Raw genomic sequence first — 51,525 nt, forward strand, 5'->3', positions numbered from 1 at the left:
GCGGCGTGTACGGCAGATCAACGAAAGAGTTGAGACCGCGGTAGATGTCTGACGACTGAGCTGGCGCGTCCGACGGTCGGGTGACGAGCGGCGGTTTGGCGGCAGCCCCACTCACCGGCGCCGACTGAGCATCGTCTCGCATCTGCTGCGGCGTGTACGGCAGATCAACGAAAGATTGAAGACCGCGGAAAATGTCTGGCGACTGAGCTGGCGCGTCCGATAGTCCGATGAAGAGCGGCGGTCTGGCGGCAGCCCTACCCACCGGCGCTGACTGAGCATCGTCTCTCACTTCCTGCGAGGTGTACGGCAGATCAACGAAGGAGTCGAGACCTCGGTAGAACGCCGACGACCCATCTGGCACCGCTTCCGGCGGCGACCACGTTGATTTCGACTCGCCACGCCGCGGCTCCCCACCCGCCTGTTCAGGGCAGACGCCCAGCGCAGCGTTCGCCTCGACGAGCCATAGGTAGTTCCGAAGCCGATCAAAGCCCATGTCCGCGTTTCGATTGGATTTTTTAAAGTCCTTGTAATCGTCGTTGAACGACTTTTGCTGCTCACTGGTGCCGGTGAGTCGGCTCACTAGGCTCCCGCGCCCCTCCCTTTGGAGCCAAGCGGCGAATCTTCGTTGGTTGCGGGCCAGATTTTGAACATCTTTCTTCCGGCTAGTCTCCTCGGGTTTGAGCATGCTCAGCTCTGCCTTTTCCAGGCCATCAATGATGCGGGCGTCATCGGAATAAAGATGCGATGCGGGCGACGGGACAGCATAACCGCTGGGCTCCTGAGATGCACCCGCGCCGGAAACGTTTTCGGCATCGCGAACCTTGCTTAATGCGAACAATAAAAGTTCGTCGTTCGGGAACAACTTTTGAGCGAATTCGATGCGCGCAGCGTCGTCTAGCCCAGATATCGAGTAGCCCGCACGATTAAGCGCGTTAGAAAATCTGCGAAGACTACGATCATGACGAGCAGCACTGCCCGACGTCATGCCACTGGCATTAAGCCGCTCTGAGAGGGGCGCGTCTTCCGCTGAAGGGATCGTGCGCGGCCGCCCGCCAGAAGCTACATAGCTCGGATCATGATACGCACGAAGGACACCCAACCCTTTCTTTATGTCTTCGTCGTTCGGGAAGTAAGTCTTGACGTGACGGACCAGGGACTGGTGGTCCCCCAGATCAATCATTTTGCGATGAGCGCCAAGATCATTTCCTAGTCGGCGAAGCGCCTGCGTATAGCGCTTAACCGTCTTCAGTTGTGGGTTTTTCTGAGCCGCATATTGGGCAATCGCCTTGTCGATAATGTCCCGATGTTCTGCAGAGAGATGGGGATGGTAGTTGCGGCCGCTGCGGCCGCCACCGGAGACAGGACCCGGATCGGGCGGGTGCGCCTCGGCCAAGTGCTGCTCAAAGCCCTCTTGCCCGGCATGGCCCCCCTGGTCCTTTTCCAAGACGGCGTGCTGCACCTGGGACCAAGCTGTTGGATTGGATGGATCGGAATTGTACGGGTCCACGCTAGCCTCACGTCCAAGAAATCAATTGAGCTGATCCTATTATGGATAGGCTGTCCAGAAGCTGACGAGGCCGTCGCTCGTGAGACAATGCATCGCGACATCTGCAGAGCGAAACGACCCCGCGGCTCTCGATCGTCGCGGAGCTTCATGGGGTGTCAGGACCCGCCTTCCTCCCGGCCGATGAAGTCTTGCGGCGGCATGGGAGCCGACGACTCGTCATTGCTCGGGTTGTTGGGACCCGCCTAGTCGTCGGGCGCGTCCCTAGCCGCAACGCACTGCGCGGTGCCCCAAACGATAGTCACACGCTATCGCCCCAGGGGGACGCTCCGCTCGATAGCGAGCAACTAGTGCAAAACGGCATACCGGCGGCGCCGCAGGTGCACGCACGGGTGCCAAGCCACAGTTGATCCGGATCGTTCTCGCAAATCCACGACGAGCCTTCCGCGATTCGTTCCTCGTTCATTCGCTCTCTCATCGGCTATCCAAGGCGAGAGTAATCCTCGTGTCGCCGAGGGGCGCATTGCCTCACTAAAACTCTTACCGGACAACGTCCCAGTCGTGCCTGGAGCGGAGCTGCCGGATCAGTTCGGTGGCGGCTGCGGCGGGGACGATCAGCATGCGCGCAAAGCGCGAGATCACATCAGCCCTGGCCGAGCGTCACCGGGCGGGCGGGCGGCGTGAGAAGGGACGAATCCTGGACGAGCTTTGCACCGTCACGGGATGACATCGTAAGCACGCGATCCGACCACTGTCGGTGGACGGGGCATCGGGATCGGCCGTGCCGCGGCGTCCAAGCCGGACCTATGGGGCTTCCATTCGCGCTGCACTGATTGTGCTATGGGACGCCTCTGACCGGCTCTGCAGTAAGCGGCTCGTCGCGAGCCGTTCTCGCTCCCGGCACTTGAACGCACGGTAGATTGAAGCTTTCTGCCGATGAGCGGTGGGCCGGTTTTGAAGGTGAGCGCGGTGACGACCGATCGCCTGCTGAGCGACGTAAAAATCGCAGCAGCCGGAGGACGCCGAGGGCGGGATCAACAAATGATTCAGCGTAGATGTCTTAGCGACTCTGGCAGACTGCGCTGGCGCAACTCAGCATCGTCGCGCAACTCCGACGGCGTTAGCGCATTCAGGTCGACCAAAGACTCAAAGAGCAGCGTAGGTGTCTGAGCGAGCTCTGGCAGGATCCGCCGGCCAAAGTCAGCATCGTCGCGCAGTTCAGACGCGCGGGCGTATTCAGATCAACAAAAGGCTCAAGACCGCCGCAGGACCCGGCAGTCGATGGTGATGCTGGTTCTTGCATCTGCTGGCCAACGAGCCCAATCTCCCGAGCTCAGGGTAGCCAGGCGTCGGGGGATGCTCCCGCGCCGAGCCGGACTGCCGAGCGGACTGCACGGCCGGCGAACCCGGCTGCTCACGAGCTTGCAGCTCAGCTCGCGGTTCGCGGCGATGAGCTTTAAGTAGCTTGCAAAGATGCGGCAAATCGGAACCGTATACTCTGCTCCAGTGCGTGGGAACGAAGCTCCCCTTATACAGCTCGAACACTTCTTCGAGCTTCGGACGAGTGATGGGCGGGTCGGTTGGAGCGCACCAAAGCGACCTTGCCGGCGGACAACAAAGCAGGACAGCGACTTCGTGTGTCCGCGTAAGCCCGCTCTCTTCAGAAGTGTCGGCGCTTGGAGCTGGACCTGCGACCCCGCGTCAGATGGGAAAACTCTGCTGAAACATACCACACGCGTCTAGAGTTTAGCATGCAAATTACCTAAGCGCTCCAGCCCCTGCTCAATGAGAGATATTGGAAGATAGCTGAAACACAGGCGCACGTGACGGCCACTTCGTGGGCCATAGTTCCGACCATTTATAAGGTGCACGTCGTGCTCGCGGCTTGCAGCTTCAATAAACCTCTCCGGATCCGTACCCGCGGCAAGCTGTACCCAGAACGAAAAGCCCCCGCTTGGTACACTATATTCCGGCTCGCAAATCCGGCTGCGCTGCAATAACCTATGTACGCCGTCTCGCTTCGCTCGGTAGTGCTCGCGCAAGCGTGTTATGTGCGAGTCAAGAGCGCTCGATTGCAATAATCCCAAAACGACATTGCTTAGAACCGGACTTACGCCGCCGTCGCGTTTGAGGTGCGCAAGCCTGTTGATAATGTCCGACTCCGCAATCACCCAGCCTACCCGTAGTCCCGGTCCGGCAACTTTTGAGATGCTATGGACATTGATCACGTTGTCGCCCGGCGCCAACCAATGCACTGGACCGTTATAGGGCAACTCAGCATAGACAAGATCCTGCACCAAGAGAGCGCCACTGCGGGCTAGCAGTGCCGCCAATTTGGCCACGTGGTCGCACGACATCTGGTGCCCGGTTGGATTATGAAATGCTGGCATCGTGTAGAAGAGCTTCACCCGGGCACTGGTCTGCAGCACTGCCTCCACTTCGTTCAGATCCACTCCCTCTGCAGCCAGACCTAGCTGGACCACGGTTGCACCCGCGATCGAAAACGTACGCAGTGCACCCAAGTAGGAGGGGTCCTCCGTCAGGACCACGTCACCGGGGTCAATCCAGCCATCGGCAAGCAACTGTAAGGCCTGTGAAGCTCCACTCGTAAGCATAATTTGGTCATGCCGCACACCGTACCTCAGTGCAAGCTTGGTACGAAGTTCGGGCAAACCCGCGGTATCCTTATACTGCGGCAGATCGGCGGGAGCCACACCTGTACGTCCGTCAAACGCGTCTGGCCACGGCAGTTCTGCAAACATCACCGGGTCGGCCAGCCCATAGCCGAAATTGATCCCATGCGTCGCACTTGAGGAGTTGAACGGCGCGAAACCCTGAGCGACAGCGGTGCGTTTTGAGATGCGCGTATTCATAGCTTCGTCATTCGGATCTTCATGATTGCCAAATCTGTTCTCTGCGAAAGCGCTTATTGTACTCCGAGGCAAAGCTTGCAGGTATTGGCGCGCTGAAACGGGGAAAGTCCAGTGACGCCTTTGGCTGGGCTGCTACGGCTGATGTCTCGAGGGACGGCCGCCACGCACCGCCAAAGTAGTGCTGGCCGTAGCCCATCGCTAGCTCAGGTACTACGGGATAGAGTAGGCTCAGGAACAGCGAGATCTGCGCAGCATTCCATGTCCAATCGTCTGCATGTGCAAAGCCAGCTAGCTCGAAGTACCTGTCGATGATATCAAGCGCATCCCAGAAACGCAGTGCGGTGACCGCATCGGCGTAATCTTCAGCGAAGCGGCGGAAATTCGGGGAGAGTTCGGTGCTCTCTACCGTGAGTGCGCTTTCTGCACACCGCCGTAACGCATCTTCCCAGACCCGAATGCGTGAGGCTGCCGAGATGAGCCCGTCGAGATCAAAATCGTTTGCGTCGGTTCCAAACGGCTTGGCCACTCGCGCCAGTGCATAACGGAGTACGTTTGGCCCCACCTCGCGCGCCACTTCATCAGCCCAAAGAGCATGATCACGACTGGTGGAAAACTTCTCGCCTTCCAGCTTGTAGAAATCCTGGACGGAGTGATTTTTTGGAATTGGGTAGCCGCGCGCGAGCAGACCGCCGGCGACACCTAGCGTGTAGTAGAAGCGATTATCTTGCCCCATGAAGAAGAGAAGCTCGCTGTTCTGGTCGTGCAACGTCGTGCTTGCGTCCAGACCTAAGCGGGCGCATTGCTCGCGAATTCCGGTGTCGAAGCACCAGAGGCCCTCAAACCATGTAAGCAGCGTTTGGCCGATCAGAGAGTCAGGCTGTTGTACCTCAACTCCGTGCCTAAAATGGCGGGTCATCGGCAAGCCGCGCACCTCTCGGTGTAGCCAAGCGCGCGCCTTGGCGCGTATCGGCTCGGGCCACGCGCTTTCACCAATGGCTTCGTGCAGTTGGCGAGCGAGACGCGGCATGTCGAACACGGCCTGCTTGATGGCTCTTAGCACAAGATTGCGGCCGCAGGTGACGTGTCGTGCGTCACGGATTGTGTCGTGCTGAACAGCCAGCCCGCAGTTCTCACACAGATTGCTGTCGCAGGGCGATGAGCAGGCCGGGCAACGGCCAGTTGCGAGCGAGTCCGCAACGAGCTCATCGCAATGTTCGCAATACAGTTGCACGCCCTGCCTTACGTGGACGTAGCCGGCCACTTGCAGCTCGCGGAATATCGCTAGCGCATTTTCCTTGTGAATCTCGCTAGATGTGCGCACGAACACATCAGGCGTAATTTGCACGGCACGCAAACACTCTAAGATCTGGTGAACGTATTGTTCTGCGACCTCGCTAAAGGATCGGCCGAGCTTTCGTGCCGTTTCGAGCGTATGTGTGCCGTGCTCGTCTGAGCCGGTGATGTAGTAGGCCCGATGGCCGGTCATGCGCTGGAAGCGGACGAAGATATCAGCAAGTAAATACACGCCGCCGATGTGGCCGAGATGTAGTTTGCCGTTAGGGCAAGGCGGCGCGGGACAGACAAAATAAGTGCGCACGTCAATCCCACCAGATCGAGATAAACTTGAGAGTGCTGTCTTGGCTGATATTGCGGATAGTGTGCGTCTGATGTGGCGACATGTAACACAAGGTCGCTTCGCTAACATTACGGACCTGGCCGTCGACTTCGAACTCTCCGCGACCAGAGATCAGCAGCCACAGCTCATGCTCCTGATGATCGTGCGGGTCGACCGCATCGCCTGGAGCGAGCTCCACGACTGAAGCGCCAAATGCTGGGCTGAGACCCTCCGGGAGATGCTCCAAAAGGCGCCAGACCAGAACTCCGTATTCGGATCTCATCAGAGAATGATCAAGCTGCGCCGTGTACACGTTGGTCTTCCTCAGACGTGGCTATCAATCGCGATAGAATATGCCATTGGGAAGCTTTAGGTTTTCAAGATCGGCCACCGCTTCCTCTGGAGGGTTGTAGGCGCGCTTCATGCAGTTGTATTCGGTGCGTGTCGGACCCCCAGTGGATGCGCGCTGGAATACCAAGTGAATCGCACGACGCGACCGATCGCTCTTGTTTGGCAAGGAGTAGTGGGGCGCATAATCGTCGAAAATAAAAACATCACCAGCTTTTAGTTGTACCGGCTCCCATGTGAAGGTCTCGGCGATCTCCGGGTGAATCACGCCGCCGACATCCATCGGAAACATTCCTTCCTTATGGCGAGCTGGCGTGAAGAAGAGCCCACCGTTACCCGGGTCGGAGTCGTCCACGGCGATTGATGCAATTGCGTGCACCATGCGGTCGGGTATCTTGTGCGGCACATGGTAGATGTCCTGATGAGGGCGGTATCCGCCGCTGTCCGGATACTTGAAGATCAGAAGTTCCTTCAACATCCGTGTCTTCTCATTCAAGAGTGTCTCGACCGCTATACGAATGCGGCCATCGGCCAGGAGCGCCTCCCGTAGAGGGGCATGGTAGTCTAAGAAGTTCTCGGCCTTCGAGATAATCTTCCGGCTGTCACTCGTCTTCTCGAACCACAACATCCACTTATCGGAGCTTACATCCCAACGTGCAACTTCCTCAACGTAACAAGAAATCTTGTCGCGCGTGGCTGGATCGAAGAACCTTTCCAATCGAAGGTATCCATCCTTATGCCATTTCGATTGTTGTGCCTCAGTCAGCATGTGTGAGCTCCTTCCTAAGATGAGGCGGATCAGCTGTGCTTTGCCCGAGGCGGGTTGCTAGCACCGCATTCAGAGCGGTCGCGCTCAATAGGCTCAGCAACATCACGTCAAGGCCGAATCCACGGACCAACTGCCCTCCGACCATGGGAAAGCCGAAGATCCCGAAGAAGTATGCGAGGGTAAAGATCTGCGAGGTAGTGGGCACGGAGACGCCGTGCTCGCCGGCGAGATTGACGGCTATCGTGTTTAAGGTTGAATAATTTAACCCATAGCCGGCGGCAAAGAGCACTGTGGCCGCAATATAGAGTGAGGTGCTGCCACCGTTGAGAAGGAACAGCACCAGAGACGCAGCGATCAGTAGGATGAGCGTGAGCGCCAGTCGGCGTAACGGCAGGCTGCCCATGAAGTGAGCGACTGAGAAGCGTAGTACCACGCTCGTAGCAGTAAAAACGAGAAAGAACAGATCGGAATTCAAGTGACGTGATGCGGAATACGCGCTCTGATATGTGGACAGCCCCGCGAACGTGCAGCCTGAAATCGCAATCATGGCGATCGGGAGCGCTGTGCACTTCTGAAGCAGTGTCATAGTCGCGGCAAGTGTAATCGCGATATCCGGCATAGCCAGTGCCGATAGCCTCGACATCGCGCGTCTTGTAAGGTCCACGCAGGCGGCGGCGGTCACGCACGCAATCGCAAGCACCGCATAAATCGTGGCCAGCGAACCAGTGTATTTTGCGAGCAAGTGACCAAGTGGAGCCGCTAGGCCGAGCCCAGCCATTTGTGATCCGGATAAGACCGTCAAATACTGAATACGTGCTGAGGGCCGTAGATGTCGAATGATCTGCAGCGGTGCCAGAATGTAGAACACTGACCAAGCAGCGCCCACCATTAGTCCTCCAACGTACGCCGCTCGCGTATCGAGGGCAGCGCCGGCAAAGGTCAGCATGGCTACCGCCATAAACAGCGATGCGGCAGTCAACGTGGGTAATAGGCCTATCCGCTTTGCCAGCCACCCAGCCAAGCAACAGGAAACGAGAGTAGTAGCCATGCCGCTGGAAATAATAAGACCCGCGGCTCGACTATCCGTTTCGAGCGCATGCATGTAGTCCGGCAATAGAAAGCTAGTGCCGTAAGCTGCTGCAATGACAATGGAGGCAATCAAAAATGGTACAAAGGCGCGGTAGTCGAGCGTGCCTGAAAGCTGGTCGGCAGCGTTGGCCGTTCCATGCGCAATCCGGCCCCGCAGCGGTGAGGTCGAGCCGCCGTTCATGTGCTACCCAATACCTGTCGGGTCGATCGCATCGCAACCACACCGTCGCCTCGTTCAGACGTGTCTGAACAAACCTCAATCATCTGCCTGTCGGATGTATTCAAATAGAACGGTCGGCCGAGAAGGCTGTTAATAATTTGGCTGTTGCGGTACGCCACCAAAGATAGATTGGCACTCTGCAATCCGTGCTGCACGCGGCTTTGATTTTGTAGATAAATTGGTCCCGGCATGTGCCGACCGAAGCGGACTGCGTAGTCCGGGCCGAGTACGGGCAGGCCATCTTCCATACACGCACCCTCGAGGAGGGCCTCCAAGAAGGGCGGCGTACGTGGCTGGAAACCTGTAGCAAGCACTATACGATCGACGAGGATGCAGCTATTTCGCTGCGTTGCGATCTCATCTAGATCGACTCGCCAGCGCTTTTTGTGGGACGCGATGTCTTTCACGACTACGCTGGACAACACACGAAAACGGTCGGCCAGCGCGCCATCCACGCTGCGTTCGTACAGCATTTCATATAGGCGATTGCACAAATCGACAGAAATACCATCGCTCGTAAGCACCTCGCCCTCGACTATGTCCCGGCGCTGCTGAAGCGGTAGAGCGTGAAAGCGACGGCTATAGGAGGGTGTGTAAGCCTCATTCACAAAGCTGTTGTCGTCGATGGAAAACAAGTTTGAACGCGACGTTGCCCACGTGATTTGGGTGGGCACAGAACGAGTAAGCATGTCCTCAATAATCTCAGCCCCGCTCTGACCACCTCCCACAACGAGCACATGCTCGGCTGCATGCGGAAGCTGCCGCTCGAGATAGTCGGCTGCATGGTAGACAGTGTCACATAGCAAAGATCTGGCGCAGGGAGGAATCTTGGGCTCTACGCCAACGCCCACAACAACAGCGCGCGCCAAGTATGTGGTTGTATTCGTGTTGATGCGGTAGCCGTCCCTAAACGGAACAACATCCGTGACGTCCTCCGAGAAGCGGAGCGTATTGAGTCGCCCTGCGACCCACCGGTAATACTCAATGAACTCCTGCCGGGACGTTGAAGCATTTCGCTTATTGACAAAGCTGTAGAGCCGACCATGCAGTGCCAAATAGTTGAGGAATGAGTATGGGCTAGTAGGATCGACTAGGGTCACACAATCCTTGAGCGGCGACACCTGAAGGCGACTATTCGGCAGTGCAAGGCCTGGATGCCAGAAAAGTGCGTCTCGCTTCTCCAGGAAAAGTGCGCGGAGCGGAGTAGGTTCAATAAGCGCTGCAAGACTGAGGTTAAATGGGCCGATCCCAATTCCGATGACATCCAGCATTTCCATAGAAGTCTCTTTGAGCTCGTGTAAGTTCTTGTCCTTGGCGCTCGTGTAAAGTCTGTCCGGGTCCTTCGCTTCATTACCGAAGCGCGTTTGTGTGACTTGGGATGGGGCAGCGGCTTGGCCTGTAGCCGCGGGAGGCGTGGTGAATGACGCATCCGCAATAGCCGCGTCTTGCAAGACGTCTGTTGAAACCGGCAACAGTCTCATCCGTGTGACCACTAAAGTCCGCCCGCGACCATCTTCACCCACCTCATCCGGCGATCTCTCTGCTCATTAGCAACCGCCGTGCCACCCACAAAATCTCGACTGCGCCTTGTTGGACGAGAAGAACACGCCCACGTTCAGCGTTTCGTGCGGAGTTGCTCCGGCAGCTCCTGTCGGATTTACGACATTAAGGCGGCAATCGGACATACACATACGGAATACGAAGCGCGCGGATCCATGGCTGAGAAACCAACACACCGTGAATGCTCGTCTATGCCGACAATGCTCAAATCACCACGATCTTCCACACATTGTCAGCGTTACAAGGGTCGGACGATCTACATCGAGAGTGAACCCGCGGAATACGTCTATCATGTCATGAAAGGAGCGGTACGGGCCTACAAACTGCTGTCCGATGGGCGACGCCAGATTGGCGCGTTTCATTTACCAGGTGACATTTTCGGATTCGAGAACAGTGGGGCACACCGATTTTGCTACGGAAGCCGTTACGCATAGCACTGTTCGGCTGATCAAGAGGCACGCTCTTGATTGCAATCGCCCACACTGACGCAGTTGTCTGACGCACTTTCCTCAGCATGACCATGGCTAAATTGCAGCACGCGGAGAACCAAATGCTGCTGCTTGGACGTAAGACTGCTCTGGAGCGCGCTGCCGCTTTCTTGCATGAGATGGATGCGCGGCTCATGACTGCTGATGTTATGTCACTACCAATGTCCCGCCGAGACATCGCGGATCACCTTGGCTTGACCATCGAGACCGTCTCACGCGCAGTGTCGCAATTGCATAATGATGGCGTTTTTGCTTTCGTCGGCAATACTCAACGCGAGCTCATGATTCTAGACCGGCAGCGGCTCGCTAGTTTCGACCTGCAAAGTTGAGCGCCGGCCGAGCGCTTGCAAGCCGTAACTCGGGACGAGCATAAGGGGACGCGGCAACGGGCTTGTCAGGCAGCCGTTCGGCGAGCGCGCCGATATCAGAATGAACGAGCTCGTGGTTGCGTTCGACTCCCTTCAATTGATGGATGATCCGTATCCTAGATCCCTTCAGAACGTGTTCGCAATCCTTGGCTCCCACACCCAAAGCCGTTGCCAATCGCTCGATGACAGCGTTCTCCAATCCCTCCTTTTGCGCTCGCGTGCGAATGTCCGCCACCGGGTCAGGGATCTGCCCGGCCATGGAGATCAGCGTAGCGATGAGCACGTCAGCATCAACACGCAGCTCGCGTGAAAATTTTTGCCACTGACGCAAGCCAATTTGATCGAGCTTGTATTCACCCCCGACTTTCATGGCGAGTTTGATCTTGCGCTGATCGACGTTGTCGTAAGGAAGAATGCTGGCGATGTCGTAAAGGGGGGCGAGACGCACGAGAGGACCGCTGGCCAGAAGCAATGAATAGTTCTTGGCGTGAGCATCAGAGCCTCCAATGAGCCAGTTGAAGACCAAAGCGCTGACGAACGTCTCAAGGTCAGCCTCGCGGTCTGTCGAGTAGGTACGCAAGAGCTCGACCACATCGGTAGGCGTTGGTCCGCCCTCGTTTTGGTATTTCTTGGTCGGCGGGATGCCCATGGCCTGACAGATATCTTCCTGATGAACGCGGATAATGTCGTTCCCGCTGACCTGCCGATCGCAGCGTTCAAACCACGATCGCTATTTCCTGTTCGAAGCGCATCACCTTGGTTTCAGCGGGTGGCAGCCCGAGTTCGCGTGCGAGCTGCAGGCAGATATGCTCATTCTCGGCGTGACCATCGAAATGGCCCGTCGGTGGTTTCAAAATGTAGGTGGTTGGTATGCGCCCGGATGGAATGCCCCATTTGTTGTCTCTGAGGACAACCGCGGTTTTCGGCTAGGCGCCTAAAGACTGAATTGACCCGTGTCGCAGGGCAGACGCCAGGCAGCGTGATCCTCGCGCAAGACTCGAGGCCGATTTGCTATTTCCGGCTTATCCAGCCATTCGATCTCGTCATCTTTGCCTGTTTTCAGAGCCTCCAATCGATCAGGCGTGACGAACTGGATGGCCCCGGCGCAATCCTCACCGATGTTAGAGATGAGGGCAAACACGTTGCGCGCCGATGCCTGAAATTTCTTGGCCCAGCGCTCGAGCACCTGCTCGTTGTCAGGAAGCAGCCCCCACAAGAAGGACTGAACAGTGGCTGGACCGTGCTCCTCGGCGGCGAAAGCGACAGGGGATAGGCCCCTTCCGCGTTGCGCCATGCATTGTCATAAACGAAGGTCAGCCGGCCGCGCGCGTCGCTGCGGACGCGATCGACTTCGGTGCCACCCAAGAGTGCAATGAGCTCGGCCATTATGTCTTGCCTTTCTTGGCCTTGTTGACGATGGCGTTGATATCAACTGCGGAGGTAGACCCGCGGCTGGTGGGCCCTCCACTGTTGGCGTCCACCGGGATGCCGAGAACGTCGAGAGCACGGAGTACAAGAGCCAGCTCTGCGCGGGGATGACCATGCTCGACGTTAATCACCCATTGACGGCTGACGCCGACCGGTTGCGGTCTACGTCGGTTGGAAAGGACTTGAAGTCATCGGGCTCGGCCTCGAGCCATTCGCACACAAGCCGGACTCGCAACCCATGGTGGGGGTACGAGCGTCGCGCAGCATCTACGGACTTCGTGGTATGCAAGGCGTGAGCAGGGTCGTTGAGCTCGCACGGTCGGTACGGTCGCCGCGATTGAGACCGGACCTCGCGCTTCAAACCCATGCATCCTCAATCAAAATGCTTGCAACTGCAGCGAATTATCTATCTGAACCCGTGCGAAAAATCCGCTCCGCTGTAAGTAGGATGACGCCCAGTCAACAACTTCGTCCAGAGTCCGTTGGAGACCCAAGCTATTTGGAGCAAAAATGACGAGGTCCAGATTGATGATTGCCGCCGCGGCTCAGGCCGCGGCGGAATTTTTGGCCTGAAACCCATGTAGGAAGTTCGCCGTCCGTTGGGCATTGGACGAGGTCGAGAAGATCGCGCGTCCGTTCTTCAGCACCTTTATTCAAGAGGCGATATAGGAGGCGTGATCCTCCCTCACCTCCGGTGTTAGGCCGAGATCGGCGGACAGGAAGGCCGCGCCAAGCTCCGCGACCAACTCTTCCATGGCATAGCCCTCAACGCCGAAGCGCCAGCGGCCGAACTCGCGGTTCAGGCGGCTCTCGTGGCGGCATGTAGTGTCCAACGCCACTCATTGCGCGGGCTGCGGCAGAAATGGAAGTACGTGGCCCTCACCTTTTCAGGTGGTGTACCGACCTTCGCCAGAGTACCTGCGAAACTTGTCGAGATAGCTAGCGGGATTGGTCGGGGCAAGATGTAAAACAGTGCGGGCGCGGCTCGGTGCTAACCGACCCGGGGGCTGAAACCAGGCCAACTAGTCCCTACCACATCCGCACTGCCGTTGAGACTAGCGGAAGAGTGACTCGGCGCTGATCGGTCTGGAGCGATAACGCTGTCCCTGTCACATCCCGTTAATCCCAAGGGCTCTGTATCTGTGATAGCTTACCGCAAGCTGACAGGCCTTTGCGCAGTCGGTCAATAATGTGTGGGCTATCAACACTCGCTCAATCCGCCACGAAAACTCCTGCAACCACTCAGACATGCCCTCTGTGCTGTCAGTCGTCACGACTTCAAGATCACCCGGACGGCTCAGGCGCTGATCAGTGAGACATTGTCGGTTGCGGACCATACCATCGTAGATACTTCGCCCCGTTAGATGGCAGGTCTCCTGTGGCGTCAAATTGCGAATTCGGTGCTGTGCGCCCCGCCCATCCCTCTGCCGTGCATATTGTACTGCCATGTTCGTCGCACTGCGCGTATCGGTCGATTGTCGGGGTGCATTTGTGGCATTCCAGTAAGCCTTCAACCGGGGAATGCTGCGGATTATAGCGCGACAATCTGGCTGGGAAGCGCATTTCCTCGCCCTAATTGTTACCGGATGCTGAGCCGTTGCCTCACGTAAATTGCTCCCTTGGATCGGGAACGAGCGGGGGCGAAGATGGGGTGGCTAAGCATGGCAACGCGGAAGCGAGGCGGCCAGCATCGTCTTCACGCGATGCCCGCCCTACCGAAAGAATGACCAGGCGTTCGTCGAGCAGAAGAACGGCGCCGTCGTGCGCAGGATGGTCGGCTATCGTCGGTTCGAGGGCCTGGCAGCGGCCAAGCTGCTGGCTGAACTCTATCGATCGGCGCGGCTGTTCGTGAACTTCTTCCAACCCTCGTTCAAATTGATAGCCAAGCAGCGCGATGGGGCGCGCGTGCGCAAGACATACAGCGCGCCGGCAACACCACACCAGCGCTTAGCCGCCGACGCCCGAACGCCCGACGCGGTTCGCGCCCATCTCCAAGAAATCTATGCCGCTCTCGACCCGGTCGCGTTGTTGCGCGATATCCGCGGCGCGCAGGAATGCCTCGCGGCGCTTGCGGATAAGGCCATGCCTGAAATAGAAAGCCTCGAGACGCCACTCCTCGACGGTCCCTCACCCGGCGCGACGGCCCAGTAGCAGTTGCGGTCCAAAACACTTCGGGCTTGTCAGGTGCGCAACCCGAATCAGGACAAAAGTATTGTTAGCGGGCCCCCTCTGCAGCCGGCTTAATGGCCGCGCCGGGACACGGCGTTACGCGGGTCCGAGCCGGCAGGCTGTAACCCGCCCCAGCAGAAAGGGAGGCGGTCATGGGACATGGCTGCCGGACAAAGTCTGTTCACGTCAGCGCCTATTTGCGCTGGCGTTTTGGCAAAGCTAGAGCATGTTTGCTCCCATTTCTGGTCCCTTCCGGGACAACTTGACTTCGGTTTTCAGCAATTCAGGCCCGGCTCAAATTGGCCATTGACGATACCGGGGACACGTCGCCGGTGGGAGTGCTGCGTAGCGAGACCTGGCCGATCGATCGGGTCTCGTTCGTTGCACCATACATCCATTTCCTTTCCGGCCCCTTCCCGGCGCCGCGCTTTAGCCTCATCAGGGCCTTGTCGGTCCTGAGCTATCGAGCGGCGAGACTGTGTAAATGGCGCATCAAGCGGATTCCTGAGCAATGACATATCCTCTCCATCTTCTTGGCTGGAAAGCATTTCAGGACCTCTGCATTGCGCTTGCCGAGGAATGCCTCCGCCGTCCTGTCCAGAGTTTCCTACCTGGCAACGATGCCGAGCGCGACGGCGCGTTTATCGGCCGATGGGACGGAGACGATCCGGCTGCAGGCGTGTCAACTATCCAATGCAAATTCACGTCGAAGCCGTCGAATCTGACGATGAGCGTGCTCAGTGATGAGCTGGAGAGGCAACAAAGCTCGCTAAGCGGCGGTTGGCAGCCGACTACATCATCCTCACCAATCATGCCGTATCTGGCGCAAGCGAAATCAGGATCAAGGAAGCCTTCGAACAGCAAGGTGCGGGACGCTGTCGGTGTTCGGCTACGATTGGATTGTAAGACAAGTCAGATCTTCGCCGCGACTTAGCGGCTGACCGTCTGCAGGGACGAATTTGCTCACCGAGGAATTGAAGCCCTCGGGACACAGCGCGGCGATGAGATTCTGCGCGAGGATCAATCCAGCGCAAGGCACTCGGCAAGACTCGCTTCATCGGTTGCACGCCCCCCTTTCCCTCGCCTCACGGACTCAGCGCGGTATTTCCTTCTCATCAGAAATCACACCCGGAATGTGAGCGTTGCGTCTTGCTCCCCATCGCCAGACTTTACTAACCACTCCAAGATGCACTAACCACTCCAAGATGCCGATTTCGGCACTCGCCGCTAGGGCCCGGTTGTCTGAACGCTGTTGAGGGCCTCTATGGGGAACATCATCCGCCGATCAATTTCAGCTTGTGATGTTAAGCGCGAGCGCAAGTTCGCTCTTCGCGGCCTGCTGGTCGCGTTTGCGGGCACCTTAGTACCGCCCCCCGCTCAGGTCGCCGGGACTCGATGTGATTGCGGCGTTGTTGGCTGGGGCAGACTTGAGGCGATTGGCGTTGGGCCACGCTTTTGTGCAAACGAGTAACCTGCGGCAGATTGCTGGCCGAGCCCGGTATGCGCTCGACGCCGATTCCTAAATTCCGCAGCGGGATCTCTCCTGGGCAACCGTGACCGCGGCGAGCCCCAACATCACGTCGCCGGTGAATCCGAAATGGAGACGATAGAGCCACCAGATTGCGCAGCACCGGTCGAGATCGTACATGGCGAGCGCGCGCCTTGTTGCTGCGACCATCCGCGACATCGGCTTCATTCCGCGTGTCATCTGGAAACCTCGACGTCTCGGGGCCAGCGCTCTCCATTTGATGACTTTTAGGGCGATGATGGCTCGCTGTCCGGCCCGTGCACCTGCAATGCATCGGGAGCTGAGATTGATGTTCGACATGCCGTTCTTTTCCGCGTTTCGAAGCTGTTTGCGCACACCTATATGCATGCGGTCTTTGCCGTAATCCTACGGCGAAGGTACTGCTTGCAAAACGCCCAGATCTGGTAGTGCCAATTGATAGGATTCCCATCCGATCAATACGCTCACGCGATCGCACTGCTATGCAAAGCCATTTGCGACCCTCGTGGCGGCTACACGACCTTTGCCGGCTCCTTGAGAATACCTCGTGCGTCCGCCAAGACTATCTAGGCTCGCATCGGCAGAGCCAACGCCGTTTCCGAGTAACCCCTCCAGGTCACCGGTTTCGCTTCCCAATTTGCGCGGACCCAGCCGACATCGAGCGCTGGCCCGCGGCCGAGCCCCGTCTGACCGCGCATGCAATTCTCGGTCGCCTCGCTAAGCAACGCCCCGAACAGTTCGGCCCGCACCACACCATCGTGCAGAGCTACTCAGAGGCAAAGCAGCCGAGACGATCATCCCACACGGCTAAAGCTGCGGCGCTGGCCGCGTGTCATGGGCATTCCGCGACGTCTCCAGTTCCTTCCGATCCTGCGCGCTATGGTGCAATCTCGGACTGGCCGGTCGCCGGAGCTACATCGATCAAGCGAAAGTAACATCCTCAGATGAGGCAATACGGGGGCAATATGGCATGCCGGATGACAGGCCGGCGCCACGCAGACGAAATGGCCAGGATGATCGTGCTTCTCGTGGGCTGCCAGTGGGTCCGAGGATGCGTACCCACTGGCGGCGCGAACAATCCACTGTTAGGTGGCGATTGTCTCTCCAGGTAAGGCCACCCGAAGTGATCGCAGGCCTCCAGCCCGGCGCGATCGGTTCACAGCCGGGTTGGCTCCCGTGTAAGCCTAACGAACCCTCCTTCGACTAATTCGGCTTTGTAGGCCCGTCCGTTAAGTAGGATTGTGGTGGAGTTATCTGCGGTCGGCATGAAACCTTCTTCGCGCAGCTTGTCCATTAGGGCAAATGTAGCCCATTGCTGTGCTAGCGGCGTTCCGAAGCGCCGGTTCTCCGGGAAGAACGCTCCGAAGTCCGGTACCCCCGCCTGGCCGGCCCCAACCACTTGGTCCTCCGCAGGGTTATGAACAAGACGAACGCGATTGGACGGATCCAAACCGGCCGTGTAGCGGTGACCTAGGATTTCATAAGTCATCGTCGGCTGGTCCGAGTCCGGCAAGAGACCGCGGTGGAACAGCTTCTCAACCATCGCGTCAGGGGCGCTTTGCGAACCGTGGGAAAATCTTTGGGGAACGGCAAATGAGACATCTATCGCTTCCTCAGGTGCGGCAGGTGATGATGGTCCAGCTTCATTCATGATCTGACTGAACAAATCATGATCTTCCTGCGTCCAGACGTGCGCCGTTGGAGATTCTGGTGAACGGGCATTGTCAATCGGGTTCGGATCCATAAAGCTCTCCTTTCTGTTATGAGAACAAAGGCCTCTTGAAGATCTCCCGCAGGGAATGAGCTGAAGTTCGTCACGAATTCAGACATGGGCGGCTTCGTCATCGAGAGGCCAAGTTCGAGTGTTAAAGAGGCTGGCTTTCGAGAAGCTGACAAGGGTCGAAAAAGAAGACAAACCCGCGGCCGCATCTGCTACGTCTGATCCGATCATCTCCGAGCCAAGTTTCATTCCGCCTGACCTCGCGCGCGGGCCTGCGTCGTGGATTGCGTTCACCTGGCGGTAAAGCTGGTTTGGAGGTCCAGGCGGACCGCGGTCAGACCCAGTCTTGCACCGAACATGTGCATTTCGATCTCTGCCCGCGATCAGTCGTTCAGGCTTACGCTTCGAGCTTACGCTCGGGGCCGCTAACCATAATGGCCGCCATAGCCGCGCCCCTGCACGCGGCGCGCGGCCGGGGATCAGGATGCTTACTCGCTGTCGTAAAATTTGCTCTGCAATGTCTTGAGTTGCGTCGGATGTAACGCCTCTTCAATGCAGCCGAAAAACATCTGGCTTCTTGCATTGACACGCTGCCTATCGGTTGGGCCATGCTCCATGTCGGTTTGCAACGCGCGTACGGCGATCAGTCCTTCGACGGATCCTTGAGCAACTCAAACAGCGTTCGGTTCTGATAGGGATGAAGCCGAAAGTGAGCCAAAGCGACCTTGGCTGAGATCTTCGCATCGCGCAGTGCGTCGGGAAGCGTGAGGAGATCCGCCGTTTGTACCGGCGGGTCGTCGAATTTTCGACGGGCGGTGGTGAACCGGTCGCCAGCCACGCGTCTATGCCGTTTACCACCATTTGGCCGATTTCCGCGAATTGCAGGATGTAATCACCGACAAGCGGCACGGTCTCGCCAAGGCGAGCATCAGCGGCGTGCTCAGCGAAAGCTGCATCCGCGACGCGAAGATTATGCCCGATGACGTGGCGCATCTGGATATTCGGCGTCAAAACCGCAAGCGCTTCCGGTGAAAGCGCCACATGCCCTACGGAGGCCGCCCGTGCCACGTTGACACGCAGGTTCCATGACACACTTCCAACGCTGTCATTCCGCGCCGCCGCCCCGCCGCTGCCGCGCATGCTCCGCACTGGCACTGCTCTTGCTGATGAAACGGTAAACCGACCATTAGCATTGAAAGGTGTGCCGCAATGAGATCCATGGTGTTTCAAAAAAGTGCGGCCGGCATTGCTCTCAGGTACGCACCTCCGTTCTTACTGGGCCGTCTGCTGACACGGCGAAAAACCCTACGGCTGCGCCGAAAGCTGCCGTCCTGGACGGGCCTTGCGCTACTGGTGCTTGTCGTGGACATCCTGATGGCGGTGTTCGCTTGGGTCGCCGTCGGCTTCGTCCTGAACTGAGATGTCTCCCTTATGCAGGCAGAACGCTGCCAGCAGGTAGCCGATCTGGCCGACGAAGAGGCATCCGATGATGACGGACACGCCAGCGAAGAAGCCAAAGCCGGAGGCCTGAAATACGATCGCGGCGAGGACCGCGATTGCCGGAGACACTAGCACGATGGCCCAGACCCGAAAGAACAGGCCCGTCCCCAGTCCGATGATTGCGCTCCCTAGCAGGGCCAGGATAATCGTCACATTTCACTTCCAGTTTGAGTGCGAGCCGCACTGCAATCCATCATCTGGATCGCTCTAACAAGAATGGCGTTGTCCGCCGCGCCGACAATGCGGAGTTAGTGTTAACCTCGACGATGTCCTTAAAATTGATCCCAACGCGGGCCAGACCTCTGAGGGCCTGGTCTCGAAACACCGTGATCGGCCTTACCGCGGCGGACGGCAATCGGCGTTCAGTGTCCGTGCTGCTGGGCTTGCTATCCGCCAAGCACTTAGCTTGGTCAAGGCGAGAAACGCAGCGAGCGCGTTCGCTTTAAGTGAACGCAAAGGCGAGCAGGCTCGAGCAGAGCACCACCAGACCGACCGCGGTCAGTGCCAGGAAGCTGTCGGAGCCAAGGTCACGATTGCGCATGAAACACCCACGATTGCTACGTAGGAGCGAGGGCAGCAGTCCCGCCTTGGCTCGACGAGAGAACAACCGGCCACCGCCTCAAGCGCCTTCTGCCGCCAGGGCTCGTACTAGCTCTCGGGAAGGGGACACCGGCTGGAGGGATGCGGAGATCGTCGTGCCCACACATCACCTCTATTGGCCTGGGCGACATTAGACCTGGCCTTGCGTTCGCATCGCCCGTTTCTTGTGGTGAGCCCGCAGCATTGCTTCGTTCTATCGGATATGGCGCAGGAAAGCGGCGAGATGTCGGGCGTCCACGATCGGCACAAGCTGCGTCATCCTACCGATCTCATCGATAGAGAAAGTCGTCGGCGCAGGCGGCCGTAGCTTACGATGCGTTCGCGTGTCTCATCTTCTGTCGATCTCATACCGCCCCACCGTTTAATTCAGGTTAGCGCACAAGCTGTCATCATGGCAGGTTAGCCGAATTCGGCGATCGATTACAGGCATAGGTCAGTACGCAATGTACAGAACTGTGCCCCGCGTTTGCGGTAAGGACACGGGAGGTCAGCCCAGCGCCCGGCCCTGCCTTAGCCACCGCTAAATAACGAGTTCGGCCACCCCATGCCGCGCCGGACGTGGCGAACTTCAAGAATTTATCTTTTCTCAAATGTTTGCCGCGACCTTCCAGCACTGGCCGCAACGTTAGAGCCAGTCCTGCGGGGGTGCCAGATGAGGACATATCTGAGCTCGTATGTCTCGAAGCTATTCGCGGGGGACCTGGCGGCTTTCGGCGGCCCTGCGACAGATGAAGCGGTCGCAGGGCACATTCGCGCGGAGCAGATCTCCCTCGTGCTCGGTTACTCCCTGGGCATAATGCTGGCCAACGCCTGCAATGCGACGGTGCTTGCAATTGCCCTCTGGCACTCGCCCAACAGAAACTATGCCCTGATCTGGGCAGCTGCCGTGGTTTGCGGCGCGTTATCGATAGGCTTGAAGGCGCGTTTATCACGACGGATTACGAAGCCGCAGTTCGTCTCCCGACAGGCCATGCATCGGCTGGTGCGAAATTCGCTCGTTCTTGGAACCGCCTGGGCGGTCGTTCCGGTAGCTTTCTTCGCCGACGCCTCGAATGGCGGCCAACTCGTGATCACATGTCTTTGCTCCGGGATGCTCGCGGGCGGAGCATTCGCCTTCGCTACGATTCCGGTGGCGGCGGTTGCATTCACGGCCCCGATTTTTGTGGGTACGGCAATCTGCCTCGGCAGAAATGGCGATTTCGTCTATCTGCTCGTCGCTATCCTTGTTGTGGCGTATGGCTTCGTACTTCTGCGCGGCGTTTTCGCCCATTCTTTCGAATTCACGAAACGCACCATTGCTCAATTGGAAACCGAACGGAGGGTCCGGCGGGATCCCCTGACCCACTTGCCGAACCGTTTCGCCTTCAACGAAAGCCTCGAAGCTGCCCTCAACCGGTTGGCTCGCTCGGGCGAGGAATTCGCGGTTTTTCTCCTTGATCTCGATCGCTTTAAGGAAGTGAACGACAAATTCGGCCACCCCGCAGGAGATGAGTTCCTCGTTCAGGCCGCGGCGAGACTGCAACGATGCGCGCGTGAGACCGATACCGTCGCGCGGATCGGCGGGGACGAATTTGCGCTGATCGTGACCAATCTGGCCAAAGTAGAAGACGCGTTGGAAATCGCCGAGCGCTTCGTTGGCGCTTTCGGCGAACCATTCCTGATCGAAAGACGCGAGATCGCGGGCGCGACGAGCGTCGGAATCGTGTTGGCCCCGCGCGACGGCAATACGCCTAATGAGCTCCTAAAAAATGTCGACCTTGCGCTCTATCGCGCCAAAAAAGCGGGGCCCGGAACGGTTCGCTTCTTTGAGGCCAGCGACGACAAATCAGCGCGCGATCGCAGGGCGCTGCAACGGGATCTGGAGGAGGCGATCGGGAAAGACGAGCTTTTTCTCGTCTACCAACCGTTCTTTGATATTCGCGAGAACCGAGTAACCGGATTTGAGGCCCTGCTGCGCTGGCAACATCCTGTCCGTGGAGTCATTTCGCCGGCTGAGTTCATTCCAATTGCCGAAGAAACCGGCTTGATCCACCCGATCGGTGAGTGGGTGGTCCGACGCGCCTGCTCGACGCTGTCGAACTGGCCCTCTGATCTCAGGGTCGCCGTGAATTTCTCTGCAGCTCAATTCCATAACACCAGCATCCTGCAAACAATCGTGCAGGCCCTGGCGGAGGCCAGAGTTGCCCCTAGCCGCCTTGAAATCGAAATAACGGAGTCGATGCTGATTTCAAAGTACGGGCCGGCATCATCGATCCTGAATTCACTCCTGCAACTGGGGGTGACGGTGGCGCTCGACGATTTCGGAACAGGATTTTCGTCGCTGACCTATTTGCTAAAATTGCCTTACACCCGCATCAAAATCGATCAGTCCTTTATACGCGACATGCTGACACGGCCGGATAGCGCGGCGATCGTAAAATCAATAATCACGCTGGCGCAGGATCTGCACATTGGCGTGGTCGCGGAAGGCGTCGAGACCACCGAGCAGCTCGGGTGTTTGCGCCAAACCAGCTGTGATGAAGTCCAAGGATATCTCATCGGTCGGCCGGTATCAGCCGACCGCATCTTCGCCCTGCTCGAAAATAAGCAATGGTCGACGCCTGCCGCTTGAAACGCCTTGTGCAAACCGACCGACGCTCATGCCGCGTGAGGCGCTGGCATCGCTAGCGGAATCAATGACAAGATAGGTATGTGACCGACTTGCGATATCACCCTACGGCATCCAAGTCCGCGCCGTGGCGTTTGCTCTATGGAAAGGGGCGCGCTACTGATCGGATTGGATATTCACCAGTATCTCGCCGGCGACGATTTCGGGGTCTCCAAGATGGAGATCATGCAGACTCGCTTGAACGAACTCCATGACCTTTTTGTTCGCTTCATTGGCGCTTTCGCGATCCTCGAATATCATCACTGCGACACCGACGCCTTTACCTCCGTCCAGGACATAGTACGACTTGAATCCATGCGATTCCCTTAGGATTTGACCGACGCCGCTTTTCGCGCGGCGGGCGGCATCCGCAACCGAACGAACATTGGTGTACTTGCGAATGACCACGTACATTGAAGCACCACGCGTCTCATTTCCATCCTACGTATCAAAGCATATTAGGTCGGCGCCGGACTAGGTCCTAGTTCCAAGGCCGGGCATGTTGCGACTTGGCTATATCAAAACCGAGCATGAAGGATCCCGCATCCAAACCAGATAGACGTCGCTGCGGCTGGAGCGACACGCGATCGTTATTCGGAGGCAACGGACGTAGATGGTGCTTTTTGAGTATCACGTGATACCAAATCTGGGACTAGACACGACACAGCGCCAAATGGATGACCGAGGAGGACTATAAGTATCTTCTGCGAGGCGATATCCTGGGTCTTCATTAGGACGGACCGTCGAATCTTCGTTCACCTTGCGCGAAAGACTTTTTGTTTCGCGGAAGACCTTTTGCCCGATAGATAGAAATGCCTGCCTACCGCTCAACGAACAGTAATTCATCGCGAAACGAGACCGCATCGCAGAATTTTAGCCTGCCTTGCAAGACCGACCCGTTACCATCGACGGTTGGCGGCGGATGATCCGCGCCGACGTTCAACTACGGACGCCGCGAAGGTCTCATTTTATTCAAGAACCTTATGCTAACTGGTACCTGATCGTCGCGGCCGGATGTACGCCGTGGCATCACGAGCCGCGGCTTTCGTGCCGGGGTTTTTCGCGTGGAGAGGCTCCAAAATCAGCCGCGTCATCATTGCTTGGGTGAGGCATCTGAACAGTGGGCTCGTCTCGGACGCTATTCATGGAGAAACCGCTCGTTAGAGTGAATTTCTTGAATGCTGAGACAGTCTTCTACGATCAAAAACTTTCATTTGGTCACATCTGAACGACGGCATCCTCTCCGACAGGATCGCGATCGAGCCAAAATCGAGGTCCCTCAAACCAGACTTTTTCTGCATCGCCAGAACTGGGATCACCGACGTGCAGCGCACGAATCGGAGCTTTGCCGGGCGGCAGGCCTTCGAGCCGCCACGTCTTCTCCAGCAGGAAACACGGATGTGCTTGACTGTGCATGTCAGGAGACTTGTCCCCGGACCCCGGCTTGCTGCAACAGCGGTAGCACAGCTTCGCCGAAAAATTCGAGATCTTCGCGAAAATCATAGAACGAAATCTGCATCCCGTCGCAACCCGCCTTGTTCAGGGCGATGAGCCAGTCCGCAACCTGCTCTGGGCTGCCAATCAGGTGCACGTTTCCGCCGAGTATGCGCTCGTGCGGCACATGATTGTTCCAAGCCTTGCTGTCGCCACTCTTGAAGTGGTTGGCGTACCCGGCGGCGGCTTCCGTGTCCGCCAGGCGGATGATGTCGTCGTAATAGGCCCTCGCCTCTGCTTCCGTCTCCCGGCAAACGATCATCGGATTGATAATGGTGCGAATGTTGCGGCCCAAACTTAGCGCCTCAGCCTTGAGTTTGGCCGTATGAGCTGGCAGCGCCTCGACTGCACGCTCGACGTTGGCGCCGGCAGGACTGGTGATGAAAGCGAGATCCGAGTGCCGCGCTGCGTAGGAAAATCCCGCTGGTGATCCGGTTGCGCTCACAAGAATGGGCCACCCGTAGCGAGGCTTGGGACGCACGAACGCGTCCTCAAGACGCCAGAATTGACCTTCATATGTGAAGTTATGCTCCGATTGCCAAAGCCGCTTCGCAATGGACATGAACTCATCCGCCATCTCGTAGCGAAGGTCATGCTCCTGGCGGCGCATGCCGAACATGAGCGGCTCTGCTGGAGAGAACCCGGTCACGACATTTATGCCGAAGCGTCCCTTCGAGATGTGATCGGCGGTGGCCGCGAAACGCACTAGATGCATCGGGTGCCACGGGCCGCAGAGGATGTGGATAGTCGAGAGCAACAGCAATCGTTTGGTGAGGGCCGCGAGCGCCGTGACGGTCATGAACGGGTCGATCGAATCTTCTCGAAACCGGATCTTGCCGCCATAGCCGCCTGCACGAACCCATTCCGACAAGCCGAAGACCAGATCGAAGCCCAGTTCCTCGGCTCGAAGCGCGAGCGCTGCGTTGTAGTCGAACTCCCACGATGTCGAGCGAGGTGCCGCGGATGCGGACCAGCCTCCACTTTGTGTCGGCAGGAAAAGGCCGAGGATCATCGGCTGGCGCAGCACGCGCGCGAGCGGACTATCGTCGAAGTCCGCCGGGGAAGGCGTCCCGTGGAGACGAGGATCTAGATTCATTTCAGTTCCGATTCAGGACAGCGGTGACGTTGCGGCCATTCAATTTCACACCGTCAGCCCACGATCCTGATCTTGGCAGGATCCGAGAAATCGCCGGTTGCGATCTGCTTTTGCGCAATCGTGATGGGCCCGCGGTCATAGTAAGGCGCAGCCTCAAGGCGGGCCGTCAGCAGCCTCTGCTCATGCAGGAAGTCGAGAACCCTTTGACTTTCCAATATTTCTGCATCGGAGACGGCAAAATCGAGCGATTTGACGTCCTTGACCGGCGCGCGCAGGTAACGATCGGCATCGGTTGCCGCCCGCAACAGGCTGGCGTCCAGCCGGGACGTCTGCGCAAACCATTCGTCAGCCTGGGTAAGATTGTTCGACGTCCACCATACTGCCAAAGTCCATGCCTTGAGAAAACGGATCGCCGCCTCTTCTCCATTGCGAGCGAGCCAGGGTCCGCTCAATGCTTGAATGCCGGAGGCACCTTTTGGATCGCGCCACAGCTCCCTGCCGATCTTCTGCTGCAACAATCTTTCGTAGGTCGGATCCCACGTCGTGACGGCATCGACAAGCCCGCTCTTCAAGGACTCGGCCTGCTCGGCAATATCTTGGTTGATGATCGTGATATCCTTGAACGGCTCCTTGATCCCGGCCGCGACCACCGCCTGAATGCTTCGGGGAAACACGGTGGTTCCGAAGGGCCCTGACAGTTTCACTCCTTTCAAGTCGACCAGCGTTGTGCCCTTGAAGTCGTTGCGGACGACGATACCGAAGCGCTGATCATGCGTCCGGTGCAGCACCTTGGAGCCCGGGATGCGGGAGATTGCGCGCAAGGTGGGCGCGTCCGCGGCATAGATGTTGTCGATCCTGCCAGCGACGGCCGCTTCACCCAGCGGTCCGCCAAAGGTGAAGGTCTTGAACTCGGCCTCTATTCCGTTGAGTTCGAGAATGTTCGTATGGCGCAACGCCTCGAAGATTTGACCACCGCCGGCCCACAGGCTCTGATAGCCAAGCGTGATCCTGCTCAACGGTTTGCTCTGGGCGCTGACGATTGCCGGTCTCGGGAAGCCTGTGGCAAGGCCGCCAATGGCGGTGCCCGCGCCGATCAGGAACGTTCTGCGTCTCATGAGATCACCTCATCCAATGGTTTAAAGAAATTCAATCGGGCAGCCGCCGGTGCAACGAAAGTCGACGCTCGATAAGCAACATCAAGCTGTTCATGGCAAATCCAATCAAGCCGATCACGAGCATGCCTGCGAGAACCTTCTCGGTCTCGATCGTGGTCCGCGCGAGCTGGATCATGTAGCCAAGGCCTGAAGTCGCCGAGACCAATTCGGCAGCGATGACGCAAGTCCAGCCGGTGCCGAGCCCTATGCGCATTCCGGTGAGGATATGCGGTAGCGTCGCTGGCAGCAGGACCTGGCGGATGAACAATCCGCGCGGCGCACCGAAGCAACGAGCGACGCGGACGTAGACATCCGAAAGTGAGCGCGCACCATCGTAGGTACTGGTGAAGATTGGAAAGAACGCGCCGAGCGCGATCAGGAACCAGGCGGGTCGATCGCCGAGGCCGAACCACAGAATCGCGATCGGAATCCATGCAATGACGGAGATCGGACGAATGACCTCGATCAGCGGAAGCACGTAGCGGGCCAGCACCGATAAACGCCCTAGCAGAAGGCCGAGACCAACCCCTACGACAGTTGCGATCGAAAAGCCGACTAGGACCCTGAGGATGCTGGCAGAGACGTCGCACCACAACATGCCGGCGCGCGCGAGATCTAGCACCGCGGCCCCGATCGCGGAGGGCGGCGGGAACAGGTTTGCGTTGATCATCGCGGACCGAACACCGATCTCCCACAGGACGGGCAGCACCAGCAGCGGCACGAAATACTTCACTTGCGCCAAGGGGAACGTGGCCGGCTTGGTTTTGACGAGATCAGTGAGGGCGCTGCCTGGCTCCTGCGAGCGAGCGCCGGCCTGCAACAGCGACATCAATGACGCTCCGCTGTCGGAGTGACCCGACCCAGCAAATCCAGCACCTCGTGCTTGAGATCAAGGAATACGGAATCCCGGACGCGAATCTCAGGCGCTCGTGGGCGTGGGATCGCTATGTCAACGACGGAGTGGATGCGCCCGGGCCGAGATCCCATCACGACCACCCGATCGCTCAGGAACACGGCTTCCTCGACATTGTGCGTGATCAGAACGAAGGTCTTGTGGGCGCGAGACCAAATGGCGAGCAGTTCCTCCTGAAGCCGGTCGCGTGTCAGCGAATCCAGAGCCGCAAATGGCTCGTCCATCAAGACGACGTCAGGGGCCGGAGCCAGGGCTCTTGCGATGCTGACCCGCTGCCGCATACCCCCTGACAATTGAGACGGATACGCCTTCTCGAATCCATCCAGGCCGACGAGCGAAATGAAGTGACGGACACGAGTGTCTCGCTCGGTTGCGGATAATTTCTCCGCACCCAATCCAAAGGCGATGTTGTCCGCAACGCTTAGCCAGGGAAATAGTGCATAGTCCTGAAACATCATCGTGCGATCGGGGCCGGGGCCGGCGACTTCGGCCCCCTCTTTGAGCACGCGTCCGGACGTCGGCTTGACGAAGCCGGCGACGAGGTTCAGGAGGGTCGTCTTTCCGCAACCGGACGGACCAATGATCGACAAGAATTCGCCGGCTTGTATCTCGAGGTCTACCTCTTGAAGCGCCAGAAACAGCTTCCCGTCGCTCTTCTCGAAATGCTTAGAGACAGATTGTAGGGCGAACATCCGATCGGCTTCTTTGATTTCGAACCAGGATAGCCATTATCCATCCAGACCCGCGAGAGGTGTTTTCAATTTTCGCCCATAACGTATGACGTCCATGCTGAACCGTGACGGCGAGGAAGCATGAACGCACTTGTTCTCGACAGCGAAGGTGAGATTGATCGATGCCGGAGTGTGCCAGCGCACCTTCTCTGGACAAGGGTTGGTATCCTCCGGACCTTAGTCAGCAGTGCAGCCAATGTGTTTCCAGGAGAACCTGTCAAACCAACCGCGTTGTTTGGTGATTGCACTCGGACCGGCTCGCGCGCGAGCCTGCCATCTTTACTTTTATTGATTTTCCTGATGTTCATGCAACAAGCTGCATCGTCAGCAACGGAGTGATCATGCCCTCTCAAATTGAGTCTCAGGACGGCTCGAACGAAATGAAGACTGTTTCGAGACGTATTCGCAACGGAAGTGAACGCGCTTGGACGGCCATTGAACGGCATAAATTGCGAGGGTTAATTGATCAAGGGCAGCCAGTGAGCAGGGTCGCGCGAATTCTCAGACGACCGTTGACCTCCGTCACAGAGATGGCCAGCAGCCTCGGGTTGCTCTTGGAGCGCGAATAGGCGCGCTCCAACGCGTTGAGGCCAACTGCTTGCCGCAACGATGGCGTTAGCGGCGATAGCGAGCATGGCTCGTAGAAGATGCAGATTTTCGGAAGTGGCACTTGCTCTGGAAACAACGGGGGTACCGATAACAATTAAGACTCGAGTGGTAGCACGGAGACAACTGTCGTCGATGGCTCACAGAAGCGCCCCGTCAAGACCGGTCCATCGGTGAGACTCTCCTGGAAGAAGGTCTCGCGCGATGATGCAGCGGATCGCGGCCGCAGCACCTCGGGAAATTCGGCTGAACTCATGATGTCGCCGTCGTCGACATAAAGCACATTTGGATCGACATTTACGGCCGGATATCGGCTTGAGAGCAACTCAGCTTGCGCCCAATGCGCGGTGGCACGGCGGCCATCGAGCAATCCGGCGGCAGCAAGGATGAACACGCCGGAGCAAATCGAGGCGATCCGCACACCTCGTTGATGTGCACGGCGCAGCGTGTCGAGCAATGTCACGGACGGAATGTGCTCGATATGCGACCACCCCGGCACGATGATCGTGTTCGCCAGCGCCAGCGTCCTCAGACCGTCGTCGGCAACAATTCTGATGCCGTTATTGGTAGCAAGCGGCCGTCCCGGATGCTCGCTGCAAACGACAAGGCGATACCAGTCAGTGCCCATATCTGTCAGGCCGAAAACTTCCACCGCCAGTCCGAGCTCGAAAGCGTTGACGCCGTCATAGGCGAGCACGGCGACAAACTGCTCCCGCCTTGGCGGTCGTGGTTTCTGACGTGTGGCGCGCGTGCGCAGGTTTGGCATAATCTTAACGTTAGGTGGCATCCGTGCCACTGGTCAACCCGGCCTCGCCTGGCGCAACTTTGACCAAGATGGAGGACATGGTGATCATCCGAGTAGCGACTTGTGAATTTCCCGATCGTCGCGACGGCGCGACAGCGATGTAGAGCCGGCTCGAACGTGAGCTCGCCAAGGCCCCGGTTGATCTGCTCGTTCTTCCCGAGTTGGCAGGCGTCGACAGTTTTTGGGGAAGCCCGGTCTTCAGCGAGGTCGTTTGGCGTCAGGCCGTCGCCACGCATGCCAAGATCTCAGATGAGCTGAAGCGCCTGACGGCAAAGCGTATCCTCGGGACGCGGGCTGTCGAGGTGGACACACGGCGCTGGAACGAGACCTTTCTCTGGAAGCCGGAGAGCGGTCTGGTCGGGGGCAGGCCCAAGGCGTGGCTGCCGCAGCAGGAGAGGGGCTGGGAAGCAACCTGGTTCGATCGCGGCCCACAGAATGTACTTCCCGTGCGGGACGACAACCTCTGCTTCGCCGAACTGGTTTGCACGGAGCTCATGGTGAGCACCGCGGCGCGCCGTCTCGGGCAGGCGGGGGTTCAGTTGATTGCCGCGCCGCGGGCCACCGGCGGCCATCCGCGCTGGGAAGTGGCGACGCGGATGGCGGCGATTGCAGCCGGCGCGTTCGTGGTGACGGCGAACCGGCGCGGCGGCAGCTTTGCCGGCGGAAGCTGGATCGTGGCGCCTGATGGAGACATCCTTGCGCACACGAGCGAGGACAATCCCATCATCAGCCTTGAAGTCGATCTGGCCGCGGCCGATGCGGCCAAACAGACCTATCCGCGCAATGTCAGGGATTGACCAGATTGAGGAGACCTCGCCGATGCTGGAGGCGCCGACCTATCTCACTTCTGCCGAGGAGTTACGGCCACCCTATCTTCCGCCGTCGGCATTGATGCGCGCCAAGCAGCTCGACCGGCTGGATCGACATTGCTGCAACTTTATCGCGCATGCGCCGCTTGTCATCATTGGCTCGTCGCATCCCGAGCGCGGCCATGATGTCAGCCCCCGCGGCGACGCGCCGAGTTTTGTGCATATCTTCGATCCTCATCATCTGGCGATCCCGGACCGGCCCGGCAACAATCACCTCGATACGATGGAGAATTTGCTCGTCAATCCGGCGATCGGCCTGCTGTTCGCTTTCCGGGCATCGAGGAATTGCTGCGGGTCAATGGCACCGCGCGTCTCACGCGCTCCGAGGTCCTCCTCCAATTGAGGTCGGTCGGCGGCAAGGCGCCAAAGCTCGCGATCGTCGTGACCGTCACGGAGACGTTCCTTCATTGCACCAAGGCTCTCAAGGGCAGCCGTCTCTGGCGGGATGACTATCGGCTGGATCGCGCCAAACTGCCGTCGCTCGGACAGATGATTTCCGATCAGACCATGCCTGCCGATCTCACCGTCAAGGACATCGAGGCGCGAATCGAAACCGACGCCAAAAAGACTCTCTATTAGCGAACGAGGAATGACGGATGAAGCTGCAACTCCTTCGAAACGCAACATTGAAGCTGAATCTCGGTGGACGCACGATACTCATCGATCCGGTTTCGCGCCGAAGCACAGCCGCCCTTCTATTGCGGGACGCTCGCCAAATCCGCTGGTTGAGCTCCCCGTGAGCACCGACCAAGCCCTCGACGGCGTCGAGCTGGTTATCGTCTCGCATCTGCATTCCGATCGCTGCGCTTTGGCCGCAGCGTGATCGCGGAAGCGCGCCTCCGGATGAGACGACGGCAGGCGCGCTTGGCTCACGCGACAGCCGTTCTGATCGACAGCCCCCGCCCCGCGTGTGGGCCCGCCGGCTCAGAACTCTCCTCCAGGAGATCCAGTCTCTACCTGCTTTCCTCCGTTGCCGCTTTGCAATGGCGATCTCCATCCCGACCTACTGATGGACATGTGGAAATGTGTAGCGATCGGCGAGATAGCGGAGTATTCGCTGCGATGAGTCGATGAACCGCCAGCCATTTGCGACATCCGCATCGTCGGGTACCGGACGGGTCTGATCGAAGACGAGAATTGGAAGCGATTGGTGCTGCTCTCCGAGAAGTTCCACGATCTCGGCTCTCGGTCGCGCGAATGACAGGCGATGCACCTCAATCTGCGTTGCCAGCCCCGGAAACGATGCCAGCAAGCCTTCGATCGCGTTGCAGTGCGGGCAGACGAAGAACCGCCCCGGCTGTGCCGGATCTTCAAATCCTGGCTTCAACAGGAAGAGGCGATCTTTGCTCATTACCGGTCTCCGAAATGCCCATCACCACACCTGCGTGATTCGCGCCGAGGGTCTGCGACACTCGATTGTGCTGGCGCGGTCGATTTCGTCCCATTGTGCGCCACACATCGTAGCGCCGGATCGTAAGTGCAAATGATCCTCAGTCAATGAAATGGAAGGAGCGTTGTTTTGGCTGAATTGTACTGACCGCTTCGCGTGCCAGCGTCGATCTAGAAGGATCATCATCCAGTCGGCCATAACCGCTTCATGCTCAGTCACGCCGCCCTTGCCTGCAGGTGCCGCACGCGAGGAATCACATGCTCGGCAAAGCGCCGCATGTTCTCGTCGCCCGGCTGGAACTGAAGCATGAAGAGCTCGACGCCGATATTGTTGAATTCGAGAATCCGGCGCGCCACGTGTCATAGCTACCGACGAGCCGCGCGGAGGTCCCTCCGTTCGTTCTACCCTTGCCTCCTTGGCCGCCATCTTGAACTTCTGCGCATCGGGGTCGGCGTTGGCGACGACGCGCGCCGGGGCCGGCTTGTCCTGGTCGGCAATCGTGAACAGCTCGACGAGCTTCCTCTGGGCTTCCGCGTCGGTCTCGCGCGCGATCACGAAGGCGGACATGCCGAAGCGAATCGGCACGCCGCGGCGCGGCCTTCGCGCGACGTCCTGGATCAGCGAGCGAATGTCGTCGAGCGGCTGCCCATTCATGAAATAGACATCGGCAGCGTCTGCCGCGAGTGCGCGCGCAGCCTCGGACTCTCCGCCAAGATAGATCGTGGGACGCGAGCGGAATCTATCACCCGGACGGAGCTGATAGGACTAAGCCACCACGAGGAGGTTTCCATTCCCCCTGCACGTCCACGACCTGGGAACAACAAATCGCAATGGTTCAGCTTGGTGAACGCGTAGGTCACAGAAACGCTCACGCCGGCGGCGAACGTGTCGGGGATAGCGCGGCCCCTGGGGCTCGGTCCATGCAGTCGCCGTTCAACTTCCCTGGGCGACTTCTTTTGGCCTGGATGGTCCGTGTTCCTCGGTGTCGGGCAGCCGCTCAGGGAGTTGCCGACGCCGGAGGGGTGAATTGTGATCGCTCTTTTGGCGTCAACGATCCGCTATGGGCCCGCTCCGATCTGATCGGTCCGATCCTCGACCATAGTCACGAAGATGTGCGATTCTTCTCCGGCGCTGCCGATCTGTAACCGTCGAGCACAGATCACTCTCTGCCCGCGAACGGGGCTATCGATCGAATCGATAATGGGTTCGAGTTGCTGCTTCTGGGCAAGCAACTGCTGGTCACGCCGTTCGATCAGGTCGGCCGCCTCCGGGGAGAACAATTCGCGCGCGGTCCTGCCGACGATTTCGGCCCGCGACATGCCGATGATCTTCTCGGCGGCCTTGTTGACGAAAAGGTAACGCAAGGTGCGCGCGTCCTTGGCGATGATGCCTTCGTTAACGTTCTCGACGATGGTGGCCAGAAACCGCTCGGTCCTCTCCAACATGCGCTGGCCATGACGCAAGTCTGTGACGTCCTCCTGCACGGACACCAAACCGCCGCCATCCATCGGACGCTCGTAGATCTTGATCGTGCGGCCGTCATTTAGCGCGATCTCGTAGGCTGTCGGCTCGCGCCGGGCGATGCGATCGAGAAACGCGGTGAGATACTTGACGATGTCGCCGCTGAAAAGTCCGTTCTTGACACGATGCTGCAGGATTTTCTCCAGCGTGGAGCCAGCCCTGATCGTCTCAGGCAGATTGTAGATCCGTCGATAGTTGTTGTTCATCGCGATGACATTGGCCCTGCCGTCGAGCATGATGAGGCCTTGGGGCATGCTGTTGATCGCCGCCGACAATTGCCACCTCTTGGCCTGGTACTTATGGTTGAGCTTGTCGCGCTGGGTCATGGCGGCGTCGCGTTGCCGCGCCGTGTTGAACTCGAGCTGCTCCAGCTCCAAAATCTTTTGCACGGCATCGCGGAAGTGCTGCACGGTGCGGGCCAGATAACCGATCTCGTCGTTCCGCATCAGATGCGGCACCTCGCTCTTGATGTCTCCTGCGGCGATCCGGTCGGTTGCTTGTGTGATATCGGAGAGCCGGCCGATCACAGAGTCGCGCATGACGAGGACGTTGATCGCGGCAAGGACCAGCGCCGCGAGGCCAAGCATGAACAGGTACCAGGCCGCATAGCGGTTCTCGTCAGCAAGCTGATCGGCTTCGCGGGCTTGCTTGTCGTAGGATCGCTGCAGTGCCTCGAGGTCAGCATTGAGATTGCTGCGCACCGTGCGATTGGCGTCGTTATCGCCCCATTCACGAGCCGCGGCCGGACTGATCTCGAGCCCCCGCCGCACCAGTTCCTGCCGAAAGTCGATGAATTGCATCACTCGCTGTTTGAATGCCGCGAACAGCTCGAGATCGTCGAGTTGGACAGTCTGTTCCCAGCGCACCATCACCGCCGTGAGCTCGCTGTTGCGCTTGACCAGCTCTCCCGCGAATTGCTTCACTTTCGCCGGTTCGGTGGACATGTAGATCCCACGCGATTCCATCACGATCGCGTAGATCAGGGCGTTGACGCGCCCGATATTGACGGCGGCCGCGGCCGAATCGGCCTGCATGTGCCGATAGTTCCCCTGTAGGCGCACGGAATGGATCGACATCACCAGCAGAAATAATGTGACGATCGTCAAAAATCCGGCGATGGAATAGATTTTGTCGGCCACGCTCAGGCTATCGGAGCCACGCACAAAGCGAAGAAACCTTTGCAGCGTCTTGGTCGCAGTCCGCGCCCAAAGGCCCGCCGTCGCAGCGTTCATGATGCACCTATTCGGTCGAGAATGGCCGACAATAGGCTCGGCGGGGCTAGCGGAGACTTAACGGCCTCGCCTCGGCTTATCTTTCGAAGCGCGCCAGAGCCTTCCCGTCGCCAGCGGTTTTGAGGAGGCCAGCGCTTCGCTACGCGGGCCGTACAAGAGCGTTCCTCTCGGTACGGACCGTACAAGAGCGTTCCTCTCGGTAGGCAAAGTCTACAGCGACCGTTACCGACGATCGGCTTCGGACCGTGCTCGGCGATGATATCGCTATCTGGTCCTTGACCGCGGAAACCCGCACAACGATATCATGCGCCGTCCCGAGGATTTGGTGGAGTTCAAGCGCCACCTTCGGCGTCTATTCGACCAGATCAAGGCTGTTCATGGAGAGAATGCGTTCATCAACGTCTTTCCCGCATTGCCGAACTCAGCTTCTATCGAGGTTGGGCGTGTTCGGATGCCGAAAGCCGATCTGCCCTTGCGCATCTATGATCAGAATCGGTCGGTCGGCGGCTTCATTCCGACCTTGAAGATCACGAGCTAGCCCGCGGCAGAAATATCCGAAAGCGCCGGTTACGCGGTCATCGGACTGGTCAGCCGGTCCCAGTCCCAACCTTAGATGCGAGAGGTGCGTGAAGGCGCCATTGACGAAGGCGCTGCCGGAGCTCTGTATTGCTCGGCATCGAGCGTGCTCCAGGCACGCCGCTCAACGGATTAGATCCGCCCGCGCGAAGCCCTGCTCGCGCAGCGCATGAAATCTTGACGCTCTGGCATCTCTTGCTCGGCCAGTCGCTGGAGCCTGCAGCCGTCAGCTGACGACTCTAGCTAGAATCTAGCCGAGGCGCCGTTCTGGCAGATCGCCGATCTTCACTCGATGGCTCAACCCTCCAGTGGAGACGACGTAGCCCATCACGCCGTCTTTCGATTTGACGAATGCCAACGTAGATTGCCCAGTGGCGAACGAGATTTGTCCAGAGGCGATTTCCAACGCTGCGCTTTCTCCGGCGTAGTAATGGAGCGTGATCGGGCGTTCCGTGACCTCAATCTCCAGCGCGTAAGTGAACGTGATATCCTTCACTTGGAAGCGCTGGCTCAGAGCGTCGATGATGTAGAAGCCCTCCATCGGTGCAACGATGTGACCAGTGAGGGTCTGACGGACGGTCGGATTGCGGGCTTCCGTCGTCAGTTTGTCCACGATGAGAGATTGAATACCCTCGCCGTTGTAGGGCAAGCCATCAGCCGTATAGACGGTGGATGGATTTGCGACCTTTAGCCCGTTTTCCACCACGCGAACGTGAGCTTCGATCGCAGTGAAGTTGTAGAACTGGCCGATGATGGTGACAGTGCCAATCCATTCGAAGGATTCTGCTTCGGCCAACTCCATGCACGTCAGGTTCAGTGCCTCAGCCTTGGTGCGGGCCGTGTTTGTAAAGCCGTTTGCAGCAACTACGATGCCGTGGTGGATTCCGGTCTTCTCGCACTTTTTGGCAAAGGCCTCGATCTGAGGAACTCCCACCTTTCGCCCTTGGTCCCTACACTCAATGGCGGTGAGGTTCGGCCCGTGATGGGTACGACGGATAATAACCACGTCATGCTCGCGAAGCCGCCCGGTGTCCTTGTCGGGCAACCGTAAGGAGGAAGCCACGGTCACTCCGTCCTTGTGCGCGAACATCCGTTCCAAGAGGGCAACGAGGTTATGGAATCGCTGACCAGGTCGTTCAGAGACGGTTTCTTTCACGGCGCACATCCTATCCCCATCGTGTGAGCTTTGCACCCCAAGTCGGCAAGCCTTCGCCATCTTTCAAAAGGAGGGTCTTAGAGGGTTATGGAGTAGACATAGTCGAGGTCGTCGCGAATCTCCCGCCGACGTCGAGCGGCTTGAGCTTCGCTCGCCAAGTTCTTCATCGCGAAATCCGTCCTTCGAACCCACCCCAGAAGCCACAATTTTCGTGGTGACGAAGCGTAACGTCGGGTAACCGGTCGGAACAGCCTTTGTCGCGACACTCATTGGTTTTGCTGTCGGTCCGAACGATCGGATACAAAGGAGAACAGTGCAGCGGCGGAGAGAGTGGGAGTCAACCCCTATTGAAAAATAAGCACTTTCTGCCATCGCCGATGCTAAAACCACGGTCCTGACTACAGCTCTCTTATGGGCACTGTAGTTTCGTCAAGCCCCGCGAACGCGTGACCCTTATTCCGCCGTTTCGAACCGATTTTGAGGTGACCGGAGTTTCACGATCGGCAAGCTAACGAACGTTTTGCGGCTCTTAAACCCGTGATCTCCTTCATCGTCGAGGCCTATGGCCGCGACCCGAGTTGCCCAAGATCGCCTATTCATCTGTTCTCGAAACTGCCGCCGAGAAATTCGCAAACCTATGCGAAGAGAACCTTTTCGAGGCCAGTGACGAGCTCGTCGCGTTTTTCCTTCGGCAGCTTGTCGAGATTCTGCTGACGCCATTTGACGGCCGGCAAATCGGCTGCGGCGGGTATGCCGAGGAGACCCCAATCCGGCGCGCCGCGCTCGAACGATACAAGAAACTTCCGGTGTGCGTCCGGCATCTTGCCAACAATTTATTCAACGAGCGTCTTGCGCGCGGCGATAATGGCATCCTTGGAAACGGGCTTGTCCGTCATACCCTCGAAGCCATGGAGGAATTCATCGCTGATATCTTTTTGAGGCGAGGCAAGCACCTCGAACATCGGCCGGTCGTGGCTTAGGAGATAGACGATGAAAGCTTTGCGGATTTCATCGTGATGCCTTCATTTGGCGAGCAAATCTCGCACATCGAACAGATCGCGTGGATGCTGGCGGTCCAAAGCCGCAACGATCTTGCCGCCATAGAGATCGGCGAAAGACACGGTACGAGCCTCCGCGAATCCGAACTCTTTTTCAACGGCAGGCCGCACCGAAGTCACGACCGGCTCGAAGACGCAGCCACGCAGCACCGGTGTGACTTCAATCTTGATCTGGACATTCTGCGCGCGAACCACCAGTTTGACGATCGCGCCCTCCTTACGGGTCTCATGGACCTGCGCACCGGGGATCTTGTCTTTTACTTTGGCTGCGATGCGCTGCATGGCCGCATCGATGTCGGCGAGGGATTCGGGTCTCGGCGCTACAGGAACATAAGTCAGATCGATATCGACGGACAGACGCGGCATATCGCGGACGAACAGATTGATTGCAGTGCCCCTTTCAGGGCGAAACACTTCTCTTCGGTGACGAACGGGAGAACGCGCAGCAACAGCGCGACCTGCTTTTTGTAGATGTCAGCGAACGCCATTGAGATCTTCCGGTACCGTTATCTGATAGGTCGGGTCGAGAACGCCACCTTTGACGAGCATGCGCTTGCCGTGGCCCAGATCGACAGCCTCCTTGTTGAGCCGCTTGAGCCAGGCATGGTTGTGGCGATCGGCAAAATAGAAGAAGAGACGCTTGACCTTCACGCTCGCACAATCGTTCAGGAGCTTCTGCAAGCGGTCCGGCCGAAGGTTCGCAAGACCACCGAGCAGGGCGTCGACCTGTTCGAAACTTTCGTTGTTGGGCAATTCGTCAAGCAGTTCGAAGACGGCGCGCTCGGGCGTGGACAAGGTCAGAGGCCAGTCCCATTGCCCCCAGTTCAGTTGAGCTACGTCGCCTCCCCGAAAGGCCGTGATGTCTGTCATCTTGCCGGTTTCGACATTCCAGCGGACGCTGCTTATGCTCTTCGCGACGGGGTCGTTTTTGAAGAGCCGTCTATCATTGTGGTAGATGAATTTGACGGATAGCGGCAACTTACTGAGCCAGGATGGTGGCGGCTTGGGTCCGTAAAGATGGACGCGGGTCGTCGATTGCGGGAGATAGTGGGCATACCCTTGCAATTCGAGCGCCGTCCGTCCGCCCACGACGAGTGGGGAATAATTCAGGATGCCTTGGAGGGATATGACGACTTGTTGCCAGCTTAGTTTGTAACGCGGCCGCCGGAAGACCCCTCGGGCTGGCTGTTCAAGCCAACCACGTTGCACATACAGATGCTGGAGTTGGGTGGAGTAGCCGTGCCGCTTGAGCCAGGCAGAATCGACCACTAGCCCCTCGGGTAGGAGCTTGTCGAGCTGGTTTAAGAGTTGTCCCCTTTGTCTATCCATAGTTGATATATCGCCATATCTTCAAACCATTTGCAAGTTTGAAAAGCTCCCATAAAATCAAGCAATACTAGATTAAAATAGCATTTCTTAAACCAGGTCCCCTTCCCCGCGCCATCCTCCTCAAGTTCCAGTCGCATGAACTGTGATTTCGCGAATTTGTCCCACAGCGAGTTTGAGGATTTGCGCCGCGACCTCATAGGCCGCGAAATTGGAAAGCACTTCGAGGCTTTTCCGGAGGGGCCGGATAACGGGATCGACGGTCGACACGCCCTAGCCGACGGCACGATCACCCTGCAGGCCAAGCATTATCACCGTCCCGGGTTCGCGGCCCTGAAATGCAAAATGGCGAGCGATGGCAGTCGATCGATCGGCTGCAGGGATAGCTTCGACGGGCACGAATGCACGTACGGCGTGAGACCAGTAACTACTTGGAGGCGGGCGGCGAGCAAAGGGCGGTTGAGAAGGCCGGCGACAATGGGCTTGCCGAGGGGGCCCGGATCAGCTTCGAGCTCAAGACAGGCCCCTCGGGCAAGGTGTCCGCTGAAGCGCTGCAAATGGATGATTCCGCACGCGCCGCCTGAGGTACGGGGAAGACAATCTCGCTGCACTGTGAGTTTCGGCGGAGTGAATGTGTACCGAAAGATTAAGGAATCCACGCCCAGGCTTGCAATCTACTTAGCGAGCAACCGCAGTTGAAACATCTGAATCAATGTTGACTGTTGCGGTGAATTCAGCGCCTGAGCCTGCGCCTCGCTGAAGGAAGCGCACCTGCGAGCTTTCTAGCGCCACATCGTCGGCGCGCTATTCAACGCCGTCAGGCCAACTTGCTTGAGAACGTTGACGGACGTCTCTCCTCGGGTCGCGGCTTCCAGGATTTTGGAGGCGACGTGTGTTCTGGCGCCGGTCTCATGAAGCGAAAGATCCTTGCAAACTTCATCCAGAACCGCGCGCAGAAGGGTGGTGGTTTCGGAGTCGAACATGCGAGGTCTCCTCCAATCCGACAATGACCTTAGCGGAACTCGCGTGTGGCGAGATACAACTACGTTAATAGAATTGCCATCGTGCAGAGGATTTAGCGGCTCACCTTCCTTGTTACGCGATCATAAGGCGGGCGGGCTTCGCGCCATCGAACTTGTAGCTGAGGCGACTGGGGCGCCTGCGCTACAGGACCGCATCATCCAGAACGGTTCGAAGTCGGATTCGGAAAGCGGCGCGTGACGCTGAGCCCAGCGTTCGCGGGGCCCAGCGCCCAATAGCGCGGCGCATTTCGGCCTATTCTCCGCCCTCGTAGAACAGCTCGAGCGGCAGGCCGACCAGCGCCTTACCGATCCAGTCCCGAGCAATCACGTTTGATGGTCCCATGGCGATGGCTGCCCGCGCGTCACGGAAGGCGCGCTCGATCGGGCCGCGGTGGTAACCGTAACCTCCCGTGACCGTGAGTGCTGCTGCTGCGACCTTATTCGCAACCTCGGCTGCATGGACCTTGAACTCGGTCAGAGGGATTAGGATCTCGCTCTGCGGCTTACCGGCCCGCCAGAGCTCATCCAGCCTTGCCGCGAGCTCCAGGCGCCACGGCCGCAAGGTCTCGACCAACACCTTGGCCGCACCGAGCTCCTGCCGGATCGCTTGATAGTCGGACAGACTCTTGTTTCGGTCCCTGTGAACGAAACTCGTGGCGTGCTTGACGGCTGCGTTCAACGCGCCGCGGGCCACGCCTTCCCAAACCGCACCGAGGCCGATCAGATAGACCGGGGATACGCCATCATATATGATCTCCTTCCCCTGCCCCTCAGTGCCGAGCCGGTCACGCTGCGGCACCCGTACGTTGCTGTAGCGGATCGGGCCCGAGTGATTGCCGCGAACACCGAGCGCATCCCAAGGCTTGGAGTCGATGCCCTCAGACTTGCCGTCGACAATGAAGAAGACGATGTCGGCCTGGTCCTTCGCGCCTGGGGTGCGCGTCTGCACGACATAGAAGTCGGCCTGGCCGGAGCTTGTCGTGAACGACTTTTCGGCGTTGAGAAGATAATTGTCGCCGTCGCGCGATGCCTCGGAGAGATTATACCACCAGTGTCCACCAGTCGCACGTTCGCTGGTCGAGTATGTCCCAAGCAAAGCGCCATTGTTGGCCTTGAGCCAACGCTCCTTCTGGTCATCGTTACCAAACAGATTGATCGTCTGAGCCGCGCCGACATGCATGACGTAGACGAGGCCGGTCGACGCATCGGACTGTCCGATGCGGTAAGCGGCTTCGGCAAAATCGACATGCCCAAGACCAAGGCCACCGAAGCGTGTTTCGTTCAGCACGCCGGTCCAGCCGGCTTCCGCCAATGCCCTCAGATTCTCTCTTGGAAAACGGCTTTCGAGATCGTTGCGATCGGCATTGACCTTGACGGTCGCATCGATCGCGGCATCCAGCCGGGAATAGATGTCAGAATCGATCTTGCGCGCCAGATTGTCGTTAGCCATTGGTCATTCTCCCCTGTGTTCGTCAAAGTGTGGCAGCGGCATGGATAAGCGGTTTATCGGCGACGTCGGTTTGCGGTGAACCGCCGAGGTAAAGGGCCCTGATGTCGTCGCGGCTGCGCAATTCGACTGACGAGCTGGACAGCACGCTGCGGCCGCTCTCAAGCACGACGGCATGGTCGGCAAAGCGCAGCGCGACCGTCGAATTCTGTTCCGCGACCAGGATTGAGAGCCCCTGCTCGCTATTAAGCTGCTTCAGCGCTCGGAAAATGCCTTCGACGACGAGCGGCGCGAGCCCCATCGACGGCTCGTCGAGCACCAGGAGTCGTGGCCGCGACATCAATGCGCGACCGATCGCCGTCATTTGCTGCTCGCCGCCCGATGTGAGCCCCGAGGTCGACTTGCGATGATCCTTCAGTCGTGGGAAGAGCTCATAGATTTCGTCAAGATCGGCACGGATCACGCGAGACTTTGCGTCTCGGCCAATAGCACCGGTGATAAGGTTCTCTTCCACGGTCAGCGAGGGGAAGCAATGCCGGCCTTCGAGCACGGGAACGAGCCCGGCCCGGACCAGCTTCGCGGGCGATGTGGATACGATGTCGCGGCCGTCAAAAAGAATCCGCCCGGCGGCCACTTGGCCACGCCGAGCCGGCAGCAGCGCCGAGATCGCCTGGAGCGTCGTCGACTTGCCGGCTCCGTTGGCGCCGAGCACGGCGACGATTTCGCCACGTCGAACCGCAAACGATACGTCGTTTACGGCGCGAATGGCGTGGTTGTAGGTTGCCGCCAACGCTTCGACCGAAAGCAGAACGTCACTCATGCCCGGATTCACCCTGTCTGAAAACTGCGGGAGCCGAGGCTTCCGCAGTAACCGAAGCGTTGCCTTGCGCTACTGGCTCACCGGTTCATCGCCGGAGCTACGAATCTTGATGTTGTGCTCCTTCGCATAAGCGGCGGACGACTTCTCGATGATGGGCCGCAGGGACGCCCAATCCGGCGCAATCCAGTCCGAGACCACCTTCCATTTGCTGCCATCCCACTGCTGGAAAGTGACGCGGCCATCCCCTTCGTGATTGTCCCAGGTGACGTTGATCGAATGGAACAGGCCCTTGGCGCCCAGCGCCTCCACCCGCCCCGGATCGAGCGCCAGGTGCTCAAAGCCCCAGCGGACCTCGTCACCGGTCAAGGTACGCTTGCCGAACTTTGCCTGCGCAATCCGGACAGCTTCCACATTGAGGATACCGTTCACGATTCCGAGGTTGTGATAGACGCTGCCGATGCGCTTCTTGTCGTCGAGATTGCCTTTGTTCGCGCCATAGACGGTCTTGATCACCTCCTGGAGCACCGGATATTCGGCGCCGGAGGTCTGGGTCGTGATCGCGATATATCCCTTGGCGGCGTCACCGGCGGGAATGACATCCTCCTCGGAGTTGGACCAAACGTTGCCGATGATGTGGTCGGCGGGGAAACCGACCTTCTGCGCGGTCTTGAGCGCCACCGGATTCATCACGCCCCAGCCGCGCAACACCACGTAGTCTGGCTTTGCCCGGCGGATCGAGAGCCATTGCGACTGCTGCTCATTGCCCGGGTGCGGGACCTCGATCTGTTCCACCTCAAAGCCGTATTTGTCTGCCAGGAGCTTGTAGATCGGGATCGTCTCCTTGCCGTACGGCGAGCCATGATAGAGCACGACGATCTTTTTGCTCTTGAGCTTTTCCGCGCCTCCTTCCCTGGAGGCAATGTAGTTCACGATGCCGGACGTCTCGCTGTAGGGATTGAGCAGCAGCGGAAAGACGTAAGGGAACACGCGGCCATCGGTCGAATCAGTACGACCATGGTTGACGGTGATCAGTGGCACCCTGTCCTTGGTGATGCGGTCGATCATGGCGTAAGCGATGCCAACCGAAAGCGGATTCCACGCCGCAATCCCGGGACGGCTCTTCAGCCGCTCATAGACTTCGACGCCGCGTTCCACCTCGTACTGCGTCTCACCTTCATCCCAGGTGAGCTTGACGCCATTGACGCCGCCATCGCGGATGTTGATGAGGTTGAGATAGTCGATGAAGCCGCCAAAGAACCCGGTACCGCCGGCGGCGTAGGGACCAACGCGATAGCTCTGCAGCGGGAAGAACTGTTCGTCGGCGTGCACCGCCAACGTACTAGCGAGGCCTACGGCGAGCGCCGCGCCCATAGTCACTTTCAAACGTCTGAACATGTTCATTACAAGCTCCTTTGGGGTAAGCAACTCTCAAGTCGGGATCGCGGGGCGCCTGGCGGTCCGGATGGCGGGCGCGGTCCCACAGCGCGATCAGCCCGCGCGGCTCTGCGATCAGAAAAGCAATGATGAGCGCTCCGATCACGATGCGCTGACTCATCTCGAGAACACCCGAATCGAACACGTTGCCGAGCAACGCGGCGCCGATCCGCGACAGCAGGAGCGGGAACACGACGATGAAGGCGGCGCCGATGAAGGAGCCGCGCAGCGAGGCAAGGCCCCCAATGATGATGATGAACAGGATCTGGAAAGATCGATCCAGATTGAATCCGGCCGGCTCGACCGTGCGCAAATATGCGAATGCCCAGAGCACGCCGGCAACACCGATGATGAAGGACGAAAGGGCAAAGGCGAGCAGCTTGGTGCGCAAGAGCGGTACGCCGATCACCTTGGCCGCGATCTCATGGTCGCGCACCGCGATGAAGTTGCGGCCGGATTGAGAACGCAACAATCGCAGCGTCAGCAGGGTCAAAACGACCACGATCGTCAGCGAGAAAACGTAACGTTCCGCGGGGCTCGTGAACGTAATGCTGCCGATACTGAGAATCGGCGCGTCGATTACCCCTGATGGATTGTCGTTGGAGAACCAGCTGAACTTGGTCAGCGCCCACTGTACGAAGAACTGCGCGGCGAGCGTCGATACCGCGAGATAGAACCCGCGCAGCCGCAGGCTCGGTAGCCCAAATATGATGCCGATGACCGCTGCGACACCCCCGGCCAGCACCAGGTCGATGAGCAGCGGCAATGTGGGGATGCGAAGATGAAGATTATAGGCGGCGTAGGCGCCGACAGCGAGGAAGGCGGCCGAGCCGAGCGAGACCTGACCGGCATAACCGGTCAGGACGTTGAGCCCCACGGCCGCAAGTGACAGCGCCAGGAACGGCGTGAGCACGGCGTCGAGCAGATAGTCCGTCCCCGCGAGAGGAACGATGCCGTAGGCGGCCACAATCACCAGGCCGATCCACAGCACCTCACCGGAGACCCAGCGCGATTTAGCAGGAGTGAGGGCCAGCATGACTTACACCCTCTCCACCAGCTTCTGCCCGAACAGGCCCGATGGCCGGATCAGCAGGAGCGCCAGTGCCGCGACATAGGCGGCCCAGGCCTCGATGCCGCCGCCAAAGAACGGTCCGACATAGACCTCAGCCAACTTTTCGATTGCGCCCACCAAAAGACCACCGACAATCGCACCGGCGATCGAGTCGAACCCGCCGAGGACCAAGACTGGAAGCGCCTTCAGGACGACGAGCGACAGCGAGAACTGCACGCCGAGCCGCGCGCCCCACAGCAGCCCACCGACCAGGGCGACGATCCCCGCCACGGTCCAAACGGCAGCCCAGACCCGTGGCAATCGCAGGCCGACCGCAAGCGCTGCAAATTGATCATCGGCAACGGCGCGAAACGACAGCCCAGTGCGGGTATAGCGAAAGAAGAGTGCAAACAGCGCGACCAGGCTGCCCGCGACCGCCGCCGCAAACAGGTCGAAGCGACTGATCAGCACGCCGGCCACCTCGAACGGGGTGTCGCTGATGCCGATGTCGAGGCCATGAACCTGCGTGCCCCACAGAAGCTGGGCTGCTCCGTCGATGACGTACGAAAGCCCGAGGGTCGCCATGAACAGGGTGATCGGCGGTTGGTTGACCAGCGGCCGCAGCACCGCGCGCTCGGTGGCGATGCCCAATACGACCATGATGACCAGCGTCGCTGCCAGTGCGGCAACGAATGGCGCGCCGCGCTCGACGAGGCTGACGAAGGTCAGGGCCGCGAACAAAAGCATCGCGCCTTGTGCGAAGTTAAGAACGCCGGAGGTCTTGTAGATCAGCACGAACCCGATCGCGACAAGGGAGTACATCACTCCCGAAAGCAGGCCACCGATCAGCACCTCAATCAGAAACTGGTAATCGAACATCGGATCGCAAGCTCCGTATCGTCCTCATGTGCGACGCCGAGATAAGCGTCGATCACCGCAGGATCGGCGCGGATTCGGTCGGGCGTGCCGTCGGCAATCTTTCGTCCGTAATCGAGCACGGCCACGCGATCGGACAGGCCCATCACCACGCCGATGTCATGCTCGATCAGGACGATTGCTGCGCCGAAACTGTCGCGGGCGTTGCGCACATGCTGCGACAGCTCCCGCTTCTCGGTAAGAGTCACGCCTGCGAACGGCTCGTCCAGCAGTAGGAGCCTCGGCTGAGCAACCAGCGCCCGCGCCAGCTCGACGCGCTTCTGCGCTCCGTAAGGGAGCGTTCCAGCAAGACGGTCACGAACCTCAGCAAGATGCAGGAAGCCGATTACTTCTTCGGCGACCGCGCGATTCTCCGCCTCGATCCGTCGCGCCAGTGGCGAGCCGACGATCTGCCGCAAAAAACCCGTACGGACGCGATGCGCTAGCCCCATCAGCACATTGTCGAAGACGGAAAGTCCCCTGAAGAGCACCAGATTCTGGAACGTCCGCGCCACGCCAAGCGCTGCAAGCTTCGACGTCGGCACATCACGAAAGGAGTGCTCGCCAAACCACACCTTCCCGCGGTCGGGCCGGTAAAGCCCAGTGACGATGTTGAGGAGCGAGCTCTTGCCGGCGCCGTTCGGTCCGATCACTGCCAGGATCTCGCCCTGGGCGACTTCCAGATCGACCTCGCGTAGCGCTGCGACGCCGCCGAATGTCAGCGAAATGTTCGCAAGTCCGAGCGCCGGCCCCGCGATCGTTCTGACGACGCGCTCGTTATTGAGCTCTGTCACGTCATCGCGCTCTCGGGACCCTGCACGGATCTGTTCGTCTGCAGGAACCTCCTCCAGACGAAGCACGCCCGCTCCTGTCGCAATCCCCGCCACTTCGCTGTCTCTCCTCAGGCCTATTCGGCGGCCTGAACGCGCACGGGCGTCCTCGCCTCGAGCTCGCGGACCCGCGGGATCACATGCTTGCCGAAATATTCGACCTCCTCCTGGAAGTGCAGGAAGCCGAGCAGGATCAGGTCGGCACCGGCGCGCTTGAGCTCAATGATGCGCTCGGCGACTTGTTGCGGCGTGCCGATCAGATTGGAACGAAAGCCATCGTTGTACTGAACGAGATCCTGGAAGGTGGATTTGGCCCAATTGCCCTCGCGCTCGGGGCTGGCATTGCCGGCATTCTGGACCTCATGGTGGAAGCCGCCCACCGCCTCCGGGATCGCCTTATCAAGGATCTCCTGGAGGAGATCCTTGGCCTCCTTTTCTGTCTGCCGAACGATGCCGAATGCGTTGATGCCGATCTTGGTTCGCCAGCTCTTGCCGAACGTCTTTTCCTTGCTCCTGATGTCGTCGACTTGCGTCTTCAGGCCGTCAGGCGTGTTACCGTTCGTAAAATACCAATCGGACACGCGGGCGGCCATGTCGCGGGCCGCACGCGAGGAGCCGCCCTGGAAAATCTCAGGCAGCGGATCGAACGGCTTCGGCTTGAGCGAATAGTCGTTGAACCGATAGAAGTCGCCCTTGAGCGTGAAACTCTCCTGCGTCCAGATCCCGCGCAACGCGTTGATGAACTCCTCCGAGCGGCGATAACGCTCGTCGTGGTCGAGCCAGGGCTCGCCGATCGCATGGAATTCGCCGCGGAACCAGCCCGAGACAACATTGACCGCAACGCGCGCATTGGTGAGCTGGCTGATGGTTGCAATCTGCTTTGCGGCCAATGCTGGATTCCATGGGCCGGGAAGGAGAGCAGCGATCACTTTGAGCTTTTCGGTCGCGGCGAGCAGCGCGTGTGAAAAACTGACCGATTCGTGCTGCTTGTCAGCGCCGTAGCCCGCTGTGAAGCGGATCTGGCTCAGCGCGTAGTCGAAGCCGGCCTTCTCGGCCATCTGGGCGAGCTTGCGATTGTAGTCGATGTCCCAGCTGGTACGTTGCTCGATCGAGGAGATGACGAGGCCGCCGGACACGTTCGGCACCCAGTAAGCAAATCTGATCGGATTGTTGTTCGCAGACATCTTGCTTGTCCCTTGAAAATCGCACGGCAGCGAAATAGCCGGCGGCTTGAGTCCGGCAGCACCATGCGACCACGCCGATCGAGACGAGCGAGTGCGGACGCTGCTGCTCGAGCGGCCTTTTAGGTTGGTGATTTCGAGGAGCTAGAGCGATCTCAGTTCAGATCGCGCTTGCGCATTGAGACGCCACTCAGGAACGACACGAACACAACTTATCGACAAGCTCGCGCATGATCGAATGCATGACCTTGTCAAAGATGTTGTTGCGCATCATCAGCGCTCCTGACTGGCACCATTGCCTGATGACCAATCCTCTCAAAGATTGTTCGACCATGCGAGTCCAAGACGCACTATTTTTCGTCGCGCGGAGATAATCAGCTTCCTTTTTTTTCGCCGCGCACGCATCGTTTGTTGCTGTGCAGGCGTGGCTAATCATCGCATCGCCGCAAAGAAGCCCTTTCAATGGTCGCGGCCGTTTCGGGCGCTACCAGTATGGTACCTTGCACTTGATTCTGCGACTTCGGCGATTTGTTGGAATAGTTTTATTACATTCGCCGGCATCTGAGACCACTGCACTCCCCGCAAATAGCTGGAGAGCTTGAATTCGCAATTTAGATGAACGGACCACTGTTCTACAGTCGAACATGCAAACACCTTAGCACCCAGGGGAATACTGACGAGCGGCCCACGCACGATCGCACCCCACACTGTCCTGCCTCTCAAGGAAGATCCGCTACCCGTCGCGACAACGACCTTTCCAGGAAGATGAAATCGCGCGCCTGCTCGACCATCGGAGCGGATCTTCAGGCCGTTGGGCCAGCCGTCATATTCGGCGACCAAGGACCAGACTCCATCCGGTGCAATCGGGAAAATGCGGCCGAACGGAATATCGACGACATAAAGATTGCCGGCGGCATCGAATGCCGGCCCCTCGATGAAGCAATCCACCGGCTTGCCGCCGCGGTTGGCATCGGCCCAGTCCGAGCGAACGCCTGGACGTCGAAACTCCGCCGGCATCGCCGAGAAGACGCGGGTCTCGACGCGCTGTGGCGGTGTGTCGAGATACATCATGGCGTATCGCTCAACGCGCGGCGCGGCTGGCCTTCATACTTGTAGGCAAACTGCTTGGGCATCGGCCCCTTGTTGCGGTCCTTGCGTCCGGTCTGCTCCCAGGCGTGCGCCAGGATGCCGACCGCGCGCGACAGGCAGAACACACCCCGCGCGAGCGGCGGCGCAAAGCCGAGCTCGCCATAGATGACGGCGGTGGCTCCATCGATGTTCATCGGGATCAGCTTGCCCTTGCGTTGCCGCATCACGCGTTCGATGGCGCGGCCTGCGGCGGCATAGCGCCCAGCGACACAGCCTTCAGCCATAACCGCATCCACCAGCGCCAGCAGCGGCGCGGCACGCGGATCGACCGGATGAAAGCGGTGGCCGAAGCCCGGCAGATACTTGCCGCGGGTCGCGGTGAAATGATCGATGGCCGCACCTGCCGCGGCGTCGATCTCCTGGGTTTCGGTCCGCCGCAACAGGTCGTCATAAAGCTCGACGGCCTGCTCGCCCGCGCCGCCATGGACGTCGTCAAGCGTGTTGATGGCGGAGGCCATCGCGCCGTTCAGCGGCAGGCCGCAGCTCACCGCCATCTGGGCGATCGCGATCGACGGCGCATGCGGGCCGTGATCGACGGACGCAACCAGCGCGGCCTGGAGCAGCCGCTCCTGCGCCACTGAGGGCAGTTCTCCGCGCAGCATCAGCCAGATCATCGCCGGAAACGAGATCCGGCCGATCAGATCCTGGATCGGATAACCCCGATAGGCGATGCGCCCGGGAGCGACGTCACAGATCGACGTCCGCCACCACTGCGCGGCTGCGTCTCGCAATGCGGTTTCATCGCTCATGGTTCCCTCCAGTGGTTCGCCCTACCGTTTTGCCTGCAACCGCTCCGCTGGCCACGAGTTCAGCGATGGCCTCTGCGGAATAGCCGAGCCGCTGCAGCCATCGCTCCGTGTCTGCTCCGAGTGTGGGAGGTGGTGACGGCACCGGAAACTCCTCATTTAGCCGGAAGCCCGGCCGCGTGATTCGTAGTGGCTGCGCGCCGGCCTGTTCCGGGGGCAACGTCTCGACAAAGCGGCGGTCGAGCAGCTGCGGCTGCCGCAATATCTGAGCGACCGTCAGCACGCAGCCCGCGGGAACACCGGCCGCATTCATTTGCAGCTCCCATTCTTCAGCGGGCTTGCGGCTCAGCGCCTCGTTCAATTCCGCATTCAGCGCCGCACGGTTTACCTTACGCATCTCGCGCTTTGCGAAGCGTGGATCCGTCTTCAGCTCCGGTCGGCCGATCAGGTCGCATAGGGCTTGGTACTGTTTCTGCTCGTTGGCGGAGATGTTCAACGGGCCTGTTTCCGTGCTGAACGTGCCCGAGGGAGCCGCGGTGAAGTTCTCGTTGCCCATCGGCTGCGGCTCGACGCCGGCGTTCAGGTAGTTGGAGACCACCCATCCCATCGCTGCAACGGTGGCTTCGAGCAGAGACACGTCGATGAAGCGACCACGGCCGGTCCGCCGCTGTTCGACCAGAGCCGCGCTAATGGCAAAGGCGGCCGTGAGCCCCGCGATCGTGTCCGAGATCGGAAAGCCGGTGCGCAGCGGCGCCGAGGCTGTATCACCGGTGACGCTCATGGCGCCAGAGAGGCCCTGGACGATCTGATCATAGGCCGGACGGGCCGACCACGGCCCGCTGTGTCCGAAACCGGAGATGGCGCAATAGACGAGAAGCGGGTTGTGCTTGCAGAGCACGTCAAAGCCGAGACCAAGCCGTTCCATCACCTTCGGCCGGAAGTTTTCGAGCACCACGTCGGCTTCAGTGACGAGCCGCAAGAACACCTCGCGGCCTGATTCCGACTTCAAGTCCAGCGCCACCGATTGCTTGCCAGCATTCACGGCGACAAAGGAGAGGCCCTGCAAGCGCTCCGCCCTTTGCGGATCGGAGCCGAGGCGCCGCGCCAGGTCGCCGCCGTTCGGATTTTCGATCTTGATCACCTCGGCACCGAGACGCGAGAGATGATAGCCGCAGAACGGACCAGCCAGCACGTTGGAGAGGTCGAGGACGCGGATGCCAGTGAGCGGCAGAGACATTCCAATCCCCCTTACTTCAGCTGCTGTGCGGCGTGCTCGGCGAAGCGGTTGGTGAAGGTCTTGGCGAGATCGATCCTGGCGGCCGCAATCTTGGGGTCGTAGTCGCTGAGGACCGCGAGCGGCACCTTGGCGGCCAGCGCCGCTACGCTGTCCGCGATTTAGCGAAACTGCTGTCCCGTTTTTGCGAAATATGCACCATCCCATACCTCCGTCCAAGCCGGAGGCTTCTTTCGCACAGCTATACCGATCCCGAAGCAAGGGGTCCGGCTAAGCGCCTACCCTTGACATGGCATCCCCATCGTTCATTCAAAGTTCCTTCATTCTAGGAGAAGCCGTTAATGCTGAGAGTGCGACAGAATCTGTACGTTATCCGGCGCCCAAGAAAATTCGGAGAAATTCATGCTTTGGGTCTATTAAGAGTCCCGATCAAGGCCGTTGAAATGGCCCGACCCAGAACTTGGCGGTTTTCCGGGACATTCATCATAGTCACATGGTCGCCTGGAATTGGCACGGCATGAATGGCCTCCGCACTTAAAATCCGGTCCCAACCCCGCAAAGGCGAACTTGCTTCTGGACCTAGCGAAGTTTTTCGAGAACGTGTCCGACGGCTAAGAGGCCGGTTCGCGTAGAATTGGTGTACCTCAACCGGAAGGGACGGAACTTGATACAAGGCCAGCGCCCGTTGGAACTGCGTGGCCCTTTCATACGTCAGAATGTCATTGCGGAGATCACGATCCAGAGGGATCGCCCCAATTCTCTGAGCCTTTTCAAGCAGTCGGGAAATTGAATTTTGTCCAGCGAAGCGGTCGAGAATTTCGAACTTCTCGTCATCTAATTCGAGAGATTCCAGCAGTACTTCTTGTATCATTTGGGTGGGTGATGTCCTTGATGCATTTGCAAATAAAACAACGTCAATTAGGCCGATGAAGGAAACAGCTTCGTTGAGCTTTAGTAGCTGCTGCGCAATTGCATAAGCCAAGATTCCTCCTGATGAGTATCCAGAGAACCGATATGGACCTCGCGGCTGGATCTCGCGAATCGCCATGCTAGCTTGCGAGGCGATCTCTTGAAGAGTTGGAAATTGAGCTGCACTGAATTGCGGCCACGGCAAACCGTAGACAGGACAGTCGACATCCATTTCTTGCGCCAAACTGGGGATATAGGAGCAATCGCCCAAACCTGTGGGAACAAAGAACAGCGGTGGCCGCGATCCGGCTTCTCGAGCACAAATCGCTCCCGAATAGCTGGGCTGTGGCGCCACATGAACTTTCGATGCAAGTTCCTTTAGAACGGGGGCTTGAAAGAGGTCGGCGGCACTGAACTTAAGCCCAAGATCGACTGCGCGACTGAGCAATTGCACA

General features: G+C 58.9%; 46 protein-coding genes and 5 pseudogenes. 11 read left to right on the plus strand and 40 right to left on the minus strand.

What is annotated here, in order from left to right:
* The 7 genes and pseudogenes from XI08_RS15305 to XI08_RS15335 form a co-directional block, all read right to left on the minus strand.
* Positions 1-1,507: pseudogene (locus tag XI08_RS15305) on the minus strand (hypothetical protein); the annotation flags it as partial.
* A 1,736-nt stretch (positions 1,508-3,243) separates the two neighbouring features.
* The gene (locus XI08_RS15310; protein ID WP_271575018.1) at positions 3,244-4,377 is read right to left on the minus strand and encodes an aminotransferase-like domain-containing protein; all 1,134 of its coding nucleotides are present in this window, start codon (positions 4,375-4,377) and stop codon (positions 3,244-3,246) included.
* 19 nt (positions 4,378-4,396) lie between these two features.
* On the minus strand, positions 4,397-5,974 hold the full coding sequence (locus XI08_RS15315; RefSeq protein WP_271575019.1) for a class I tRNA ligase family protein: 1,578 nt from the start codon (positions 5,972-5,974) through the stop codon (positions 4,397-4,399).
* A 1-nt stretch (position 5,975) separates the two neighbouring features.
* Positions 5,976-6,305 (minus strand): cupin domain-containing protein, encoded by a 330-nt coding sequence (locus XI08_RS15320; protein WP_097669493.1) that lies wholly within the window; start codon positions 6,303-6,305, stop codon positions 5,976-5,978.
* A gap of 24 nt (positions 6,306-6,329) precedes the next feature.
* Positions 6,330-7,109: a phytanoyl-CoA dioxygenase family protein gene (locus XI08_RS15325; RefSeq protein ID WP_271575020.1), complete on the minus strand. Its 780-nt coding sequence runs from the start codon at positions 7,107-7,109 to the stop codon at positions 6,330-6,332.
* On the minus strand, positions 7,099-8,379 hold the full coding sequence (locus tag XI08_RS15330) for an MFS transporter (RefSeq protein ID WP_271575021.1): 1,281 nt from the start codon (positions 8,377-8,379) through the stop codon (positions 7,099-7,101). Before XI08_RS15330 ends, XI08_RS15325 begins: the two co-directional genes overlap by 11 nt.
* Complete coding sequence (locus XI08_RS15335) at positions 8,376-9,695, minus strand: lysine N(6)-hydroxylase/L-ornithine N(5)-oxygenase family protein (RefSeq protein WP_271575022.1); 1,320 nt, start codon at positions 9,693-9,695, stop codon at positions 8,376-8,378. The genes XI08_RS15330 and XI08_RS15335 overlap by 4 nt, the downstream gene beginning before the upstream one ends.
* Positions 9,696-10,169: 474 nt before the next feature.
* Between XI08_RS15335 and XI08_RS15340 the strand changes: the two are divergent.
* Positions 10,170-10,795, plus strand: a pseudogene (locus tag XI08_RS15340) (helix-turn-helix domain-containing protein).
* On the opposite strand, the gene XI08_RS15345 reads toward XI08_RS15340, so the two are convergent.
* Positions 10,773-11,519, minus strand: coding sequence for a HipA domain-containing protein (locus tag XI08_RS15345; RefSeq protein WP_333927436.1), 747 nt, complete (start codon positions 11,517-11,519; stop codon positions 10,773-10,775). The pseudogene XI08_RS15340 and the gene XI08_RS15345 overlap by 23 nt on opposite strands.
* On the opposite strand from XI08_RS15345, the gene XI08_RS46295 reads away from it, so the two are divergent.
* Complete coding sequence (locus XI08_RS46295; protein ID WP_442869823.1) at positions 11,518-11,772, plus strand: hypothetical protein; 255 nt, start codon at positions 11,518-11,520, stop codon at positions 11,770-11,772. The two genes, XI08_RS15345 and XI08_RS46295, sit on opposite strands and share 2 nt — an antisense overlap.
* On the opposite strand, the gene XI08_RS15355 is transcribed toward XI08_RS46295, so the two are convergent.
* On the minus strand, positions 11,769-12,128 hold the full coding sequence (locus XI08_RS15355) for a HipA N-terminal domain-containing protein (protein ID WP_271575023.1): 360 nt from the start codon (positions 12,126-12,128) through the stop codon (positions 11,769-11,771). The two genes, XI08_RS46295 and XI08_RS15355, sit on opposite strands and share 4 nt — an antisense overlap.
* A gap of 787 nt (positions 12,129-12,915) precedes the next feature.
* A complete protein-coding gene (locus tag XI08_RS46300; protein ID WP_442869824.1) occupies positions 12,916-13,095 on the minus strand; it encodes a zincin-like metallopeptidase domain-containing protein in 180 nt (59 codons plus the stop codon).
* Between the two features lie 844 nt (positions 13,096-13,939).
* Between XI08_RS46300 and XI08_RS15365 the strand changes: the two are divergent.
* A pseudogene (locus tag XI08_RS15365) lies at positions 13,940-14,338 on the plus strand (ISNCY family transposase); the annotation flags it as partial.
* A gap of 1,612 nt (positions 14,339-15,950) precedes the next feature.
* Here XI08_RS15365 and XI08_RS15370 read toward each other — a convergent pair.
* From XI08_RS15370 to XI08_RS15380, 3 genes are all read right to left on the minus strand, one after another.
* Positions 15,951-16,259, minus strand: a complete 309-nt coding sequence (locus XI08_RS15370; RefSeq protein ID WP_271575024.1) for a hypothetical protein — start codon at positions 16,257-16,259, stop codon at positions 15,951-15,953.
* An 835-nt stretch (positions 16,260-17,094) separates the two neighbouring features.
* Entirely contained in the window at positions 17,095-17,682 is a 588-nt protein-coding gene (locus XI08_RS15375) for a hypothetical protein (protein WP_271575025.1), read from the minus strand.
* A gap of 619 nt (positions 17,683-18,301) precedes the next feature.
* A complete protein-coding gene (locus tag XI08_RS15380; RefSeq protein ID WP_271575026.1) occupies positions 18,302-18,496 on the minus strand; it encodes a hypothetical protein in 195 nt (64 codons plus the stop codon).
* Positions 18,497-18,519: 23 nt separating this feature from the next.
* On the opposite strand from XI08_RS15380, the gene XI08_RS15385 reads away from it, so the two are divergent.
* Positions 18,520-18,690: a hypothetical protein gene (locus XI08_RS15385; RefSeq protein WP_179880042.1), complete on the plus strand. Its 171-nt coding sequence runs from the start codon at positions 18,520-18,522 to the stop codon at positions 18,688-18,690.
* Positions 18,691-19,005: 315 nt separating this feature from the next.
* Here XI08_RS15385 and XI08_RS15390 read toward each other — a convergent pair whose 3' ends face one another.
* Entirely contained in the window at positions 19,006-19,311 is a 306-nt protein-coding gene (locus tag XI08_RS15390) for a hypothetical protein (protein WP_271575027.1), read from the minus strand.
* A 1,099-nt stretch (positions 19,312-20,410) separates the two neighbouring features.
* Here XI08_RS15390 and XI08_RS15395 point away from each other — a divergent pair.
* Positions 20,411-22,369 (plus strand): putative bifunctional diguanylate cyclase/phosphodiesterase, encoded by a 1,959-nt coding sequence (locus tag XI08_RS15395; protein ID WP_271575028.1) that lies wholly within the window; start codon positions 20,411-20,413, stop codon positions 22,367-22,369.
* Between the two features lie 153 nt (positions 22,370-22,522).
* On the opposite strand, the gene XI08_RS15400 is transcribed toward XI08_RS15395, so the two are convergent.
* From XI08_RS15400 to XI08_RS15430, 7 genes are all read right to left on the minus strand, one after another.
* Positions 22,523-22,819, minus strand: coding sequence for a hypothetical protein (locus tag XI08_RS15400; RefSeq protein WP_271575029.1), 297 nt, complete (start codon positions 22,817-22,819; stop codon positions 22,523-22,525).
* 804 nt (positions 22,820-23,623) lie between these two features.
* On the minus strand, positions 23,624-23,821 hold the full coding sequence (locus tag XI08_RS15405; protein ID WP_271575030.1) for a hypothetical protein: 198 nt from the start codon (positions 23,819-23,821) through the stop codon (positions 23,624-23,626).
* 1 nt (position 23,822) lies between these two features.
* Positions 23,823-24,995, minus strand: coding sequence for an LLM class flavin-dependent oxidoreductase (locus XI08_RS15410; protein WP_271575031.1), 1,173 nt, complete (start codon positions 24,993-24,995; stop codon positions 23,823-23,825).
* Between the two features lie 53 nt (positions 24,996-25,048).
* On the minus strand, positions 25,049-26,011 hold the full coding sequence (locus tag XI08_RS15415) for an ABC transporter substrate-binding protein (RefSeq protein WP_271575032.1): 963 nt from the start codon (positions 26,009-26,011) through the stop codon (positions 25,049-25,051).
* Between the two features lie 130 nt (positions 26,012-26,141).
* Complete coding sequence (locus tag XI08_RS15420; protein WP_271575033.1) at positions 26,142-26,978, minus strand: ABC transporter permease; 837 nt, start codon at positions 26,976-26,978, stop codon at positions 26,142-26,144.
* Positions 26,978-27,754: an ABC transporter ATP-binding protein gene (locus XI08_RS15425; protein WP_271575034.1), complete on the minus strand. Its 777-nt coding sequence runs from the start codon at positions 27,752-27,754 to the stop codon at positions 26,978-26,980. Before XI08_RS15425 ends, XI08_RS15420 begins: the two co-directional genes overlap by 1 nt.
* Positions 27,755-28,496: 742 nt before the next feature.
* The gene (locus tag XI08_RS15430) at positions 28,497-29,096 is read right to left on the minus strand and encodes a DJ-1/PfpI family protein (RefSeq protein ID WP_271575035.1); all 600 of its coding nucleotides are present in this window, start codon (positions 29,094-29,096) and stop codon (positions 28,497-28,499) included.
* A 239-nt stretch (positions 29,097-29,335) separates the two neighbouring features.
* Here XI08_RS15430 and XI08_RS15435 point away from each other — a divergent pair.
* From XI08_RS15435 to XI08_RS15450, 4 genes and pseudogenes are all read left to right on the plus strand, one after another.
* Positions 29,336-30,001: pseudogene (locus XI08_RS15435) on the plus strand (carbon-nitrogen hydrolase family protein); the annotation flags it as partial.
* Between the two features lie 94 nt (positions 30,002-30,095).
* Positions 30,096-30,416 carry a pyridoxamine 5'-phosphate oxidase family protein gene (locus XI08_RS15440; RefSeq protein WP_271575036.1) on the plus strand — a complete coding sequence of 107 codons (321 nt, stop codon included), beginning with the start codon at positions 30,096-30,098 and terminating at the stop codon, positions 30,414-30,416.
* Positions 30,413-30,652, plus strand: coding sequence for a hypothetical protein (locus XI08_RS15445; RefSeq protein ID WP_271575037.1), 240 nt, complete (start codon positions 30,413-30,415; stop codon positions 30,650-30,652). Before XI08_RS15440 ends, XI08_RS15445 begins: the two co-directional genes overlap by 4 nt.
* Before the next feature lie 10 nt (positions 30,653-30,662).
* Positions 30,663-30,896, plus strand: coding sequence for a hypothetical protein (locus tag XI08_RS15450; RefSeq protein ID WP_271575038.1), 234 nt, complete (start codon positions 30,663-30,665; stop codon positions 30,894-30,896).
* Between the two features lie 180 nt (positions 30,897-31,076).
* On the opposite strand, the gene XI08_RS15455 is transcribed toward XI08_RS15450, so the two are convergent.
* The 3 genes from XI08_RS15455 to XI08_RS15465 form a co-directional block, all read right to left on the minus strand.
* Positions 31,077-31,424 carry a DUF3088 domain-containing protein gene (locus XI08_RS15455; RefSeq protein ID WP_271575039.1) on the minus strand — a complete coding sequence of 116 codons (348 nt, stop codon included), beginning with the start codon at positions 31,422-31,424 and terminating at the stop codon, positions 31,077-31,079.
* Positions 31,425-31,445: 21 nt separating this feature from the next.
* The gene (locus XI08_RS15460) at positions 31,446-32,183 is read right to left on the minus strand and encodes an LLM class flavin-dependent oxidoreductase (protein WP_271575054.1); all 738 of its coding nucleotides are present in this window, start codon (positions 32,181-32,183) and stop codon (positions 31,446-31,448) included.
* Between the two features lie 338 nt (positions 32,184-32,521).
* Positions 32,522-34,090: a PAS-domain containing protein gene (locus XI08_RS15465; protein ID WP_271575040.1), complete on the minus strand. Its 1,569-nt coding sequence runs from the start codon at positions 34,088-34,090 to the stop codon at positions 32,522-32,524.
* Between the two features lie 430 nt (positions 34,091-34,520).
* Here XI08_RS15465 and XI08_RS15470 point away from each other — a divergent pair, with 430 nt between their 5' ends.
* Positions 34,521-34,754 carry an SAVED domain-containing protein gene (locus XI08_RS15470; protein WP_271575041.1) on the plus strand — a complete coding sequence of 78 codons (234 nt, stop codon included), beginning with the start codon at positions 34,521-34,523 and terminating at the stop codon, positions 34,752-34,754.
* A 288-nt stretch (positions 34,755-35,042) separates the two neighbouring features.
* Here XI08_RS15470 and XI08_RS15475 read toward each other — a convergent pair whose 3' ends face one another.
* The gene (locus XI08_RS15475) at positions 35,043-35,948 is read right to left on the minus strand and encodes a restriction endonuclease (RefSeq protein ID WP_271575042.1); all 906 of its coding nucleotides are present in this window, start codon (positions 35,946-35,948) and stop codon (positions 35,043-35,045) included.
* Positions 35,949-36,526: 578 nt separating this feature from the next.
* On the opposite strand from XI08_RS15475, the gene XI08_RS46020 reads away from it, so the two are divergent.
* Positions 36,527-36,928 carry a hypothetical protein gene (locus tag XI08_RS46020; RefSeq protein ID WP_333927425.1) on the plus strand — a complete coding sequence of 134 codons (402 nt, stop codon included), beginning with the start codon at positions 36,527-36,529 and terminating at the stop codon, positions 36,926-36,928.
* A 42-nt stretch (positions 36,929-36,970) separates the two neighbouring features.
* Here XI08_RS46020 and XI08_RS46025 read toward each other — a convergent pair whose 3' ends face one another.
* From XI08_RS46025 to XI08_RS15550, 15 genes and pseudogenes are all read right to left on the minus strand, one after another.
* Positions 36,971-37,420 (minus strand): nucleotidyl transferase AbiEii/AbiGii toxin family protein, encoded by a 450-nt coding sequence (locus XI08_RS46025; RefSeq protein WP_333927427.1) that lies wholly within the window; start codon positions 37,418-37,420, stop codon positions 36,971-36,973.
* Between the two features lie 60 nt (positions 37,421-37,480).
* The gene (locus XI08_RS15485; protein WP_271575043.1) at positions 37,481-38,335 is read right to left on the minus strand and encodes a type IV toxin-antitoxin system AbiEi family antitoxin domain-containing protein; all 855 of its coding nucleotides are present in this window, start codon (positions 38,333-38,335) and stop codon (positions 37,481-37,483) included.
* 779 nt (positions 38,336-39,114) lie between these two features.
* Complete coding sequence (locus tag XI08_RS15490) at positions 39,115-39,315, minus strand: hypothetical protein (RefSeq protein WP_271565763.1); 201 nt, start codon at positions 39,313-39,315, stop codon at positions 39,115-39,117.
* Between the two features lie 292 nt (positions 39,316-39,607).
* Positions 39,608-40,804: an acyl-CoA dehydrogenase family protein gene (locus XI08_RS15495; RefSeq protein ID WP_271575044.1), complete on the minus strand. Its 1,197-nt coding sequence runs from the start codon at positions 40,802-40,804 to the stop codon at positions 39,608-39,610.
* A gap of 22 nt (positions 40,805-40,826) precedes the next feature.
* The gene (locus tag XI08_RS15500) at positions 40,827-41,621 is read right to left on the minus strand and encodes an ABC transporter ATP-binding protein (protein ID WP_271575055.1); all 795 of its coding nucleotides are present in this window, start codon (positions 41,619-41,621) and stop codon (positions 40,827-40,829) included.
* A 69-nt stretch (positions 41,622-41,690) separates the two neighbouring features.
* Positions 41,691-43,022 carry an ABC transporter substrate-binding protein gene (locus XI08_RS15505; RefSeq protein WP_271575045.1) on the minus strand — a complete coding sequence of 444 codons (1,332 nt, stop codon included), beginning with the start codon at positions 43,020-43,022 and terminating at the stop codon, positions 41,691-41,693.
* Positions 42,961-44,091 (minus strand): branched-chain amino acid ABC transporter permease, encoded by a 1,131-nt coding sequence (locus XI08_RS15510; protein ID WP_271575046.1) that lies wholly within the window; start codon positions 44,089-44,091, stop codon positions 42,961-42,963. Before XI08_RS15510 ends, XI08_RS15505 begins: the two co-directional genes overlap by 62 nt.
* 3 nt (positions 44,092-44,094) lie before the next feature.
* Positions 44,095-44,985, minus strand: a complete 891-nt coding sequence (locus XI08_RS15515; RefSeq protein ID WP_271575047.1) for a branched-chain amino acid ABC transporter permease — start codon at positions 44,983-44,985, stop codon at positions 44,095-44,097.
* Positions 44,964-45,815, minus strand: a complete 852-nt coding sequence (locus XI08_RS15520; protein ID WP_442869825.1) for an ABC transporter ATP-binding protein — start codon at positions 45,813-45,815, stop codon at positions 44,964-44,966. Before XI08_RS15520 ends, XI08_RS15515 begins: the two co-directional genes overlap by 22 nt.
* 113 nt (positions 45,816-45,928) lie before the next feature.
* Positions 45,929-47,035, minus strand: coding sequence for a dimethylsulfone monooxygenase SfnG (gene sfnG / locus XI08_RS15525; protein WP_271575048.1), 1,107 nt, complete (start codon positions 47,033-47,035; stop codon positions 45,929-45,931).
* 187 nt (positions 47,036-47,222) lie between these two features.
* Positions 47,223-47,495, minus strand: a complete 273-nt coding sequence (locus tag XI08_RS15530) for a hypothetical protein (RefSeq protein WP_271575049.1) — start codon at positions 47,493-47,495, stop codon at positions 47,223-47,225.
* Positions 47,496-47,815: 320 nt separating this feature from the next.
* Positions 47,816-48,103, minus strand: a pseudogene (locus XI08_RS15535) (SMP-30/gluconolactonase/LRE family protein); the annotation flags it as partial.
* Entirely contained in the window at positions 48,100-48,930 is an 831-nt protein-coding gene (locus tag XI08_RS15540; protein WP_271575050.1) for a citryl-CoA lyase, read from the minus strand. The gene XI08_RS15540 and the pseudogene XI08_RS15535, both read right to left, overlap by 4 nt.
* Positions 48,920-50,164 carry a CaiB/BaiF CoA transferase family protein gene (locus tag XI08_RS15545; protein ID WP_271575051.1) on the minus strand — a complete coding sequence of 415 codons (1,245 nt, stop codon included), beginning with the start codon at positions 50,162-50,164 and terminating at the stop codon, positions 48,920-48,922. The genes XI08_RS15540 and XI08_RS15545 overlap by 11 nt, the downstream gene beginning before the upstream one ends.
* Positions 50,165-50,561: 397 nt before the next feature.
* Positions 50,562-51,525 (minus strand): thioesterase domain-containing protein (locus tag XI08_RS15550; RefSeq protein ID WP_271575052.1); only part of this gene is annotated, 964 nt, incomplete at its 5' end.

It is taken from the genome of Bradyrhizobium sp. CCBAU 11361 (assembly GCF_028128935.1).
Classification (GTDB): Bacteria; Pseudomonadota; Alphaproteobacteria; order Rhizobiales; family Xanthobacteraceae; genus Bradyrhizobium; species Bradyrhizobium niftali.

What these genes read in the sequence shown, in the direction of transcription:
- XI08_RS15310 (WP_271575018.1), bottom strand. Translation starts at nt 4,377, where the DNA reads ATGAATACGCGCATCTCAAAACGCACCGCTGTCGCTCAGGGTTTCGCG.
- XI08_RS15325 (WP_271575020.1), bottom strand. Translation starts at nt 7,109, where the DNA reads ATGCTGACTGAGGCACAACAATCGAAATGGCATAAGGATGGATACCTT.
- XI08_RS15330 (WP_271575021.1), bottom strand. Translation starts at nt 8,379, where the DNA reads ATGAACGGCGGCTCGACCTCACCGCTGCGGGGCCGGATTGCGCATGGA.
- XI08_RS15335 (WP_271575022.1), bottom strand. Translation starts at nt 9,695, where the DNA reads ATGGAAATGCTGGATGTCATCGGAATTGGGATCGGCCCATTTAACCTC.
- XI08_RS46295 (WP_442869823.1), top strand. Translation starts at nt 11,518, where the DNA reads ATGTCGTTCCCGCTGACCTGCCGATCGCAGCGTTCAAACCACGATCGC.
- XI08_RS15355 (WP_271575023.1), bottom strand. Translation starts at nt 12,128, where the DNA reads ATGGCGCAACGCGGAAGGGGCCTATCCCCTGTCGCTTTCGCCGCCGAG.
- XI08_RS15370 (WP_271575024.1), bottom strand. Translation starts at nt 16,259, where the DNA reads ATGTCGAACATCAATCTCAGCTCCCGATGCATTGCAGGTGCACGGGCC.
- XI08_RS15375 (WP_271575025.1), bottom strand. Translation starts at nt 17,682, where the DNA reads ATGGATCCGAACCCGATTGACAATGCCCGTTCACCAGAATCTCCAACG.
- XI08_RS15395 (WP_271575028.1), top strand. Translation starts at nt 20,411, where the DNA reads ATGAGGACATATCTGAGCTCGTATGTCTCGAAGCTATTCGCGGGGGAC.
- XI08_RS15400 (WP_271575029.1), bottom strand. Translation starts at nt 22,819, where the DNA reads ATGTACGTGGTCATTCGCAAGTACACCAATGTTCGTTCGGTTGCGGAT.
- XI08_RS15405 (WP_271575030.1), bottom strand. Translation starts at nt 23,821, where the DNA reads ATGCACAGTCAAGCACATCCGTGTTTCCTGCTGGAGAAGACGTGGCGG.
- XI08_RS15410 (WP_271575031.1), bottom strand. Translation starts at nt 24,995, where the DNA reads ATGAATCTAGATCCTCGTCTCCACGGGACGCCTTCCCCGGCGGACTTC.
- XI08_RS15420 (WP_271575033.1), bottom strand. Translation starts at nt 26,978, where the DNA reads ATGTCGCTGTTGCAGGCCGGCGCTCGCTCGCAGGAGCCAGGCAGCGCC.
- XI08_RS15425 (WP_271575034.1), bottom strand. Translation starts at nt 27,754, where the DNA reads ATGTTCGCCCTACAATCTGTCTCTAAGCATTTCGAGAAGAGCGACGGG.
- XI08_RS15440 (WP_271575036.1), top strand. Translation starts at nt 30,096, where the DNA reads ATGCGCGCCAAGCAGCTCGACCGGCTGGATCGACATTGCTGCAACTTT.
- XI08_RS15450 (WP_271575038.1), top strand. Translation starts at nt 30,663, where the DNA reads ATGACGGATGAAGCTGCAACTCCTTCGAAACGCAACATTGAAGCTGAA.
- XI08_RS15455 (WP_271575039.1), bottom strand. Translation starts at nt 31,424, where the DNA reads ATGAGCAAAGATCGCCTCTTCCTGTTGAAGCCAGGATTTGAAGATCCG.
- XI08_RS15470 (WP_271575041.1), top strand. Translation starts at nt 34,521, where the DNA reads ATGCGCCGTCCCGAGGATTTGGTGGAGTTCAAGCGCCACCTTCGGCGT.
- XI08_RS15485 (WP_271575043.1), bottom strand. Translation starts at nt 38,335, where the DNA reads ATGGATAGACAAAGGGGACAACTCTTAAACCAGCTCGACAAGCTCCTA.
- XI08_RS15490 (WP_271565763.1), bottom strand. Translation starts at nt 39,315, where the DNA reads ATGTTCGACTCCGAAACCACCACCCTTCTGCGCGCGGTTCTGGATGAA.
- XI08_RS15495 (WP_271575044.1), bottom strand. Translation starts at nt 40,804, where the DNA reads ATGGCTAACGACAATCTGGCGCGCAAGATCGATTCTGACATCTATTCC.
- XI08_RS15500 (WP_271575055.1), bottom strand. Translation starts at nt 41,621, where the DNA reads ATGAGTGACGTTCTGCTTTCGGTCGAAGCGTTGGCGGCAACCTACAAC.
- XI08_RS15505 (WP_271575045.1), bottom strand. Translation starts at nt 43,022, where the DNA reads ATGAACATGTTCAGACGTTTGAAAGTGACTATGGGCGCGGCGCTCGCC.
- XI08_RS15510 (WP_271575046.1), bottom strand. Translation starts at nt 44,091, where the DNA reads ATGCTGGCCCTCACTCCTGCTAAATCGCGCTGGGTCTCCGGTGAGGTG.
- XI08_RS15515 (WP_271575047.1), bottom strand. Translation starts at nt 44,985, where the DNA reads ATGTTCGATTACCAGTTTCTGATTGAGGTGCTGATCGGTGGCCTGCTT.
- sfnG (WP_271575048.1), bottom strand. Translation starts at nt 47,035, where the DNA reads ATGTCTGCGAACAACAATCCGATCAGATTTGCTTACTGGGTGCCGAAC.
- XI08_RS15540 (WP_271575050.1), bottom strand. Translation starts at nt 48,930, where the DNA reads ATGAGCGATGAAACCGCATTGCGAGACGCAGCCGCGCAGTGGTGGCGG.
- XI08_RS15545 (WP_271575051.1), bottom strand. Translation starts at nt 50,164, where the DNA reads ATGTCTCTGCCGCTCACTGGCATCCGCGTCCTCGACCTCTCCAACGTG.